This is a genomic window from Pseudomonas sp. BT-42-2 (assembly GCF_025847435.2).
Lineage (GTDB): Bacteria > Pseudomonadota > Gammaproteobacteria > Pseudomonadales > Pseudomonadaceae > Aquipseudomonas > Aquipseudomonas urmiensis.
Window position 1 is genome coordinate 112,612 of record NZ_JAOYTM010000016.1, and the last position, 56,887, is coordinate 169,498.

A 56,887-nucleotide genomic window follows, 5' to 3' on the forward strand; every position below is an offset into this window, starting at 1 on the left:
CCACTGCCTTGCAGAGCGACTACATCGAAGCGGCAGGGATGATTGGCCCAGCGGGACTCCTTCTGCAGGAACAGGTTGGCGGCTAGCGCCAGTCGCTTCTGCTTGCGCCCGTCGATGCTACCGAGGGCGCCGCCGAAGTCCGCGTGCAGCCGGTAGCGGACTTCGACGAATACTACTGTATCGGTGTCGAGCATGACCAGATCAAGCTCACCACCCTTGCATCGCCAGTTGCGCGTGACTAGCTGCAAACCTTGCCCTCGAAGATACTCAAGGGCTTGGTCTTCAGCATCTTGGCCGGCGCGGCTGGACGATGCGTCGGGCATTAGCGCGGGGTGTCCGGCAGGCGCTTGACCTGGCCGCCAGCAAACTCTGCCCACGGCAGTTGACGTTCAACCCGCTGGTTGGCATTCATGCTCAGGCTGCCCGACAGGCCTTCGACGCGGTTGTCCGGCAGAGCCTTGAGTTGGCCCAGGCGTGGCGCCAGGCTGTAGGCATCGACGCCCATGGCATACAGGCGACCCAGGCTGCCGGCAGCTTGCGGCCACTGCTGGACCACTTGCTGGCGCAAGCTGTTGCTGCTGTCGAGCAGCCATGGCGTTTCGCAGAAGCGGATGCCGGTCATGTCGTTGTACTGGTTGACGTCACCGCTGGCGCTGTACAGGTTGGACGTGGCATAGACCGGCACGTCACCGGCGTACTGGAAGTTCAGGGTCGGCTTGATCTGCTGGGCCTGCTGCGGCGTCGAGGCGAGGAAGATGAAGTCGATGTCCTGGCGGCGCGAGGGCTGCGCGGCGATGTTGCCACCGACAGTGCTCTGCAGGCTCTTGGCGCGGCCCTCGCTCTGGCGCAGCTGGAACAGCTCGGCAATCTGTTGGGCCAGGGCAATCGGCTGGGCGATGCGCTCGGCGGCCAGCAGGGTGCCGCCATTGGCTTCCCAGTCCTTGCGGAAGGCGGCCAGTACGCGGTCGCCCCATTCGCCGCTAGGCACCAGGGCGACGGCGCGAACCATGCCATCGGCACGGGCGCGGCGCGAGACTTCGCGGGCTTCGTCTTCAGCAGCCAAGCCGAACTGGAACAGTTGTGGCGGGGCTTTCTGGCCAGCGTCGGCGTAGTTCAGGGCCAGGGTAGTGATCGGCAGCTGCGGGTAGGCGGCGAGCTTCTTCACCAGCGGCTTCTCCAGCGGGCCGATGACCAGTTGCACGCCAGCGGCCTGGGCCTGACGGTAGAAGTCGTCCAGCGAGCTGATGCGCGAGCTGTCGAACACCTGCACCGCTGGCACCGCTTGACCGGATTGCTGGGCCTGGAAGTGGGCAGCCATGAAGCCATCTCGCAGGGCGCGGGCGACACCGGCCAGTTGGCCTTCCTGGGGCAGCAGCAGGGCGATCTTGGTCAGGGGTTGGCTGGCCAGTTCCTTGAGCTTGACCAGCGCGGTCGGCAGTTGCTTGGCCGCTGGGTGCTCTGGGTTCTGAGTGCGCCAGGTATCGATGGCGGCCTGTTGTTGCTCCAGGGTGCCTGCGCTTTTCACTGCCAGGGCCAGGCTGGTCCAGCCGGCCAGGGTTTGATCGGTGCTCGGTTGCAGTTGCTCGGCTGGCAACGCGGCGACCAGTGCCCAGATCGCGTCATTGTTGGCGCTGGCGGCCTGACCGCTGAGCAGTGGCGTCAGCGCTACGCGCTGCTGGGCAGCGGCGAGGGTCTGGCCATCGGCCTCCAGCGCCGCGGCGTGCACGCTATAGGTGCGCACCTGTTGCTCTTCGGGCAGCTCGCCAAGGCGCTGCAGGCTCGGGTGGGCGAGGGCGGTCAGGGCGGCCTTGGGCTGGTTACGGCTCATGGCCAGTTCAGCGCTGAGCGTGCTGGCGAACACTTGCTGGGCAGGCTTGAGTGGATCCAGTGGCACCTGCTCGAGAATGCGTGCGGCGCGTGGGTAGTCCTTCTGCTTGTAGGCAAGGTCGGCGGCGCTCAGGCGCAGCAGCGCGGCGTCCTCCGGCGACTTGCTGTTGGCTGCCTTGTCGAGCAGCTGTTCGATGCTGGCATCCGGGGTGCGCGGGAGTTCGCCCAGGCTGGATGAGGGCGAGCTGGCGCAAGCTGCCAGCAGGGCAGCGAGGCAGAGGGCTGTAAGCAGCCGCAGGCAAGCGATCATGTAAAGGTCCTGTTACTCGATCAAGTTGGCCGGCAATTGTACCCAACCGCTGGCCGGGGCGCGATGTTGCTGATGCTGAACCTTCACTATAGGTCGCTTGAGGGCGTGCGCCGGTGAAGTTCATTGCGCCCTATTGCCAAGGCTCGGGCTACAATGGCGCCTTTGATCCGAAAGACAGGTGTGCGCAGTGACAGATGTAGCAGGGGCTTCGAAATCCACCACCGGTACGCTGTACGTCGTCGCCACGCCTATCGGCAACCTCGACGATATGAGCGCGCGGGCGCTCAAGGTATTGGCCGATGTTGCCCTGATCGCTGCCGAGGACACTCGCCACTCGGTGCGCCTGATGCAGCATTTCGGTATCGATACCCCGCTGGCTGCCTGTCATGAGCACAACGAGCGTGACGAAGGTGGGCGCTTCATTACCCGGCTGCTGGCGGGTGACGATGTGGCGCTGGTCTCCGATGCGGGCACGCCGCTGATCTCCGATCCGGGTTATCACCTGGTGCGCCAGGCGCGTGCCGCCGGGGTCAATGTGGTGCCAGTGCCGGGCGCTTGCGCGCTGATCGCGGCGTTGTCCGCGGCCGGGCTGCCGTCTGACCGATTCATTTTCGAAGGCTTCCTGCCGGCCAAGACCGCCGGGCGTCGCGCTCGCCTGGAGCAGGTCAGGGAAGAGCCGCGCACGCTGATTTTCTATGAAGCACCGCATCGTATTCTTGAGTGCCTCGAAGATATGGAGGCAGTGTTCGGTGCTGATCGTCCGGCGTTGCTGGGGCGTGAACTGACCAAAACCTTCGAGACCCTCAAGGGTTTGCCCCTGGGTGAGCTACGCGCATTCGTCGCTGGCGACAGCAACCAGCAGCGTGGCGAGTGCGTGGTGCTGGTGGGCGGATGGAGTGCGCCAGAAGATGAGCAGGCGATCAGTAACGAGGCACAGCGGGTACTGGATCTGCTGTTGGCTGAGTTGCCGCTCAAGCGTGCGACTGCTTTGGCGGCAGAAATTACCGGTGTGCGGAAAAACCTGCTTTATCAGGCCGCGCTGGAAAAGCAGAAAGCCCAATAATGGCTTACTGATATTCAATTGAGTGTTTCGAATTATTTGCCGGCGCCCGAACAGGCGTGCTGGGCGATCAGCCGTAAAGCGCGCTCGGCTTGGCGATATAGCTGCTATATCACTTGTTCTTGAGCGCGCCTGCCGTTAACCTTGTCGGCGGAGAGTCGATCGGACAGTCGCTGCCTTCTTTTGTTCCGCAAAAGAGGGGGGAGGAAAGTCCGGGCTCCATAGGGCAGAGTGCCAGGTAACGCCTGGGAGGCGCGAGCCTACGGAAAGTGCCACAGAAAATAACCGCCTAAGCACTTCGGTGCCGGTAAGGGTGAAAAGGTGCGGTAAGAGCGCACCGCACGTCTGGCAACAGTTCGTGGCTAGGTAAACCCCACTCGGAGCAAGACCAAATAGGGTTCCATTAGGCGTGGCCCGCGTCGGAACCGGGTAGGTTGCTAGAGGCGTCCAGTGATGGCCGTCGTAGAGGAATGACTGTCCTCGACAAAACCCGGCTTACAGATCGACTCTCCACCTCTCCCTCCCTGCTTGAATCGATAGCAGGAACGCATTGGTAATACCGAAAAAATCTTACTCTTAATAAATTACTTTAACTTCGCACTCTATCCGACTGAGTGTGCGCGATTTTTTTCCTCAGATTTACCTGCTGATACTCCTTCTTGCTCTCATTGTTACGCTAAATCGCCGTCCTGTAAGGGATTTCCCTACGAGCGTGCCTTGACGGTGTGGCGGGCGGATTCCTATAGTGTGCGCAAGTGGCAGAAAGTGGGATGAAGTGGGTTTTCTGACACAAAAACGCTAACATTGTGGGGAATCGCAGCCGTGTTCCGCGGAGCCAACGCCGTCAGCCTCGATGCAAAGGGCAGACTCGCCATGCCGAGTCGGTACCGTGACGAGCTCGATTCGCGTTGCCAAGGGCAGTTGATCGTGACCATTGATGCGGTCGATCCCTGCATTTGCGTATACCCCCTCGATGAGTGGGAACAGATAGAAGCCAAGTTGCGCGCCTTGCCGTCGTTGCGTGAGGAAAACCGCCGCCTCCAGCGTTTGCTGATCGGTAATGCGGTTGACCTGGAGCTCGATGGCAGTGGGCGTTTCCTGGTGCCGCCTCGCCTGCGTGAATACGCCAAGCTCGACAAGAAGGCGATGTTGGTGGGGCAGCTGAATAAATTCCAGCTGTGGGATGAGGATGCCTGGAACGCAGTTTCGGCAGCCGATCTTGCAGCTATCCAACAACCGGGCGCTATGCCTGATGAATTGCGTGACCTGATCCTGTGACGATAGATAGCGGCTTCAACCACATCACCGTGCTACTCGACGAAGCTGTCGAGGCACTGGCCCTGCGCGACGATGGTTGCTATCTCGATGGCACCTTCGGCAGGGGTGGTCACAGCCGCCTGATTCTCAGCAAGTTGGGGCCGCAGGGCCGGCTGCTGGGGTTCGACAAAGATCCACAAGCGATTGCTACTGGGCAAGCGCTGGCGGCCGAAGACGGCCGCTTCGTCATTGTGCAGCGCAGCTTTGCCGAGCTGGGCCGGGAAGTGGCCGAGCGCGGCCTGGCGGGCAAGGTCAGTGGCGTGCTGCTTGACCTGGGCGTGTCCTCGCCGCAGCTCGATGATCCTGAGCGCGGCTTCAGCTTCCTCAACGACGGCCCACTGGACATGCGCATGAACCCTGCCCAGGGCATCAGTGCTGCCGAGTTCATTGCCACTGCCCCGGTCGAAGAAATCGCCCGCGTCTTCAAGGAATATGGCGAAGAGCGTTTCTCCGGACGTATGGCCCGTGCCGTGGTCGAGCGCCGCGAAAAACAGCCGTTCACCCGTACCGCCGACCTTGCCGAAGTGCTCAAGGTCGCCAACCCAGCTTGGGAAAAAGGCAAGAACCCGGCAACCCGCGCCTTCCAGGGTCTGCGGATTCACGTCAACAACGAGCTGGGCGATCTTGAAGCCGGTCTTGAAGCTGCGCTCGATGCGCTGCAAGTCGGTGGCCGCCTGGTAGTGATCAGCTTCCACTCGCTGGAAGACCGTATCGTCAAGCTGTTCATGCGCAAGCTGGTCAAGGGCGAGGCAGACAACTTGCCGCGCAACCTGCCGGTGCAGCACAAAGTCTTCGAGCCGAAGATCCGCTTGATCGGCAAGGCGCAGTTCGCCTCCGATGCCGAGCTCAAGGCCAACCCGCGGGCGCGCAGCGCCGTCATGCGGGTGGCGGAGAAGTTGCGGTGAGCCGGCTATTTGCCAAACCTTTGCCAGGCGGTAGCTTCCTGATGCTCCTGCTGTTTGTCGGTGTGCTGGTTTCAGCGATCGCCGTGTCCTACAGCGCGCACTGGAACCGCCAGTTGCTCAATACCCTGTACGGCGAACTGAGCGAGCGCGACAAAGCCCAGGCCGAATGGGGCCGGTTGATTCTTGAGCAAAGCACCTGGACTGCCCACAGCCGCATCGAGAGCCTGGCCAGCGAGCAGTTGAAGATGCGCGTGCCTGCCGCTGACGAAGTGCGGATGGTGGCGCCATGATGAAGCTCGAAGGCGCACTCTACCCCTGGCGCTTCCGCGTCGTGATCGCTTTGCTGGCAGTGATGGTCGGCGCCATTTGCTGGCGGATCATCGATCTGCAGGTGGTCGATCGTGCCTTCCTCAAGGGCCAGGGCGATGCGCGCAGCCTGCGTCATATCCAGATTCCGGCACACCGCGGGCTGATCACCGACCGCAACGGCGAGCCGCTGGCGGTGAGTACCCCGGTCACCACCTTGTGGGCCAACCCCAAGGAAATGCAGCCTTACAAAGACCGTTGGGCGCAATTGGCTGCCGTGCTCGGGCAAAACCCGCAGCAATTGACCGAGCGTCTTACTCAGCAGGCCAACAAAGAATTCATCTACCTGGTGCGCGGCCTCACCCCAGAGCAAGGCCAGCAAGTGCTGGACCTGAAAGTCCCGGGTGTCTACGGCATGGAAGAATTCCGCCGTTTCTACCCGGCCGGTGATGTCACCGCGCATATGGTTGGCTTTACCGACCTGGACGACCACGGCCGCGAAGGGGTGGAACTGGCCTACGACGAATGGCTGGCCGGAGTGCCCGGCAAGCGCCAGGTGATCAAGGACCGGCGCGGCCGGTTGATCAAAGACATCCAGGTAACCAAAAACGCCAAGGCCGGAAAGACCTTGGCGTTGTCGATAGACCTGCGCCTGCAATACCTGGCTACCCGCGAGCTGCGTAATGCCATCGCCGAGCAGGAAGCCAAGGCCGGCAGTCTGGTGATCATGGACGTCAAGACCGGCGAAGTGCTGGCCATGGTCAACCAGCCGACTTACAACCCGAACAACCGCCGCAGCATGTTCCCGGCCGCCATGCGCAACCGGGCGATCATCGATGTGTTCGAGCCAGGCTCGACAGTCAAGCCGTTGTCGATGAGCGCCGCCCTGCAAAGCGGGCGCTGGAAGCCGACCGACAAGGTCGAGGTCTATCCGGGCAGTCTGCAGATTGGCCGCTACACCATCAAGGACGTGTCACGCAGCGAAGGCCCGATTCTCGACCTGACCGGCATCCTGATCAACTCGTCCAACGTAGGCATGAGCAAGATCGCCTTCGATATCGGCGGTGAAGCCATCTACCGAGTCATGTCGCAGCTGGGCCTGGGGCAGTACACCGGCCTGGGCTTCCCCGGCGAGCGCGTAGGGAACCTGCCTAACCACCGTGAGTGGCGCAAGGCCGAGACTGCGACCCTGTCGTACGGCTACGGCCTGTCGGTCACCGCGCTGCAACTGGTGCACGCCTACGCCGCCCTGGCCAACGACGGCAAGATGGTGCCTCTGAGCATCGTCAAGGTCGACAAGACCCCAGAATCCACGCAAGTGGTGCCCAAGGAGACCGCCGAAACCATCCAGGGCATGCTCCAGCAGGTCATTGAAGCGCCGCGCGGTGTATACCGGGCACAGGTGCCGTTCTATCACGTCGGCGGCAAGTCCGGTACCGCGCGTAAAGCGACCGTCGGCTCTAAGGGCTACACCGAAAACGCCTACCGTTCGCTGTTCGCCGGCTTCGGTCCGATGAGCGATCCGCGTTATGCGATCGTCGTGGTCATCGATGAGCCGAGCAAGGGTGGTTACTTCGGCGGCCTGGTCTCGGCGCCGGTCTTCAGCAAAGTGATGTCGGGCACCCTGCGCCTGATGAACGTACCGCCAGACAACCTGCCGCCGCCTGCACCCGCAACGCCTGCCGCGCCGCAGCAGGTCAACGCCGCAGTCGCCAAAGGAGGGCGTGGTTGATGACGATGCCACTGAGCAAGCTGTTCGCCCATGCCAGCCGCGATCCGCTGATCCGCGAATTGACCCTGGACAGCCGTGCCGTGCGTCCAGGCGACCTGTTCCTGGCTGTGCCAGGGGCCAAAGTCGACGGTCGCGACCACATCGCCGATGCCTTGGCCCGTGGCGCTGCGGCGGTCGCCTATGAAGAGCAGGGCGCAACCGTACTGCCGATCACTGACGCGCCGCTAATCCCTGTCAAAGGCTTGATCGCCCAACTGTCGGAGATTGCCGGGCGCTTCTATGGCGAGCCGAGCCGTCAGCTCAATCTGATCGGCGTCACCGGCACCAACGGCAAAACCAGTGTTACCCAGCTGCTGGCGCAGGCGCTCGATGCATTGGGTCAGCGTTGCGGGCTGATTGGTACGCTCGGCACCGGATTCTACGGCGAGCTGCAGAGCGGTCGCTTGACCACGCCTGACCCGATTGCCGTGCAGGCGACCCTGTACGACCTGAAGAAAGCCGGTGGCAAGGCCGTGGCCATGGAAGTCTCGTCGCATGCGCTGGAGCAGGGCCGGGTTGCCGCGCTCGCCTTCGACATCGCGGTGATGACCAACCTGTCGCGTGACCACCTGGACTACCACGGCAGCATGCAGGCCTATGAAGCGGCCAAGGCCAAGTTGTTCGCCTGGCCTAACCTGCGCGCCCAAGTGGTCAACCTGGACGATGAGTTCGGTCGTCGCCTGGCGGCCGATTTCGCCCGCAAGCCGGCTGCCGATCACGTCGAAACGCGGCTGCTCAGCTACAGCTTGGAAAACCCCGAGGCGTCGTTGTTCTGCCGCGAAGCCAAGTTCGACGACGATGGCGTGCATGCCATCCTGGTGACGGCGCAAGGTGAAAGCATCCTGCGCAGCCAGCTGCTGGGGCGCTTCAACCTGAGCAACATGCTCGCGGCGGTCGCCACTTTGCTCGCCCTGGACTACTCGCTCGACGAAGTCCTCAAGGTCACAGCGAAACTGCAAGGCCCGGTCGGGCGCATGCAGCGTCTGGGCGGCGGCGACAAGCCGTTGGTCGTGGTCGACTACGCGCACACCCCCGACGCCTTGGAAAAAGTCCTCGAAGCCCTGCGCCCACATGCTCATGGCAAGCTGCTGTGCCTGTTCGGCTGCGGTGGCGACCGTGACCGTGGCAAGCGTCCACTGATGGCCGATGTGGCCGAGCGCCTGGCTGATCGCGTGCTGGTCACCGACGACAACCCGCGTACTGAAGATCCTGCGCTGATCTTCGACGATATCCGCCCTGGCTTCGCCCAGCCTGGTGCGGTCGAATTCGTCGCCGGCCGGGGCGCGGCCATTGCCCACCTGATCGCCACCGCCGCGGCCGACGATGTCATCGTCCTGGCCGGCAAGGGGCACGAGGACTACCAAGAGATCAACGGCGAGCGCCACGATTTCTCCGACCTGGTCGAAGCCGAAAAGGCACTAGCAGCCTGGGAGGCTCCACATGCTTAAGCCCATGACCCTTAGCCAGCTGACGGCACCACTGCAAGCGCGCCTGGTTGGTACTGACATCAGTTTCAGCGGGGTCAGTATCGACAGCCGCACGGTCACCGATGGCCAGCTGTTCGTCGCGCTCGCCGGGCCACGTTTCGATGGTCACGATTACCTGGCCGACGTGAAGGCCAAAGGCGCCGTGGCGGCGTTGGTCGAGCGCGAGGTTGCCGATGTCGATCTGCCGCAGCTGGTCGTCGCCGACTGCCGCCTGGCTCTCGGTCAGCTCGGTGCGCTGAACCGCGCCGCCTTCGACAAGCCGGTCGCAGCCATCACCGGTTCCAGCGGCAAGACCACGGTCAAGGAACTGCTGGCCGCCATCTTGCGCACGCGCGGGCCGGTGCTGGCTACCCGTGGCAACCTCAACAATGATCTCGGTGCGCCGCTGACCCTGCTGGAAATCGGCGTCGAGCACACGGCGGCAGTGATCGAGCTGGGCGCTTCGCGCATCGGCGAGATCCGCTACACCGTTGGCCTGACCCGGCCGCAGGTGGTCATCATCAATAACGCCGGCACTGCCCATGTCGGCGAGTTCGGCGGTCCGGAAAAAATCGTCGAAGCCAAGGGCGAGATCCTTGAGGGCCTGGGCGAGGGCGGCACGGCCATTCTCAACCTGGACGACAAGGCCTTTGCGATCTGGCAAAAACGCGCCGGCAGCCACGCCATCCTCAGTTTTGCCTTGAATAACAGCCAGGCAGATTTCCACGCCAGCGACGTGGGTCGCGATGAGCGCGGTTGCCCATCGTTCACTCTGCACGGCCCGGCCGGTTCGGTCCCAGTGCAGTTGAACCTGCTCGGCACCCACAACGTCAGCAATGCCCTGGCCGCGGCCGCCGCCGCGCATGCCCTGGGGGTCAGGCTGCCGGGGATCGCCGCTGGCCTGAACGCGGTGCAGCCGGTCAAGGGACGTACCGTGGCGCAAGTCGCGCCCAATGGCGTGCGGGTCATCGACGACAGCTACAACGCAAATCCCACCTCGATGTGCGCCGCCATTGATATACTCGCCGGCTTTTCCGGACGCACCGTCCTGGTGCTCGGGGATATCGGCGAACTGGGTCAATGGGCGGAGGAAGGCCACCGGCAGGTGGGCGACTACGCACGCGGCAAGGTCGACGCCTTGTACGCGGTAGGGACCAACATGACACATGCGGTCAGGGCGTTCGGCGCCAATGGCCGTCATTTCGCTACTCAAGCTGAGCTGATCGACGCCGTTCGCGGTGAGAACGCCAGCGACACCACTATCTTGATCAAGGGCTCGCGCAGCGCTGCGATGGAAAACGTCGTGGCGGCCTTGTGCGGTGCCAGCGGGGAGAAACATTAATGCTTTTGCTGTTGGCTGAGTATCTGCAGCAGTTCCACAAAGGCTTCGCGGTCTTCCAGTACCTGTCCCTGCGCGGGATCCTCGGGGTGCTGACTGCGTTGTCGCTGTCGCTGTGGCTGGGCCCGTGGATGATTCGTACCCTGCAAATCCGTCAGATCGGTCAGGCTGTGCGCAATGACGGCCCGCAATCGCACCTGTCCAAGTCCGGCACCCCGACCATGGGCGGTGCCTTGATCCTGTCTGCCATCGCCATCAGTACCTTGCTCTGGGCTGACCTGACCAACCGCTATGTCTGGGTGGTGCTGATCGTCACCCTGCTGTTCGGCGCCATTGGCTGGGTCGATGACTACCGCAAGGTGATCGAGAAGAACTCGCGTGGCCTGCCGAGCCGTTGGAAGTACTTCTGGCAATCGGTGTTCGGCCTGGGTGCGGCAATCTTCCTCTACATGACTGCGCCGACCAGCGTCGAGACCACGCTGATCGTGCCGTTCGTCAAGGACCTGACCATCCCCCTGGGGATCGGCTTCGTGGTGCTGACCTATTTCGTCATCGTCGGTTCGAGCAACGCGGTCAACCTGACTGACGGCCTCGATGGGCTGGCGATCATGCCGACGGTGATGGTCGGCGGTGCACTGGGCATCTTCTGCTACCTGTCGGGTAACGTGAAGTTCGCCGAGTACCTGTTGATTCCGTACGTGCCGGGCGCGGGCGAGCTGATCGTGTTCTGCGGCGCGCTGATCGGTGCGGGCCTGGGCTTCCTCTGGTTCAACACCTATCCGGCCCAGGTATTCATGGGCGACGTCGGCGCCCTGGCGCTGGGCGCAGCGCTTGGCACCATCGCGGTGATCGTGCGCCAGGAAATCGTGCTGTTCATCATGGGCGGTGTGTTCGTCATGGAAACCCTGTCGGTGGTGATCCAGGTCGCCTCCTTCAAGTTGACCGGCAAGCGCGTGTTCCGCATGGCACCGATCCACCACCACTTTGAACTCAAGGGTTGGCCTGAGCCACGGGTGATCGTCCGCTTCTGGATTATCACGGTGATTCTGGTGCTGATCGGCCTTGCAACCCTGAAACTGAGGTAGACGAGCGTGTCACTGATCGCTTCCGACCAATTCCGCATCGTTGTCGGCCTCGGCAAGAGCGGCATGTCCCTGGTTCGCTTCCTGGCGAACCGGGGCATTGCCTTTGCGGTCGCCGACACCCGCGAGCAACCGCCGGAACTGGAAACCCTGCGCCGGGAATACCCGCAGGTGGAAGTACGCTGTGGTGAGCTGGACGTCGACTTCCTGTGCCGCGCCAACGAGCTGTACGTCAGCCCGGGCCTGGCCCTGGCCACTCCGGCCCTGCAGCAAGCGGCAGCCCGTGGCGTCAAACTGTCGGGCGACATCGAACTGTTCGCCCGCAACGCCAAGGCACCGATCATTGCCATCAGCGGCTCCAACGCCAAGAGCACGGTAACTACCCTGGTCGGCGAGATGGCCGCCAAGGCAGGCAAGCGTGTGGCAGTCGGCGGTAACCTGGGGACGCCCGCACTGGACCTGCTCGATGACCGCGTCGAGTTGTACGTCATGGAGCTGTCGAGCTTCCAGCTGGAGACCACCGATCAGCTCAACGCCGAAGTGGCGACCGTGCTGAACATCAGTGAAGACCACATGGATCGCTACAGCGGTCTGCCGGCCTACCACCTGGCCAAGCACCGGATCTTCCGTGGCGCCAACCAGGTGGTCGTCAACCGCCAGGACGCCCTGACCCGGCCACTGCCGGTCGAAGGCCGTCCATGCTGGAGCTTCGGTTTGAACGCCCCCGACTTCAAGGCCTTTGGCCTGCGTGAAGTCGATGGTGAGAAGTACCTGGCATTCGAATTCCAGAACCTGATGCCGGTGCGCGAGCTGAAAATTCGCGGTGCGCATAACCAGAGCAATGCCCTGGCGGCCTTGGCCCTGGGCCATGCCGTGGGCTTGCCGTTCGCGCCGATGCTGGCAGCACTGCGCGAATTCAGCGGCCTGGCCCATCGCTGCCAGTGGGTGCGCGAGCGCAATGGAGTGAACTGGTACGACGATTCCAAGGCGACCAACGTCGGTGCCGCCCTGGCGGCCATCGAAGGTTTGGGCGCCGATATCCAAGGCAAGCTGGTGTTGATCGCTGGCGGTGACGGCAAGGGCGCCGACTTTGCCGCGCTGCGTGAGCCGATTGCACGCTACTGCCGCGCCGTGGTGTTGCTTGGCCGCGATGCCGAGCGCCTGGCGCAAACGCTGGGTGATGCCGTGCCGCTGGTGCGGGTCAAGACCCTGGACGAGGCCGTCCAGCAGTGCGCCGAACTGGCCCAGCCTGGCGATGCCGTGTTGCTGTCGCCCGCTTGCGCCAGCCTCGACATGTTCAAGAACTTCGAAGAGCGTGGGCGCCTGTTCGCCCAGGCGGCGGGAGGCCTGGCATGATCTTCGGCATCCTCAAGCCATACCCGTCGCCGCTGATCAGTGGCCGTGGCATCGACCTCGACTTCGCCTTCCTTGCGGGCTGCCTGGCACTGCTCGGCCTGGGCCTGGTGATGATCACCTCGGCCTCCTCGGAAGTGGCCGCCGTGCAGTCCGGCAATCCGCTTTACCACATGTTCCGCCACCTGGTGTACGTGGCCATTGGCCTGGTCGCCGGCGGGGTGACCATGTTGGTGCCGATCGCCACCTGGCAACGCATGGGCTTCATGATGCTGCTGGCCGCCTTCGGCTTGCTGTTCCTGGTGCTGGTGCCGGGCATTGGCCGTGAAGTGAACGGCTCGATGCGCTGGATTGGTTTCAGCTTCTTCAACGTCCAGCCATCGGAGATCGCCAAGGTCTTCGTGGTCATCTACCTGGCCGGCTACTTGGTGCGTCGCCAGCAGGAAGTGCGTGAGAGCTGGATGGGCTTCTTCAAGCCGTTCATCGTGTTGCTGCCGATGGCCGGGCTGTTGCTGATGGAACCGGACTTCGGCGCCACCGTGGTGATGATGGGCGCCGCCGCAGCGATGCTGTTCCTCGGCGGGGTGGGGCTGTTCCGCTTCTCGCTGATGGTGGTGCTGGCAGTGGTTGCGGTGTTTGTCCTGGTCCAGGCGCAGCCCTATCGAATGGCGCGGCTGATCACCTTCACCGACCCCTGGTCCGATCAGTTCGGTTCCGGCTACCAGTTGACCCAGGCGCTGATCGCCTTTGGTCGCGGCGAATGGCTGGGCGTGGGCCTGGGCAACAGCGTGCAGAAACAGTTCTACCTGCCTGAGGCGCACACCGACTTCGTGTTCTCGGTATTGGCCGAAGAGCTGGGCGTGGTCGGCACCCTGTGCACCGTGGCGCTGTTCGTGTTCATCACTGTGCGCGCGCTGTACATCGGCCTGTGGGCCGAGAAGGCCAAGCAATTCTTCGCCGCCTACATGGCCTTCGGCCTGGCGTTCCTGTGGATCGGCCAGTTCCTGATCAACATCGGTGTGAACGTCGGCCTGCTGCCGACCAAGGGCCTGACCTTGCCGTTCCTCAGTTACGGCGGCAGTTCGTTGGTGATCTGCTGTGCCTGTGTCGGGCTGTTGCTGCGCATCGAATGGGAAAGTCGCACGCACCTGGGCAGCGAAGAGCACGAATTCAAAGAAAGCGATTTTGCCGAGGAGACCGCTCATGGCCGCTGACGGTAAAAACGTTCTGATCATGGCAGGCGGCACTGGCGGACATGTGTTCCCGGCGCTGGCCTGCGCCCGTGAATTCCAGGCGCGCGGCTACAGCGTGCACTGGTTGGGCACCCCACGCGGTATCGAAAACGAGCTGGTGCCGCAGGCTGGCCTGGCGCTGCACCTGATCCAGGTCACTGGCTTGCGCGGCAAGGGCAAGCTGTCGCTGCTCAAGGCGCCGTTCACCCTGATCAAGGCTGTGTTGCAGGCGCGCAAGATCATCGCCCAGCTCAAGCCGGTCTGCGTGATCGGTTTCGGCGGCTATGTCACAGGCCCTGGTGGAGTGGCGGCAAAACTGTGCGGCGTACCGCTGGTGATCCACGAGCAGAACGCTCGCGCCGGTACCGCCAATCGCCTGCTGGTGCCGCTGGCAGCGCGGGTCTGCGAAGCCTTCCCGGACACCTTCCCGGCCAGCGAAAAACGCCGCACCACGGGCAATCCGGTGCGCCCGGAACTGTTCCTCGACGCCCAGCGCGCACCGCTGGCCGAGCGCCGTGCGCGCTTGTTGGTGCTCGGGGGCAGCCTCGGTGCGGAACCATTGAATAAATTGCTGCCTAACGCCCTGTCGCAAGTGTCTGCAGACCTTCGGCCAGAGGTGTTCCACCAGGCCGGTAAGCAGCATGCGCCGATCACCGCCGAGCGATATCGCGAAGCCGGGGTCGCGGCTCAGGTCGAGCCGTTCATCAAGGACATGGCCCACGCCTACGGCTGGGCCGATATGGTGGTGTGCCGGGCCGGTGCCCTGACCGTCAGCGAGCTCGCTGCGGCAGGCCTGCCCTCGATGCTGGTGCCTTTGCCCCACGCCATCGATGACCACCAGACCCACAATGCCAACTATCTGGCTCGTGAAGGCGCCGCCTTCCTGATGCCACAAGCGACAACTGGCGCAGCGCAGCTCGCTGAACGCCTGAACGAGGTGCTGATGCAACCCGAGAAACTCAATTCCATGGCTGGCACCGCACGGCGCCTGGCCAAGCCTGCCGCAACCAGCACCGTGGTCGATATCTGCCTGGAGGTGGCCCATGGTTGAAAGCCAGAAAGCCATTCCCCAGCCAAAAATGGGCCGTATCCGCCGTATCCACTTCGTCGGTATCGGCGGCGTGGGCATGTGCGGTATTGCCGAAGTGCTGCTGAACCTGGGCTATGAAGTGTCCGGCTCCGACCTCAAGGCCTCGCCGGTTACCGAGCGCCTGGAGTCGTTCGGCGCGCAAATCTTCGTCGGCCACCGCGCCGAGAACGCCGCCAATGCCGATGTGCTGGTGGTGTCCAGCGCAATCAATCCGGCCAACCCGGAAGTCGCCACCGCACTTGAGCGGCGCATTCCCGTGGTGCCGCGTGCCGAGATGCTCGCCGAGCTGATGCGCTACCGCCACGGCATCGCCGTTGCCGGCACCCATGGCAAGACCACCACCACCAGCCTGCTGGCCTCGGTGTTCGCCGCTGGTGGGCTGGACCCGACCTTCGTCATCGGTGGTCGTCTGACCGCAGCGGGCACCAATGCCCAGCTCGGCGCCAGCCGCTACCTGATCGCCGAAGCGGACGAGAGCGACGCCAGCTTCCTGCATCTGCAGCCGATGGTTGCCGTGGTCACCAACATCGACGCCGACCACATGGCTACCTACGAAGGCGACTTCAACAAGTTGAAGAAAACCTTCGTTGAGTTCCTGCACAACCTGCCGTTCTACGGTCTGGCGGTAATGTGCCTGGACGATCCGGTGGTGCGTGAGATCCTGCCGCAGGTCAAGCGTCCAACGGTGACCTATGGCTTCAGCGAAGAGGCCGACATTCGCGCCATCAACGTGCGCCAGCAGGGCATGCAGACCCACTTCACCGTGCTGCGCCGCGACTGCGAGCCGCTTCAGGTGTCGGTCAACATGCCAGGCAACCACAACGTGCTCAACGCCTTGGCGACCATCGCCATCGCCACTGACGAGGGCATCAGCGATGCCGCCATCGTCCAGGGGCTGTCTGGCTTCCAGGGCGTGGGTCGACGCTTCCAGGTCTACGGCGAACTGCCGGTCGACGGCGGCAGCGTGATGCTGGTCGACGATTACGGTCACCACCCGACCGAAGTCGCCGCGGTGATCAAGGCGGTGCGCGGTGGCTGGCCAAGCCGGCGTCTGGTGATGGTCTACCAGCCACACCGCTACAGCCGTACGCGCGATCTGTACGACGATTTCGTCCAGGTGCTGGCCGATGCCAACGTGCTGCTGCTGATGGAAGTCTATCCGGCTGGCGAAGAGCCGATTCCAGGTGCCGACAGCCGCCAGCTGTGCCACAGCATTCGCCAACGTGGCCAGCTCGATCCGATCTACATCGAACGAGGCGTGGAGTTGGCGCCGCTGGTCAAGCCGCTGCTGCGCGCCGGCGACATCCTGCTGTGCCAGGGTGCCGGTGATATCGGTGGCCTGGCCCCGCAACTGATGAAAAGCCCGCTGTTCGCTGGCGCCGTAGTAAAGCAGGAGAAGTCCAAATGACCAGCGCCTACGACAAGCTGCACTCGACCCTGGACGTCAAGGCGTTCGGCCGCGTCGCCGTGCTCTACGGCGGCAAGAGCGCCGAGCGTGAGGTGTCGCTGAAATCCGGCGCCGCAGTGATCGACGCGCTGACCAGCGCTGGGGTCGACGTGGTCGCCATCGATGTCGGCGACGACCTGCTCACTCGCCTGCAAAGCGAGAAGATCGATCGCGCCTTCATCATCCTCCACGGTCGTGGCGGTGAAGACGGCAGCATGCAAGGCCTGCTCGAGTGCCTGGGTATCCCCTACACCGGCAGTGGCATCCTCGCTTCGGCGCTGGCCATGGACAAGCTGCGCACCAAGCAGGTGTGGCAGAGCTTGGGTATTCCAACGCCACGTCACGCCGTGTTGGGTAGCAAAGACGATTGTGTTGCCGCCGGTACGGAACTGGGCTTCCCGCTGATCGTCAAACCCGCCCATGAAGGCTCAAGTATCGGCATGGCCAAGGTGAACAGCGTTGAAGAGCTGGTCGCCGCCTGGCAAGACGCCGCCAAGTACGATTCGCAAGTCCTGGTCGAGCAATGGATCCACGGCCCGGAATTCACCATCGCCGTATTGCGTGGCCAGGTGCTGCCGCCGATCGCCCTGGGCACGCCGCACGTGTTCTACGACTACGACGCCAAGTACATCGCCAATGACACCCAGTACCGCATCCCGTGCGGCCTGGACAGTGCCAAGGAACAGGAACTGATCGACCTGACCGCGCGCGCCTGCGATGCCATCGGCATCGAAGGCTGGGGCCGGCTGGACGTGATGCAGGACGAGCAGGGCCGGTTCTGGCTGCTCGAAGTCAACACCGCACCGGGCATGACTGATCATAGCCTGGTGCCCATGGCGGCTCGCGCGGCCGGTCTGGACTTCCAGCAATTGGTGCTGGCGATCCTGGCCGAAAGCGTTGTGACGCGAGGTTAAGCAAGCATGCAAGGCGCGATGATACGTCAGCAGCAACCCGTTACCGGCCGTAGCAAGCCGGTGCCGCGAGGTGCCAGCCGACTGGTGGCCGACGAGCCCGTATCGGCGCGCCTGCCGCGGCCAAGCCTGGGTGGCCTTAAGCGCCTGCTGTGGCCGGTATTGCTGGTGGCTGCCGGCTTTGGCGCTTATGAGGGCGCCGTGCGCCTGATGCCTTATGCCGACCGACCGATTACCAAGATCGCTGTGCAAGGTGATCTGAGCTACATCAGCCAGCAAGCGGTGCAGCAGCGAATCGCCCCCTACGTGGCCGCGAGTTTCTTCAGCGTCGACCTCAGCGCCATGCGCGCCGAGCTCGAGCAGATGCCGTGGATCGCGCACGCCGAGGTACGCCGGGTATGGCCCGACGAGGTGGTGATCCGCCTCGAAGAGCAATTGCCGGTGGCGCGCTGGGGCGATGAAGCCTTGCTCAACAACCAGGGCCAGGCGTTCACCCCGCGTGAGCTGGCCAACTATGAGCACCTGCCGCAGCTGTTCGGGCCGCAGCGCGCTCAGCAACAAGTCATGCAGCAATATCAGGTATTGAGCCAGATGCTGCGCCCCATGGGCTTTTCCATCGCTCGCCTGGAGCTGCGCGAGCGAGGCAGTTGGTTCCTGACCACCGGTGCCGGTAGCGCCGGTCCCGGTATCGAGCTGCTGTTGGGGCGCGACCATCTGGTGGAGAAGATGCGCCGTTTCATTGCCATTTACGACAAGACACTCAAAGAGCAGATCACCAACATCGCCCGCATTGATCTGCGCTACGCCAACGGATTGGCTGTTGGCTGGCGGGAACCGATTGCACCGACGACGGCCCAACCCGCCGTTGCGAAGAATTAGAGAGAGGCAGGACCATGGCAAACGCGCATAGCGGCAAAATGATCGTCGGGCTGGACATCGGCACCTCCAAGGTGGTGGCGCTGGTGGGTGAAGTCGGCGAAGACGGTACCCTGGAGATCGTCGGTATCGGTACTCATCCGTCCCGCGGCCTTAAGAAGGGCGTGGTGGTGAACATCGAGTCGACCGTGCAGTCGATCCAGCGCGCCGTGGAGGAGGCCCAGTTGATGGCTGGCTGCCGGATCCACTCGGCGTTCGTTGGCGTGGCCGGCAATCACATCCGCAGCCTGAACTCGCACGGCATCGTCGCCATCCGCGACCGTGAAGTCAGCACTGCCGACCTTGAGCGGGTACTCGACGCTGCCCAGGCCGTGGCCATCCCGGCGGACCAGCGCGTGCTGCACACCCTGCCGCAGGACTACGTGATCGACAACCAGGAAGGCGTGCGCGAGCCGCTGGGCATGTCTGGCGTGCGTCTGGAAGCCAAGGTCCACGTGGTCACTTGCGCCGTCAACGCGGCGCAGAACATCGAAAAATGCGTACGCCGCTGCGGCCTGGAAATCGACGACATCATCCTTGAGCAGTTGGCCTCGGCCTACTCGGTGCTCACCGATGACGAGAAAGAACTGGGCGTGTGCCTGGTCGACATCGGTGGCGGTACCACGGATATCGCCATCTTCACCGAGGGTGCGATCCGCCACACCGCGGTAATCCCGATCGCTGGCGACCAGGTTACCAACGACATCGCCATGGCCCTGCGTACCCCCACCCAGTACGCCGAAGAAATCAAGATTCGCTACGCCTGCGCCCTGGCCAAACTGGCCGGTGCCGGCGAGACCATCAAAGTGCCAAGCGTCGGCGACCGTCCGCCGCGCGAACTGTCGCGCCAGGCCCTGGCTGAAGTGGTGGAGCCTCGTTACGACGAGCTGTTCACCCTGATCCAGGCCGAACTGCGCCGCAGCGGCTACGAGGACCTGGTGCCTGCCGGCATCGTTCTCACTGGCGGCACCGCGAAGATGGAAGGGGCCGTGGAATTGGCCGAGGAAATCTTCCACATGCCGGTACGCCTGGGCGTACCGCACAGTGTTCGGGGCCTGAGCGACGTAGTGCGCAACCCGATCTATTCCACCGGCGTGGGCTTGCTCACCTACGGTCTGCTCAAGCAGTCCGAGGACTTGATCCTGACCGGTAATAGCAACAGCAGCAGCAACAGCTATGGCGATGAACCGAAGGCTCCAGTGCTTGAGCGATTCAAGCGTTGGGTCCAGGGCAACTTCTAAGTTTCAAAGCAGTAGTGGTAGGCGCGACAACTAGAGAACTGTAAGGAGAGGGAAAATGTTCGAGCTCGTAGACAACGTCCCGCAAAGTCCGGTCATCAAAGTGATCGGCGTCGGCGGTGGCGGCGGCAACGCCGTCAACCACATGGTCAAGAGCAGCATCGAAGGCGTGGAATTCATCTGCGCCAACACTGATGCTCAAGCGCTGAAAAACATCGGCGCGCGTACCATCCTGCAACTGGGTACCGGCGTGACCAAGGGGCTGGGTGCTGGTGCCAATCCAGAAGTCGGCCGTCAGGCTGCGTTGGAAGACCGTGAGCGCATCGCCGAGGTGCTGCAGGGCACCAACATGGTGTTCATCACCACCGGCATGGGCGGCGGTACCGGTACCGGTGCGGCGCCGATCATCGCCGAAGTGGCCAAGGAAATGGGCATCCTCACCGTTGCAGTGGTGACCCGTCCGTTCCCGTTCGAGGGCCGCAAACGTATGCAGATCGCCGATGAAGGCATCCGCATGCTGGCTGAGAGCGTCGACTCGCTGATCACCATCCCCAACGAGAAGCTGCTGACCATCCTGGGCAAGGATGCCAGCCTGCTGTCGGCATTCGCCAAGGCTGACGATGTTCTGGCTGGCGCAGTGCGCGGCATCTCCGACATCATCAAGCGTCCCGGCATGATCAACGTCGACTTTGCCGACGTGCGTACCGTGATGGGCGAGATGGGCATGGCCATGATGGGTACCGGCTGCGCCAGCGGTCCGAACCGTGCTCGTGAGGCCACCGAGGCTGCAATCCGCAACCCGCTGCTCGAAGACGTCAACCTGCAGGGCGCTCGCGGTATCCTGGTGAACATCACCGCCGGTCCCGACCTGTCCCTGGGCGAGTACTCCGACGTCGGTAGCATCATCGAAGCCTTCGCCTCCGACCACGCGATGGTCAAGGTCGGCACCGTGATCGATCCAGACATGCGCGACGAGCTGCACGTAACCGTAGTGGCCACTGGCCTGGGTGCGCGCATCGAGAAGCCGGTCAAGGTCGTCGACAACACCCTGCAGACCGCTCAACAGGCGTACGAGGCTTCTAACCCAGCCCCGGCTCGTCAGGAGCAGCCAGCGGTCAACTACCGTGACCTGGAGCGTCCGACCGTGATGCGCAACCAAGCGCATGCGGGCGCCGCAGCAGCCGCTAAACTCAATCCTCAGGATGACTTGGACTATCTGGACATCCCAGCTTTCCTGCGTCGTCAGGCTGATTGATGGAATTTATCAGGGGTATAAAGGTGATTGGTATTCAGCAAAGGTCGGGTCTGTTATTATCCCCAGCCTTTGTTGATACCAGTTCGCAATTTGCGCTGAAGCGGCCAATGCCATGATTAAACAACGCACCCTGAAGAATATTATCCGTGCTACGGGCGTCGGCCTGCACTCCGGTGAGAAGGTCTACCTGACCCTCAAGCCTGCGCCTGTGGATACCGGCATCGTCTTCCGCCGCGCCGACCTTGACCCTGTGGTCGAGATCCCGGCTCGCGCGGCCAACGTCGGCGAGACAACCATGTCGACGACGTTGGTCAACGGTGACGTCAAGGTCGATACGGTCGAGCACCTGCTCTCCGCTATGGCGGGCCTGGGCATCGATAACGCCTACGTCGAGCTCTCCGCCTCGGAAGTGCCGATCATGGATGGTAGCGCCGGACCTTTCGTATTCCTGATTCAATCGGCCGGCCTGGAAGAACAGGACGCGCCCAAGAAGTTCATCCGCATCCTGCGTGAAGTGACAGTGGAAGATGGCGACAAGCGCGCTACTTTCCTGCCTTTCGAAGGGTTCAAGGTGAGCTTTGAGATCGACTTCGATCACCCGGTCGTCAGCGGCCGGACCCAGAGCGCCAGCGTCGACTTCTCCAGCACCTCGTTCGTGAAGGAAGTCAGCCGCGCCCGGACCTTCGGGTTCATGCGCGACATCGAGTACCTGCGCAAGCACAACCTCGCGTTGGGCGGCAGTGTCGAGAACGCCATTGTTGTCGATGAGACCGGCGTGCTTAACGAAGACGGCCTTCGCTACGAAGACGAATTCGTCAAACACAAGATCCTCGACGCCATTGGTGACCTGTATCTGCTGGGCAACAGCCTGATTGGCGAGTTCAAGGGCTTCAAGTCCGGACACGCACTGAACAATCAGTTGCTGCGCAAGCTGATCGCTGAAACTGATGCCTGGGAAGTGGTCATTTTCGAAGATGCCAGCACGGCACCGATCTCTTATATGCGCCCTGTTGCGGCCGTGTAAGTTCGAACACTCTCTAGTTCATTGAGGCCACCTTTGGGTGGCCTTTTTTATGAGGGCTAGCAAACTCACGCCACGCACCTCGCAGCCTCAGCGCTTATCCTTTGGCTGCGCGTGACTGGCCAAGCGCTCCAGCGCCGCCCGCAGGTTGGGATCGCTGATGCCCTCGGCGGTATCGCGCAGGCTCTCGGCCGCATTGCTCGACAGCTCTGGTGCATGCCCACTGCGTTTAGCCGGCGTCACCGGGGGTTGCACCCTGAAATGAATCCGCTGCAAGTTGCCAAAGGCTTCCAGGGCCAGCAACTGACGCTGCAGGCGCTTCTGCTGATAGCGCAGGCGCGTGGCCCAGTGGCCATCTGTCACCACCAGCAGCAACACGCCATCGCGCCAGGACGCCACATGACAGTGGGCGCGGGCGGCCGGTTGCAACTGGCTTTCGAGCAATCGCTGCAGATGCTCCAGACGTTCGGCCTGGTTGAGCAGTAAGCGCAGCGGCCGGGCTTCGCGTAGGAGCGCAGCCGGCGGCCGGGCGGGCGAAGGTTTATAGGCCATGAGGATTCGCAGGAAGTTACAGAATCACCATGGTAACAGAAGGTGGGTTTTGCATAGGCTGCTCTGTGTTGGTGACGATAGTCGCGCGAAGACGGCGGAACTCATGGCGTCGCGTAAGAGTCATTCTCAATACGTTTCATCTTCGCTACACCTTGAACTTGCAAAAAAAGTCCCTATGTTAGAAACGTCCCCGCCCTAGCGCTGTGCCAGCATCGTGGAAATCCACCACTTTCCTCACCATCGTTTCCGGGTAGAATGCTCGTTCGCATGCGGCCCAAGGGCTGCTCGGGCGACTCATGGGGCCGCCCTCCATCCCTAAGTGTGGAAGATCCTGCCGATATGTTTGCGCCTTTGTTAAAGAAACTTTTTGGAAGCAAGAACGAGCGCGAGATCAAACGCCTGCTCAAGACGGTCAGCACCGTCAATGCCTTCGAAGAGAAAATGTTGGCCCTCTCCGATGAGCAGCTGCGTGGCAAGACCGCAGAGTTCAAAGAGCGCCTGGCCAAAGGCGAAACCCTCGACCAATTGCTGCCAGAAGCCTTCGCTGTGGCCCGTGAGGCCGGTAAGCGCGTGATGGGCATGCGTCACTTCGATGTGCAGCTGATCGGCGGCATGACCTTGCACGAAGGCATGATCGCAGAAATGCGCACCGGTGAAGGCAAGACCTTGGTCGGTACCCTGGCTGTCTACCTCAACGCATTGTCCGGCAAGGGCGTGCACGTGGTCACGGTCAACGATTACCTGGCTCGCCGCGACGCCAACTGGATGCGTCCGCTGTACGAATTCCTCGGCCTGTCGGTGGGCATCGTCTCGGCCTTCCAGCCGCCGGAAGAGAAGCGTGCCGCCTATGCTGCCGACATCACCTACGGCACCAACAACGAATTCGGTTTCGACTACCTGCGCGACAACATGGCCTTCAGCGTCGACGAGAAGTTCCAGCGTGAGCTGAACTTCGCGGTCATCGACGAAGTCGACTCGATCCTCATCGACGAAGCGCGCACCCCGCTGATCATCTCCGGCCAGGCCGAAGACAGCTCCAAGCTGTACATCGAGATCAACCGCCTGATCCCGCGCCTGACCCAGCACATCGAAGAAGTCGAAGGCCAGGTCACCCAGGAAGGCCACTACTCGATCGACGAGAAGAGCCGCCAGGTCGAGCTCAACGAAGCCGGTCACCAGTTCATCGAAGAGATGCTCACCCAAGCCGGTCTGCTGGCAGAAGGCGAGAGCCTCTATTCGGCACACAACCTGGGCCTGCTGACCCACGTTTACGCCGGCTTGCGCGCGCACAAGCTGTTCCACCGCAACGTCGAGTACATCGTCCAGGACGGCCAGGTCCTGCTGATCGACGAACACACCGGCCGGACCATGCCGGGTCGTCGCCTGTCCGAGGGCCTGCACCAGGCCATCGAGGCGAAGGAAAACCTCAACATCCAGGCTGAGAGCCAGACCCTGGCCTCGACCACCTTCCAGAACTACTTCCGTCTGTACACCAAGCTGTCCGGCATGACCGGTACCGCCGACACCGAAGCGTTCGAGTTCGCCCAGATCTACGCCCTCAACGTGATGGTCATTCCGCCGAACAAGCCGTTGGCGCGTAAAGACTTCAACGACCTGGTGTACCTGACCGCCGAAGAGAAGTACCAGGCGATCATCGCCGACATCAAGGAAAGCATGGCCAGCGGCCGTCCGGTGCTGGTCGGTACGGCGACCATCGAGACCTCCGAGCACATGTCCAACCTGCTCAAGCAGGAAGGCATCGATCACAAGGTGCTCAACGCCAAGTACCACGAAAAAGAAGCCGAGATCATCGCCCAGGCCGGTGCACCGGGCGCGCTGACCATCGCCACCAACATGGCCGGCCGTGGTACCGACATCCTCCTGGGCGGTAACTGGGAGGCTGAAGTAGCCGCCCTGGAAAACCCCACCGCCGAGCAGATCGCCCAGATCAAGGCGGACTGGCAGAAGCGCCACCAGCAAGTGATCGAGGCCGGCGGCTTGCACGTGATCGCCTCCGAGCGCCACGAATCGCGTCGTATCGATAACCAGCTGCGCGGCCGCTCCGGTCGTCAGGGCGACCCAGGCTCCAGCCGCTTCTACCTGTCGCTGGAAGACAGCCTGATGCGCATCTTCGCCTCCGACCGGGTGAAGAACTTCATGAAGGCGCTGGGCATGCAGTCCGGCGAGGCCATCGAGCACCGCATGGTCACCAACGCCATCGAGAAGGCTCAGCGCAAGGTCGAAGGGCGCAACTTCGATATTCGTAAGCAGTTGCTCGAATACGACGACGTGGCCAACGAACAGCGTAAAGTCATCTACCACATGCGCAACAGCCTGCTGGCTGCGCAGAACATCGGCGACACCATCGCCGAGTTCCGCCAGGAAGTGCTCGATGCCACCATCAGCCAGCACATTCCGCCGCAATCGCTGCCAGAGCAGTGGGACGTGGCCGGTCTTGAGGCGTCGCTGTCGAGCGATTTCGGCATCAAGCTGCCGATCCAGCAGTGGCTGGACGAGGACGACCACCTCTACGAAGAGACCCTGCGCGAGAAGCTGCTGAACGAGATCACCAGCGCCTACAACGAGAAGGAAGACCAGGCCGGCGAAGACGCCCTGCGCACCTTCGAGAAGCAGATCCTGCTGCGCGTGCTGGACGACCTGTGGAAAGACCACCTGTCGACCATGGACCACCTGCGCCACGGTATCCACCTGCGCGGTTATGCGCAGAAGAACCCCAAGCAGGAGTACAAGCGCGAATCCTTCACCTTGTTCCAAGAGCTGCTGGAGTCGATCAAGCGCGACACCATCCGCGTGCTCTCGCACGTTCAGGTACGCCGCGAAGATCCGATCGAAGAAGAAGCCCGTCTGCGTCGCGAAGCCGAAGAGCTGGCCCAGCGCATGCAGTTCCAGCACGCCCCCGCGCCTGGCCTGGAAAGCGAGCAGCACAGCGAGGAGGGCGCGGAAGTCGCCGTCGCCGCAGCGCCGGTGCGCAATGACCTGAAACTGGGCCGCAACGAGCCGTGCTGGTGTGGTTCGGGCAAGAAGTTCAAGCATTGCCACGGCCAGATCGAGTGATCGAGCTGTTCCCGCGTCACCCTGACAACTGAAACACTGCGCCGCGAACGGTTTCGACCTTCGCGGCGTTGTTCCCTCTCACGCCTGGCCGTATCTTGTGCGGCACATATTTTCTAGGAGCGCATTCATGGCTGTTGGTCTTGGTCCTTTGCCCACCCTGCACCCGGTTCCGGGGTTTGAACTCGGCATCGCTTCGGCGGGCATCAAGCGCCCTGGGCGCAAGGACGTGGTAGTGATGCGCTGCGCCGAAGGCTCCAGCGTTGCCGGCGTATTCACCCTCAATGCCTTCTGCGCCGCCCCGGTGATCCTCTCCAAGCAGCGCGTGCAGGGCACTGTACGCTACTTGCTGACCAACACCGGCAATGCCAACGCCGGTACCGGCGCCCCTGGCCTGGCCGCCGCTGAGCGCACCTGCGCCAAGCTGGCTGAGCTGGCCGGTGTCGACGCCCAGTCGGTACTGCCGTTCTCCACCGGCGTGATCGGTGAGCCGCTGCCGGTCGAGAAAATCGAAGGCGCGCTGCAGGCCGCCCTGGACAACCTGTCGGAAAACAACTGGGCCGAAGCCGCCACCGGCATTATGACCACCGACACCCTGCCCAAGGGTGCTAGCCGTCAGTTCCAGTTCGAAGGTCAAATCATCACCGTTACCGGCATCAGCAAAGGCGCCGGCATGATTCGCCCGAACATGGCCACCATGCTCGGTTACATCGCCACCGACGCCAAGGTCGCCCCAGCGGTGCTCAAGGACCTGATGCTCGACGGTGCCAACAAGTCGTTCAACCGCATCACCATCGATGGCGACACCTCGACCAACGACTGCTGCATGCTGATTGCCACCGGCAAGGCCGATGTGCCCGAGATCAGCGAAGCCAAAGGCGCGCTGTTCGAGGCGCTGAAGCAGGCGGTATTCGAAGTCTGCATGGAAGTCGCCCAGGCCATCGTGCGTGACGGTGAAGGCGCTACCAAGTTCGTCACCGTGGAGGTCAACGGTGGTGGCAATCATCAGGAGTGCCTGGACGTTGGTTACGCGGTGGCCCACTCGCCGCTGATCAAGACCGCCCTGTTCGCCTCCGACCCCAACTGGGGCCGCATCCTCGCCGCCGTTGGCCGTGCCGGTGTGCCGCAACTGGATGTCAGCTTGATCGACGTGTTCCTCGGCGAAGTGTGCATCGCCAGCAAAGGTGGCCGTAGCCCAAGCTACACCGAAGAGCAAGGCTCCAAGGTGATGGCCCAGGAGGAAATCACCATTCGGATCGAGCTGGGTCGTGGGCAGTGCAGCGAAACCATCTGGACGACCGACCTGTCCCACGAGTACGTCAAGATCAACGCTGAGTATCGCACCTGATCTGCTGATCCTTGGGGCCGCTCTGCGGCCCCAAGGCACTTCAGCCACTTAGATGGAGCCGAACCATGAGTTACCACCTGATCATCGGCGACAAGTTGTACTCCTCCTGGTCGCTGCGTGGCGCCCTGGCCCTGGAACTGGCCGGTGTGCCCTACGAAGAAACCCTGATCAAACTCAACCAACCCGATACCCGCACGCGTATCCTGGCGTTTTCTGCGTCTGGCAAGGTGCCCCTGCTCAAGACCGAGCACGGCGTCATCGCCGACTCGCTGGCGATTGGCGAGTACCTGGCCGAGCGTCATCCTCACGCTCAACTGTGGCCAGCCGACACTGTCGCGCGTGCCCAGGCGCGCTCGGCCTGCGCGCAGATGCACAGCGGCTTTTTCGCCCTGCGCGGGGCGATGCCGTTCGACCTGTCGCGGGACCAGGCGCTGGAAAACGTGCCCTTGGACGTGCAGGTGGACATCGACCGCATCGTCGCGCTGTGGTCCGAATGCCGCCTGGCGGCCAAGGAAAGCGGCCCGTTCCTGTTCGGCAAGCCAAGCCTGGCCGACGCGTTCTTCGCCCCTGTAGCCGTACGCCTGCGTACCTATCGGGTGGAAGTGCCGGCCGAAGCGGCCAGCTACATCGAGACCATCTATCAATGGCCGGCCTTCCAGGCCTGGCAGCAAGCAGGCTTGGCGGAGCGTGAAGGGTGAAACGGATTCATGTAGTAGCGGCAGTCATCCGTGGCGCTGATGGGCGCATTCTGATTGCGCGCCGCGCCGACACCCAGCACCAGGGCGGCTTGTGGGAATTCCCCGGCGGCAAGGTGGAGGAGGGTGAGGGCGTCGAAGCGGCTCTGGCCCGAGAGCTGCGCGAGGAGCTCGGTATCGACGTGAGCCGCTCGCGGCCGCTGATCAAGATCAGCCACGATTACCCGGACAAGCAGGTGTTGCTGGATGTGCGTGAAGTCGATGCCTTCACGGGCGAGCCGCATGGCGTCGAGGGCCAGCCGCTGGAGTGGGTTGCGCCGCGTGATCTGGGCCAGTATGAATTTCCTGAGGCGAACAAGCCGATCGTCGCGGCTGCGCGTTTGCCTGATCAGTACCTGATCACCCCCGATGGGCTCGAGGTGCCGCAGCTGTTGCGCGGTATCCAGAAGGCAGTGGCAAGCGGGATCAAGTTGATCCAGCTGCGCGCACCGGATATGTACGACCCCAAGTACCGCGACGTGGCAGTGGATGCGGTCGGGCTGTGTGCCGGCAAGGCGCAGTTGATGCTCAAGGGGCCGCTGGAATGGTTGGGTGACTTCCCCGCCGCGGGCTGGCACCTGACCGCTGCGCAGTTGCGTAAGTATGCCGCCAAAGGGCGCCCGTTCCCGGAGAACCGCTGGTTGGCGGCGTCGTGCCATTCGGCGCAAGAGTTGGCCCTGGCTGAGCAGATGGGCGTGGATTTCGTCACCTTGTCGCCGGTACAGGCGACCCAGACCCATCCAGAAGCGCTGCCGTTGGGCTGGGAGCAGGCAGGGCGGTTGATCGAGGGGGTTAGCCGGCCGGTGTTCTTGCTTGGCGGTGTGGGCGCCGAACAGCGTGAGCGTGCCTGGCAGGTGGGGGCGCAAGGTGTGGCGGGGATTCGGGCGTTTTGGCCTGAGGTTTGAGTCGCCACTGCAAGGGGCTGCAAAGCAGCCCCAGCAATTTCAGCCTCAAGGTTTTGTAGCTGCCTGCCACAAAACCTCCGCCAGCCCCTGGCGCCGGCCAATGATCCGCGCCGCGACAAACAGCAAATCCGAAAGCCGATTGATATACGCCAAGCCCACTCCGGCCAGCGGCTCCAGCGCATTGAGCTGCTGACAGCGCCGCTCGGCACTGCGCGCCTGGCTACGGCAAACATGCGCCTGTGCCACCAATGCCGATCCACTGGGCAGAATGAAGTTCTTCAGCGGCCCGAGCTCCTCGTTCCACAGATCGATAGCCGCCTCCAGCCGCTCCACCTCCGCTTGGTTCAACGCTTGATAACTGGGCATCGCCAGCTCCCCACCGAGATCGAACAGGCGATGCTGACACGGCGCCAGCACCTCGCTCAGCTCATCCAGCCCTGCCTCGCTCAGACCTGCCAGCAGCAGCCCCAGCTGACTGTTGAGGCTATCCACCTCGCCAATCGCCTCGATCCGTGGGTGATCCTTGGGTACCCGGCGGCCGTCGCCAAGCCCGGTCTCGCCCTTGTCGCCGGTGCGGGTGTAGATCTTCGACAGGCGATAGCCCATGTGTCATGCCTCCGTGTTGCCCGCCGCGGTCGGCGCGGGCTGGCCAAGGGGCAGGCGCAGGGTAAAGCACGTTCCCTGGCCTGGGGTGGAGTGCACCTCCATCTGCCCCTTGTGGTTGTTGGTGATGATGAAATACGAGACCGACAGGCCCAGCCCTGTGCCCTGGCCGATCTCCTTGGTGGTGAAGAATGGCTCGAAGGTGCGTTTGCGCACCGCTTCGGGCATGCCGATGCCGTTGTCCTCGACCTGGATCTCCGCCCACGGCGGATTGAGCCGAGTACGCAGGGTGATGCGCCCCGGCTCGCAGGGCTGCGGGCGCAGGTGGATGGCCTGGGCGGCGTTTTTCAGCAAGTTCAGCAGTACCTGCTCCAGCTCGTTGGCGGTGCACGGCACCGGCCCCAGTTTGGCATCGAACTGGCGGACGATGGCCTGGCCCTTGAAGTCGAAACCGATGGCCAGGTCGAAGTCGTTGCCAGCAATCTCCACCGCCTGATCGATCAACGCCGGCAGGTCGCACGGGGCCAACTGGCGATTGCTGCGCCGGCTGAAGCTGAGCATGTGGGTGACGATCTTCGCCGCCCGTGCCCCCGCTTGCTGGATGCCGTCGAGCAGTTGCGGCACTTCGCGGCTCTCCAGGTAGCGGTTGACCACCGGCAAGTCGATGCCCAGCTCTTCGGCCTGCTCCTGGTTGCGTGGCAGCTCTGGCGACAGACGCCGACGAATGTTCTGCACGTTGTGCAGGATCGCGCCGAGCGGGTTGTTGATCTCGTGGGCCATGCCAGCGGCCAGGCCGCCCACCGAGAGCATCTTCTCTGACTGCACCATCATCTCTTCCAGCGACAGGCGCTGGGTGATGTCATCGATGCGGATCACCACGCCACGCCCGCCGCCGCCCATCAACGGGTAGAAAGTCAGGGCGTAGTGGCGCGGCTCGTCATCCTTGGGCCAGGTGACCCGTTCGATCTTCGCTACCCGGTGCTTCTCGACACTCTCTTTAAGCTGCGGCAAAAATGGCTTGAGCGGCTCGAAGGCGATAAAGATCGGCTGGTTCAACGCCTCATCCAGCGGCGTGCCGGAGAGCACCGTGGCTTCATGGTTCCACTGGGTCACGTAGAGTTGTTCGTCTAGCGCGATAAGCGCCGAGGGCATCGAGTCGATGATGCTGTTGAGGTAGTTCTGAAAGCCGGTGAGTTTCTTCTCGATCTTGCTGCGTACCTGGACCTCAAGCTCCAGCTTGCGGTTGGTGTGGCGGGTTTCCTCGGCCAGGCCCTGGGCTTGATCGTAGGCGCTCTGGAACTCGTCACGGGTGCGCTTGAGTTGCTGCTCACGGGCCTCGATGCGCGAAAGCATGGTGTTGAAGGCGTTGGCCAGGCTGCCGATCTCATCATCGTTGCCGCGCTCGGCACGCAGGGCATAGCTCTCTTCACGGGTTACCTGGCGGCTGAGTTCTTCGAGCTGGTTGATCGGCTGGGTGATCAGGCGCTTGATCTGCCGGGCGATCACTAGCCAGAGCAGAATGCTGAAGATCAGGATTGCGATACTTGCGCTCAGGGTGCCGGTGTAGAAGGCGGTCGGCAGTTCGCTGCTAGCGACCAGCAACAGGTGCGCGGGTGGGTTGGCGGCGCGCGGCAGGCGGATCAACTGGCTGCTGCGAAACTCCATCAGCCGCCAGCCATCGACATTGCGGTAGCGCTTGGGCAAGGCCAGAGGCTCGCCATGCTGCAACTGCGCCAGCATGCGTCCGTCGCTGCCATAGATGGCGGCGGCGCGCAGCGGCGAGTAGCTATCGAGCTCCTTGAGCAGTTCAGTTGCGGCCTCTGGCGAATCGCCGGCGCGGGCTGACAGTTGCGGGTTGGATACCAGCCGGCCGATGGTCTGCAAGGCTTGTGGCGCCATGCTTTCCTGGGTAATCCAGTACGCGGCGCTGATGAACGTCAGGTTGGCCACCAACAGGATGGTTACCAGCAGCACCAGCAGGGCGGCCAGCAGTTTCTGCCCGACCGGGAGGTTGTCCAGCCGTTGGCGCAGGTTCATGGGCAAGGCAGTGTCCGTATCCAGTTGAAGGGGCGCTGTCAGTCGCTAGGCAGGCCGCGGGCTTGCAGGTTTTCGACCAGGCGCTGACGCAGGTGTTCCAGCTGCGCTAGGTGCAGGCCATGGCGGGCAGCGCTGCGACAGGCGTGGCCAAGCAGGTAGTGCACCTCGGTACGGCGTGCGTTGCGTACGTCCTGATACATGGAAGAATAGTTGGCTGCAGTGGCCAGGATCACCCGTTCGACCTCTTCACCCAGTTCTTCAGCGGCCTTGGGTTGGCCACAGCGGCGCAGCAACTCGGTCAACTCCTCGCACAGCGCGCTGACTTCGCCCAGGTGTCCCAGCAGGCCACCGTTCTGGCAGTCGTGCAGTACCGTCAGAGGGTTGATCGCGCAGTTCAGCGCCAGTTTGCGCCACAGTCGGGTGAGGATATCCACGCTCCACTCGGCAGGGATACCGGCGTCGTGCAGATCGTCGAACCACTCGGGCGCCGCGGGGTTGAGTGGGTCGCCCAGCCAATTGAAACCGTGGCCGGCAAAACGCACCCGCCAGTCTTCTTCACGAAACGCGCCTTCGGTGCTGGAGGCAAAGATGCAGCGCGCGTGGGGCACCTGCTCGGCGACTTCATCCTGGCTACCCAGGCCGTTCTGCAGCAGGACCAGTTCGGCACCTTCGGCCAGCCGCGGCGCCAGGCGGGCGACGGCAGGCGCGGCGTCATAGGCTTTACAGGCCACCAATAAGCGGTGGATCGGGCCACCGAAGTCATCGGTTTCGGCCGGGATGGCGAAGTGCGCGGGGTGATCCTGTTCGACCAGGGTCAGGCCACCAGCGGCCTGATACGATGCCAGCCGCCGCTGATCGCGCAGGATCAGCCGTACCGCCTTGCCAGCGCGAGCCAAGCGGCACGCCCAAAGGCTGCCCAGGCTACCGGCGCCGAGAATATGCCAGGTGCTGCTCATCTGCGTTTCGCAACCCGTTATAATGTGTCCCGCATTTTAACCATCAAACCCTGCGTGCTCCATCTTCATGCCGAGCGCGTCTTTATTTTTGGAGAACAACCATGCCTTCGTTCGACGTGGTATCGGAACTGGACAAGCACGAAGTGCAGAACGCTGTCGACAACGCCATCAAGGAACTGGATCGTCGCTACGACCTGAAAGGTAAGGGTAGCTTCGAATTCAAGGACAAGGAGCAGACCGTTCTGTTGACCGCCGAGGCCGAGTTCCAGCTTGAAGCCATGATCGAGATCCTGCGCGGTGCCCTGGTCAAGCGCAAGATCGACGTCAAGTGCCTGGAAACCAAGGATGCCTACGCCTCGGGCAAGGAAATGAAGCAAGAAGCCAAGTTCCGCGAAGGCATCGATAAAGAGCTGGCGAAGAAGATCGTCGCCCACATCAAGGATGCCAAGCTCAAGGTCCAGGCCGCCATCCAGGGTGAGCAGGTCCGAGTTACCGGCAAGAAACGCGATGATCTGCAAGAGGCCATTGCTGCCCTGCGCGCCAAGGAATTCGACATGCCGCTGCAGTTCAACAACTTCCGCGACTGATCGCACAGCGGCCCGGAACAACGCTGGCTCAATGATGTCCATCGGGTCCGCGGCCGCTGAAATCCTGCGGCCTGCTTTACTGTGTACGTGCCGTTCGGCATCAGGAGATAAATATGGATTTGAACGCTGAGGTCGATCAGCTGGTCCGCCAATCGCAGACCTGGCTTCCCTTGATCATGGAATACGGCAGCCGTCTGCTGCTGGCGTTGCTGACCCTGGCCATCGGCTGGTGGATTACCAACAAGCTCAGTGCCCGCCTGGGCAAACTGGTGGGCCTGCGCAACGCCGACCTGGCCTTGCAGGGGTTTATCAGCACCCTGGCCAACATCGTCCTGAAAGTGCTGCTTCTGGTCAGCGTGGCGTCGATGATCGGCATCGAAACCACCTCGTTCGTGGCTGCCATCGGTGCGGCGGGCCTGGCGATCGGTTTGGCCTTGCAGGGCAGCCTGGCGAACTTCGCCGGTGGCGTGCTGATCCTGCTGTTCCGCCCGTTCCGCATTGGCGACTGGATCGAGGCGCAAGGCGTCAGCGGTACGGTCGACAGCATCCAGATCTTCCACACCGTGCTGCGTACCGGTGACAACAAGACCGTGATCATGCCCAACGGCAGCCTGTCCAACGGCATCATCACCAACACCAACCGCCAGCCGACGCGCAAGGTCGTGTTCGATGTCGGTGTCGATTACGACGCGGACCTGCAAAAAGCCCGTAACGTGCTGCTGGAGCTCGCCCAGGATCCACGGGTGTTGCAGGACCCGGCGCCGCAGGCCGTGATTTCCACTTTGGGCGACAGTTCGATCACGGTATCCCTGCGTATCTGGACCAAGACCGCCGACTACTGGGACGTGATGTTCATGCTCAACGAGCATGCACGTGATCGTCTGCGCGCCGAAGGGATCGACATTCCGTTCCCGCAGCGAGTGATCCGTGTGGTGCAGGAAGCGGCCACCGAGTAAACCCTTAAAGCTCGTGGGAGCGGGCTTGCTCCGCGAATACGCGTCATCGAACGATATCGTTGCAATGACTGGCGCAATTCGCGGGGCAAGCCCGCTCCCACGTTTTCATTTCTGCGCCCTTACACTTGTTCACAGCCAGGCCCCGCCTTTTCTGGCATATAACCTGACCCATCTTCATACCCCGTTGATCCCTGCCATGAAACCACTGCTGTATATCACCCCCAGGCGAGCCTTGCTGTTCGGCCTGACCTTGGCCCTGTTCGAGCTGCTCACCTACCTTGCCAGCGACGCCGTCATGCCCGCCATGCCGGTGGTGGTCGATGAACTCAACGCCAGCCCCGAGTTCATCCCCCACGCCTTGAACCTGTACCTGCTGGGCGGGGTGGTCCTGCAATGGCTGATCGGTCCGCTCGCTGACCGCTACGGCCGGCGTCCACTGCTGCTCAGTGGTTGCCTGATCTTCGGCGCAGCTTGCCTGGCGACCTATTGGGTGCATGACATCGGCGTGTTCAACCTGCTGCGCCTGCTGCAGGGTATCGGCTTGGGTTTCGTGGTCACGGTCAGCTACCCGGCGCTTAACGAGGCGTTCAGTGAGGCCGATGCGGTGCGCATGATGGCCCTGCTGGCCAACATCGCCTTGCTCTCGCCGCTGCTGGGGCCGTTGGTTGGTACCTTGATGCTGCAATGGCTGGACTGGCGCTGGCTGTTCCTGGCCTTTGCGGTGGGCGCAGTGCTGACCTGGCTGCTGCTGTACAAGTTGATGCCGGAAACCCTTGGGGTCGAGCGCCGCGATGGCTCGCGCCTGCCGTACACACCGATCCACCTGTTGCCGTTGTTGGCAGGCTATGGCCAGTTGCTGGGCAACCGCCGCTTCGTCGCGGGCAGTGCGGCATTGGGTCTGGTGGGTCTGCCGCTGATTGGCTGGATTGGCTTGTCGCCGGTGCTGCTGATTCACGATGAAGGCCTGAGCACCATGGCATACGCCCTGTGGCAGTTGCCGGTGTTCGGTGGGCTGATCATGGGCAACCTGATCATCAACCGCATTGCTGATCGCTATCCGCTACCGAGCCTGGTACGCGGAGCGCTGCTGCCGTACCTGGCGGGCTTGGCGCTGATGGTCCTGGCTACTTGGCTGTGGCCGTCGGTGACCAGTGTAGTGGCGGGAATGTCGCTGTATGCCCTGGGCCTGGGCGTGGCCAACGCGGTGCTGTACCGCATGACCTTGTTCTCCAGCGAGCAGAGCAAAGGCCTGGTGTCAGCCATGCTCGGCATGATCACCATTGCCCTGCTGGGGCTGGGTGGCGCGGTGCTGGCGATGATCGGAGCGGGCGCGAGCCTGTTGCATTTTGCCTTGGCGGCGGGTGTGGCGGGGGCGTTGGCACTGTGGCCATTGTGGTTTGTGGTGGGCGGCCAGTCGGGGGAAGGTGCGGTCGCGCCGTAATTCGAGATCGGTGTGGCCCTCTTCGCGGGCAAGCCCGCTCCCACAGTTACAGCGCAGCCCTCAAGCTTTGCGCTGTGCCTGTGGGTGCGGGCTTTGCCCGCGCAGGCCACAACTACCAGCGCAGCCCTCAAGCTTTGCGCGGGGTCTGTGGGAGCGGGCTTGCCCGCGAAGAGGCCCGAACTACCAGCGCAGCCCTCAAGCTTTGCGCTGTGCCTGTGTGAGCGGGCTTGCCCGCGAAGAGGCCCGAACTACCAGCGCAGCCCTCAAGCTTTGCGCTGTGCCTGTGGGAGCGGGCTTGCCCGCGAAAAGGCCAGAACTACCAGCGCAGCCCTCAAGCTTTGCGCTGTGTCTGTGGGAGCGGGCTTGCCCGCGAAGAGGCCCGAACTACCAGCGCAGCCCTCAAGCTTTGCGCTGTGCCTGTGGGTGCGGGCTTTGCCCGCGCAGGCCACAACTACCAGCGCAGCCCTCAAGCTTTGCGCTGTGCCTGTGGGAGCGGGCTTGCCCGCGAAGAGGCCCGAACTACCTGCGCAGCCCTCAAGCTTTGCGCTGTGCCTGTGGGAGCGGGCTTGCCCGCGAAGAGGCCCGAACTACCAGCGCAGCCCTCAAGCTTTTCGCTGTGCCTGTGGGAGCGGGCTTGCCCGCGAAGAGGCCAGAATTACCAGCGCTGGACTCAAGGCTGCTCGGTAGCGGTGTTCTCGACAGGGGCCGGCTTGCCGCGCCCAGCCTCCTGACGCCACTGCAGGGCGATCAGGATCAAGGTCGGCACTCCCAGCAGCGCAGTGATCAGGAAGAAGTCGTGATAGCCGAACTTCTCCACCATCACCCCTGAGTAACCACCAATCAAGCGCGGCAACAGCAGCATGATCGAGCTGAGCAGCGCGTACTGTGTCGCCGAGAACTTCAAATTGGTCAGGCTGGACAGGTAGGCGACGAACGCCGAAGTGGCCATGCCGGAGCTGAAGTTATCCAGCGAAATAGTCACCACCAGCATTTCCAGGTTCGGCCCCATATCGGCCAGCATCAGGAACAGGATGTTGGTCGCCGCCGATGCCACGCCGCCGATGAACAGGATCGGCATGATGCCGAAACGCACGATCAGCAGCCCGCCAGCACCGGCGCCGAGCAGAGTCATGATCAGGCCGAAGATCTTGCTGACGCTGGCGATCTGGTCCTTGGTGAAGCCCATGTCGATGTAGAACACGTTGGCCATCACGCCCATCACCGTATCGGACATGCGATAGGTGGCGATCAGACCCAACAGCAGCAGCGCCTGCCAGCGATAACGCGCGATGAAGTCGTTGACCGGCGTCAGCACCGGTGCCAGGCCGCGGCGGCCCAGGGAAGACAGGCAGGCCCAGGTCAGCAGCACGTACAGCAGCAGACGCAGGAAGGCGCGGTCTTCGAGGAACAGGTCGAGTACGGTCGAGTCGCCGAACACTACGCTGGCCCAGTCGGTATTGAACAGCTGGGTGAAGCTGGCTGGGACCGATACCAGCAGGATGATCAGCACGAACACCGAAGCCAGCTGGTGGCCCAGGCCATAACGTGCAGCAGACAGTTGAGTGCGCAGCGGAACCGGTGGTTCACGCATCACCAGGGTAGTGAACACCGCCGGCAGCATGATCACGCCAAACAGCACGTAGGTGCCGGTCCACGCCTGGTGCAAGTAGCTGAAGCCAGTGGAGCCAAACCACTCGGCGAAGAACAGTGCACCGGCCGTGGCCAACAGCGCGGCGACCCGGTAACCGGCCATGTAGCTGGCGGCGAGGGCGGCTTGGCGCTGGTCATCGGCGATTTCCAGGCGATAGGCGTCGACGGCGATGTCCTGGGTAGCTGAAGCGAAGGCCACCAGCACCGCCAAGGCAATCAGCCACGACAGATGCTTTTGTGGGTCGCACAAGCCCATGCCGACCAGGCCGATCACCACCAACACCTGCGACAGCAGCAGCCACGAGCGACGCCGGCCAAGGCCGCCGAGCAGTGGCAGGCGCCATTGGTCGAGCAGTGGCGACCAGACCCATTTGAAGGCGTAGGCAAGGCCGATCAGGCTGGCATAGCCGATGGTTTCGCGCGCCACACCGGCTTCGCGCAACCACACCGAAAGCGTTGAGAACACCAGCATGTACGGCAGGCCGGCGGCAAAGCCAAGCAGCAAGAGCACCAGGGTTGACGGGCTGGCATAGGCAGCGAGCGCAGCGCGCCAGGTTTTACGGGGCATGGGCCAACATCTGCCTCAAGTTTACGAAAACAAAGCGCGCACTCTAACCGCTGTGCTCCATTGGACGCCAGCCATGGTGCGTCATATCCACACGATTATTGGTTACATTGACCCCTTCCGCGCGCAGCCGAGCACGCTGTTCGTCGCCCGACGGGGTGCCCAGTGCCAGGCTCAGGCGCCCTCCGGCGCCGAGCACCCGGTGCCAGGGCAAACGGGTGTCCGCAGGCAACTGCCCAAGGGTACGCCCGACCCAACGCGCTGCTCGCCCTAACCCTGCCAACTCGGCCAGCTGGCCATAGCTGACGACCTTGCCCGAGGGAATCTGGCCCAGCACGGAATACAGTGCCATTCGTCGGGCATCGGCATCTTCCGCCGAAAGGTGCGAAACCCCTGACATCAGGCGAGCGCCGGGTGTGGCAGGCCAAACGGCGTGTAGGCCTGGTAAATGAGAGTTGAACTCAACGGCATGGGCTGGGTCTGTCCTTGCTCTAGTCGTGTGCATCTGGATAATGCCCGGCTTTTTTCGTCAAACCGAGCCCGTAGTCAGCTTATGTATTCTAGAACCTTGCTCTGCCTTATCGCCGCATCCCTGTGTACCCCTGTGTTGGCCGACACCGTCTGGATGAAGAACGGTGACAAGCTCAGTGGCAAGATCAAGGTCTTCGACGGCGGCAAGCTGCTGCTCGAGACGCCGTATGGTGGCTCCATCGCCCTGGACTGGAAACAGGTGCAGACGCTGGAAAGCGATCAGGAGATGCTGGTCAAGCAGGACGCCTACACGGGCGAGAAAGCCAAGTCGCTCAAGGCCGCCGAGCCAGGCAAGGTCACCCTGGCCAACGGCGATGCGCCCAAGACCGTCGATCTGGCCAGCATCGAGCAGATCATGAAGCCGCGACCTTTGGTCGAAGACTTCCTGTGGAAGGGCAATGTTGACCTGGCCATGGACTACAAGCGCGCCGAGAACGACACCGACGACTACGACGTCAGCTTCAAGACTACCGCCCGCCACGGCCGCTGGCGGCACAACGCCGAAGGCGAGTACAACCGCGAAACCAAGGACGACGTCACCACCACCAACAATTGGAGCGCCGAGTACGCGCTGGATCGTTTCCTCACCGAGAAATGGTTCTGGCAGGGCCGTCTGGAATACAAGCGTGACCACATCGAAGACCTGGCCCGCCAGCGTACCGTGGGTACCGGCCCGGGTTACCAGTTCTGGGATGACGAGCTGGGCGCGTTCTCGCTCGGCTCGCTGATCAACCGCACGGACTACCAATACCGTGATGGCGGCAAGGACAACTTCTATTCGGCGGCAGTCAAGTGGGACTACACCCGCTACCTGATCGGCAAGAACGTCCAGCTGTTCACCAATGGCGAGCTGGGCAAGCCGCTGGGTGGGGTCGCCGACTACTCGCTGGATGCCGAGATCGGCCTGCGCTACAAGGTTACCGAGTGGGCCTCGCTGAACCTCAAGGCCGAGAAGGACATGATCCAGGGTACCCGTGACAGCGATCTGGACAAAACCCGCTATACCGCAGGCTTTGGCGTTACCTGGTAAAAGCAGTTGCTAGCGGTAAGCTACAAGCGGCAAGCAAGAGCGGACGTACGGACCTTTAACCGGCGTCGCTGGCTTGCTTTTTCTTGCCGCTTGTAGCTTATAGCTTGCAGCTGATTTTCTTCAGGAGCCTCTTTCGTGAGTACCAACGCCCTTCGCCCCGCCCGGGAACTGCTGCTCAAGGAATACCGCGGCGTGCTCTCGACCCATTCCAAGTCCATGCCCGGCTACCCGTTCGGTTCCGTCGTGCCGTACTGCCTGGACGCCGAAGGCCATCCGCTGATCCTCATCAGCCGCATCGCCCAACACACCCACAACCTGCAAAAAGACCCCAAGTGCTCGCTGCTGGTCGGTGAGCGCGACGCCGAGGATGTGCAGGCCGTTGGCCGCCTTACGGTCATGGCCGAGGCGCACAAGCTCACCGATGAAGCGGCCATCGACGCGGCGGCCGAGCGTTACTACCGCTACTTCCCGGAAGCCGCCAATTACCACAAGGCCCATGACTTCGATTTCTGGGTGCTGCAGCCGGTGCGCCACCGCTACATCGGCGGCTTCGGTGCGATTCACTGGCTCGACCAGGTCACCCTGGCCAACACCTTTGCCGGCAAGGCCGAGGCGAGCATGATCGAGCACATGAACAGCGACCATGCCAACGCCATCGCCCACTACGTCGAACTGAGCGACTTGCCGCGCACGCCAGCGGCGCAACTGGTCGGCATCGACAGTGAGGGCATGCACCTGCGCATCGGTCAGGCGGTTTACTGGCTGCCATTCCCAAGCACCTGCAATACGCCGACACAAGTTCGCGAAGCCCTGGTTTTGCTGGCGCGCGCCCACAGTTGGCCAACCGCGGCGGACGTCGAGGGTTGAAAAAACGAGCACACGCATCCATTTGAGGTCTTACTGGAAGGTTGTCTTCCGTCGAGGAACCCTTGATGCGTGTTTTCCTACTGCTGTTTCTGATTTTTCCGGTGCTGGAGCTGTTCGTCTTCGTCAAAGTCAGCGCCGCCATCGGTTTCTTCCCGGCGCTGCTGTTGATCATCGCCGGTTCCGCCCTGGGTGTGCTGGTGATGCGTGTGGCCGGCTTGGCCACCGCCTTGCGTGCCCGTGAGAGCCTGCAGCGCGGCGAGCTGCCCGCCGAGGACATGTTCCAGGGCATGATGCTGGCGGTCGGTGGTGGCCTGTTGCTGATCCCAGGTTTCATCAGCGACGTGCTCGGCCTGATCTGCCTGCTGCCGTTCACCCGTCACCTGGCGGCGCGCAAGCTGCGTCAGCGGGCCGAGGCTCAGGCCATGCGCCAGCGAGCGTTCCAGGACGATCCGTACAGTGCCCGTCCGCCAGAGGGTGCCCACCGTCCTAACGTCATCGAAGGCGAGTACGAGCGGCGCGACAAGTAACTGTTGCAAGCCTTTGCCCAGCGGCCCCGAGAGGGGCCGTTGTGCGTTTTGCGATAAGGCTATGAAATTTTTTCCAGGGCAAGCCTTGTAATTGTTTCCAGCGGCCTCATGTATGTGGTCACCGCAAGGTTTCTGGTGGCAACGCCAGACAAGACTCAGGGGTTTGCTGATGCAGGCCCCTCCCGGCAACGCCGGAATGCCTCAACCGCCGGTGTCGACACCGGCCGATGAAAACCACAATTTGGGAGAGATCGACAATGAAGCTTCGTCCTCTGCATGACCGCGTAGTCATCCGTCGCAGCGAAGAAGAATCGAAAACCGCTGGCGGTATCGTCCTGCCGGGTTCGGCCGCTGAAAAACCAAACCGCGGTGAAGTTGTTGCCGTCGGCACCGGTCGCATCCTGGACAACGGCGAAGTTCGCGCGCTGGCCGTGAAAGTGGGTGACAAAGTGGTTTTCGGCCCTTACTCGGGCAGCAACACTGTGAAAGTCGATGGCGAAGACCTGCTGGTAATGGCTGAGAACGAGATTCTCGCCGTTGTCGAAGGCTGATTTCCCCGATTTCCCGTTACTCCAAAGAATTTCCAAGGATTAAACGATCATGGCTGCTAAAGACGTAAAATTCGGCGATTCCGCCCGTAAGAAAATGCTCGTTGGTGTCAACGTTCTGGCTGACGCTGTTAAAGCGACCCTCGGCCCGAAAGGCCGTAACGTTGTCCTGGCCAAGAGCTTCGGTGCGCCAACCATCACCAAAGACGGTGTTTCGGTTGCCAAGGAAATCGAACTGAAAGACGCCTTTGAAAACATGGGCGCCCAACTGGTCAAGGAAGTTGCTTCCAAGGCCAACGATGCTGCCGGTGACGGCACCACCACCGCTACCGTTCTGGCTCAAGCCATCGTCAACGAAGGCCTCAAGGCCGTCGCTGCCGGCATGAACCCGATGGATCTGAAGCGCGGTATCGACAAGGCCACCGCCGCTGTCGTCGCCGAGCTGAAAAACCTGTCCAAGCCATGCGCCGACTCCAAGGCCATCGCTCAGGTAGGCACCATCTCCGCCAACTCCGACACCTCCATCGGTGAGATCATCGCCGAAGCCATGGAAAAAGTCGGTAAAGAAGGCGTCATCACCGTTGAAGAAGGCTCGGGCCTGGAAAACGAACTGTCTGTCGTAGAAGGCATGCAGTTCGACCGCGGCTACCTGTCGCCTTACTTCGTCAACAAGCCAGACACCATGGTTGCCGAGCTCGAAGGCCCGCTGCTGCTGCTGGTCGACAAGAAGATCTCCAACATCCGTGAGCTGCTGCCAGTTCTGGAAGCCGTTGCCAAGGCCGGCCGTCCGCTGCTGATCGTGGCTGAAGACGTTGAAGGCGAAGCGCTGGCTACCCTGGTAGTCAACAACATGCGCGGCATCGTCAAGGTCGCTGCGGTCAAGGCTCCTGGCTTCGGTGATCGCCGCAAGGCCATGCTGCAAGACATCGCCGTTCTGACTGGCGGTACCGTCATCTCCGAAGAGATCGGTCTGTCCCTGGAGTCGGCTACCCTGGAGCACCTGGGTAACGCCAAGCGCGTCATCCTGTCCAAGGAAAACACCACCATCATCGACGGCGCTGGCGTCGACGCTGACATCGAAGCACGCGTCAAGCAGATCCGTGCCCAGATCGAAGAGACTTCGTCTGACTACGACCGTGAGAAGCTGCAAGAGCGTCTGGCCAAGCTGGCTGGCGGTGTTGCCGTGATCAAGGTCGGTGCTGGCACCGAAGTTGAAATGAAAGAGAAGAAAGCCCGCGTTGAAGACGCCCTGCACGCTACCCGTGCAGCCGTTGAAGAAGGCGTGGTGCCTGGCGGTGGTGTTGCCCTGGTACGTGCCCTGGCAGCCATTGTCGACCTCAAAGGCGACAACGAAGACCAGAACGTCGGTATCGCCCTGCTGCGCCGCGCCGTTGAATCGCCGCTGCGCCAGATCACTGCCAACGCCGGCGACGAGCCAAGCGTTGTCGCTGACAAGGTCAAGCAAGGTTCGGGTAACTTTGGTTACAACGCCGCTACCGGCGAATACGGCGACATGATCGAGATGGGCATCCTTGACCCAGCCAAGGTCACTCGCTCGGCGCTGCAAGCTGCAGCTTCGATCGGCGGTCTGATGATCACCACCGAGGCGATGATTGCCGACGCTCCTCAGGAAGCTCCTGCTGGCGGCATGCCTGACATGGGCGGCATGGGTGGCATGGGCGGCATGGGCGGCATGATGTAAGCCAGCCTTACCCCCTCGCTGTAACGAGAAGCCCCGCCTAGTGCGGGGCTTTTTGTTTTTTGTGTCGAGATATCAAGGCCGCTTTGCGCCCATCGCAGCGGTTCGGCGCTGCGACGAGCCCTCTTCTACAGACAGCCCGTCCCTGTAGGCGATGGCTCGCCCGCGATGGGCCGCAAAGCGGCCCCAAACCTGCTCAGGCGACGCTATTCTGCCCGACCGGCACGCAAGCCACTCCCCGGCGATACAACACCAAGTAATAACAGCCCAATCCAATTAGCCAGCAGAACACCGCCGTCCACACGTTGTGCGAGAAAAAATGCGCCCCCTGCAACATCCGCCCCAATGACAACACCACGCCGGTCGTGGTCGCCACCAGCAACGCCGCTCGCGCCATGCGCGGGCGCCGGTCACGCAGCACGAAGAACAGCGCAAACAGGCTGAACCCAGTCGCCGCATGCCCACCCGGCCAGCACATCCCCGGTTTGTCGGTCGCAGGGCGTGCCTCCAGCAGCTTGCTGTAGGTCTCCTTACCGCCAAACTGGCTCAGGCTCCATGGGCACTGCACCGCCGTCAGCTGCTTGAGCGGGGTGACGAAACTGGTCGAAAGCGCCAGCGACAGCACCAGGCAGCCGAGCTCACGGCGCCAGGCAAACAGGCGCGGCCAGACCAAGCTGGTGATGAAGGCGAGCACCGCCAGCAAGCCCAAGCCGATCACCGCCTGCTTGACCCGATCGTGCAGGATGGTTTCCAGCCAATAGCTATGGCGGCCGATGAACTGCCCCGCGCCCGGGTCGAAGGCCAGTGTGGCCAGGTCCATGTCCAATGGGGTCAATTCAAGCAGCAACAGGCCCGCAGCGATGGCCAGCGGGATGCCCAGGTACAGCCAAAGATTGAGCGGGCGAGGTCGAGCGGCTGAATGCATGGTGGCTCCAGGAGCGAAAGAGATCGGCCATTGTCTGCTCACCGCTATCTTGAGCGGGTGAAGGTTCGGTGAAAAAAGCGTCGGCATCGACGATATCCCCGCAAGGCTGGCGCCCGGCCATTGATGGCCGTAAGCTGCGCCTGCCGCGCACTGCGAAAGCGCCGCACAGGAGACCCCGATGCGCATTCTTTTGGTTGAAGACAACCGCGATATTCTTGCCAATCTGGCCGATTACCTCGGCATGAAGGGCTACACCGTCGATTGTGCCCAGGATGGTTTGTCTGGCCTGCACCTGGCCGCGACCGAGCACTACGACCTGATCGTGCTCGACATCATGCTGCCCGGCATCGATGGCTACACCCTGTGCAAGCGCCTGCGCGAGGATGCCCGTCGCGACACGCCGGTGATCATGCTCACCGCTCGCGATCAACTGGATGACCGCCTGCAGGGCTTTCGCTCCGGTGCCGACGACTACCTGCTCAAGCCGTTCGCGTTGTCGGAGCTGGCCGCGCGCATCGAAGCGGTGCTGCGCCGCAGCCAAGGGGGAGGGCGCCGCACGTTGCAGGTCGCCGACCTCAGCTATGACCTGGACACCCTCGAAGTCACCCGCCAGGGCCGCTTGCTCAAGCTCAACCCGGTGGGCCTCAAGCTGCTCGCGGTACTGATGCAGAAGAGCCCGCACGTGCTGCGCCGCGAAGTGCTGGAAGAAGCCCTGTGGGGCGATGACTGCCCCGACAGTGACAGCCTGCGCAGCCATGTCCACCAGCTGCGCCAAGTGATCGACAAACCTTTCGACAAACCGTTGCTGCATACCGTCCACGGCGTCGGCTATCGCCTCGCCGAGGGTCGCGATGGAGTTTAAGCAAAGCCTTGCCCAGCGCATCATCATCGCCTTTGCCTTGATGAGCGCCCTGGTGGCCGGGGCCTTCGCCTTCGGTATCGTCGCCACCGTGCACCTGGTCGAAGAACGGCTGATCTCTGCCGTGCTCGGCGGTGACCTGCAGCGCCTGCTGCGCATGGACAGCGTCAGTGACTGGAGCCACCGGCCACGCCCGGACCAGCTGTTCTACTTCAGTGGCGGGCGCGACGATTTCGAGTTGCCCAAGGACTTGCGCCACCTCAACGCCGGTTTCCATGAAGTGTTCCGCGATCAGTTGTCTTACCACGCCATGGTCGAGGTAGTGGACGGTCGTCACTACGTGCTGTTGCAGGACCAGAGTGATTTCGAAGAGCGCGAGCGGGTGCTGTTCGCGGTGGTGGTAGTGGGTTTCGTGCTCAGCCTGGTGCTGGCGGTGATCCTCGGCTGGCTGCTGGCCCGGCGCGTGATGGCCCCGGTAATCCGCCTGGCGCGCCAGGTTCGCCATCGCGATCAGTTGCTCGGCCTGGCGCCGCCCTTGGCCCCGGACTATGCCGCGGACGAGGTTGGCCAGTTGGCGGTGGCCTTCGATGACACCCTGGGCCGGTTGCGCGATGCGTTGACCCGCGAGCGGCTATTCACCAGTGACGTCAGCCATGAATTGCGCACGCCACTGATGGTGCTGGCCACTTCTTGCGAGCTGCTGATGGAAAACCCCGGCCTGGACAGCCGCGCGCGTAACCAGGTGGAGCGCATCGCCCGCGCCACCGAGGAGATGCGTGAGCTGGTCAAGACCTTCCTGATGCTCGCCCGCGCCCAGCGCGATGAAGGCGCGGTCGCCTCCAAGGCGACTTTGCGTGAGGTGGCCGACGATCTGATCGGCGTCTGGCGCGATACCGTCGAGCAAAAGGGCCTGACCCTGTACTACGACGGCCGGGTCAGCGCCAGCCCGGTGCTGTACAACGCCACCTTCCTGCAATCGGTGATGGGCAACTTGCTGCGCAACGCGGCGCACTACACCGACAGTGGCTACATCCGCCTGAGCCTGGAGGCTAACGGTTTCAGTGTCGAGGACAGCGGTGTGGGTATCCCGGAAGAGCAGCGCGAAGCGATGTTCCGCCCCTTCGTGCGTGGCGATGAGCGCCGCGGCGAGGGTCTGGGCCTGGGCCTGTCACTGGTGCAGCGGATCTGTGACGACCAGGGCTGGCGGGTCACCCTGAGCGCGACCTTGCCACACGGGTGTCGCTTCCAGGTCGACCTCAGTCAGGGCGCGCCAGCGCCGGAAGCGGGCACGCTGATCGGCCAAGAGCCCTCTACCAAGTAATTAGTAACTTCTTGCAAAACTTGTGGAAAAGTCCGACAGATTTTTCACATTTGCATAACCTGATTCCAACGCGCGCTTACCTAAGGTGAGCGCACTGGAGTCTGGAGATGCCCAATGCGTAGCCCCATCAAACTCGAATTTTCCGAGAAGTACGACCAGCAACACGCCCGTGACTACTTCCTCAAGCACCAGGATGGCTTGGCTCGTCGCCTGTCTCACCAGCGTGATGAGCAATTGGCGCGGCGCGCCCTGGCACTGGCGGGCGACCCTGGCCTGGTGCTCGACCTGCCCTGCGGCGCTGGCCGCTTCTGGCCGCTGCTGGCGGAAAAGGCCAATCGGGTAATCATTGGCGCCGACAACTCCGAAGCGATGATCGGGACAGCCTGTGCCGCGCAACCGCCAGAGGTGGTGGCGCGGGTACGGCCCTTGCAGACTTCAGCCTTTGCCATCGATCTGCCGGACAACGCCGTGGACAGCATCTTCTGCATGCGCCTGTTCCACCACATCGGCGAAGCGGCCCATCGCCAGACCATTCTCTCGGAGTTTCATCGGGTTAGCCGCGACAGCGTAATCCTGTCGCTGTGGGTTGATGGCAACTTCAAAGCCTGGCGGCGCAAAAAGCTCGAGCAGCGTCGTAGCGCCAAAGCGGAGCAGGGCAGTTACCAAAACCGCTTCGTGTTACCCGCTGACACAGTCGAGCAAGAATTTTTGACTGCCGGCTTTAGAATTCAGGAACGTCTGGACTTCCTGCCGTTCTACGCCATGTGGCGAGTTTACGTATTACGCAAGGGGTAGGTATTCATGGCGGTAGCCCAGGGTCGCGGTTCGCAGTTCGATTACTACTGGCAACAGCAGGGTGAGTGGGTAGAGGAACCCAATCAGCGGCGCGGCGGCGAAAGCGGCGTGCAGCGGCTGAACGACGCAAGCGGGCAGTTGCTGTACGCCAAGCGCCAGGTCGGGCACCTCTATCGCAGCCTGCTGCATCCGTTTGGTCGGCCAACGGTGCTGCGCGAGCAGGACGCCTTGCACAGCTTCGAACAACTGGGTGTACGCGTGCCGCGCATCGTCTACTGCGGTGTTCAACGCGATGGCGATCACCAGTGGCGTGCGCTGTTGGTCAGCGAAGCGCTGGATGGCTTTGTCGATCTGGATACCTGGCATGCCGAGGGCGCGCGGCAGCGCTATCCGCAGGTGGTGCACGAACGCATGCTCAAGGATTTGGCCGACAATCTGGCGCGCATGCACCTGGGCCATTGGCAGCATGGCTGCCTGTACGGCAAGCATGTATTCATCAAGATCAGTGGCGAGGGCGAGCAAGCCCGCGCTGAAGTCGCGTTGCTCGATTTGGAGAAGTGCCGGCGGCGCATCAGTCGCCAGCGTGCAGCGCTGAATGACCTGGGTCAGCTACGCCGCCATTCGTCACTCAACGAGGCAGAGTGGCAAACACTGCTCTATTTTTACCAGATGGCGTTTGGCAGCGCTGTCAAAGGGTTAGAGCAATGAAACTAGAAATAGCTCGAGCTTTGTTTCTGGTGGGCGCATTGGTGGTGACGACGGCAGCTGCGGCTGCCTGGGACGAACCGGGCCCAACGGTATTCAGCAAAGCTGATCAGGCAGGGCAGTGCGCTCTGCCGCGTGTGGCAAAACAGCAAGCCGTGGCGCAGCCAGACAATGATCTGCTGCTGTTCCTGTTCGGCTTGCGTCAAGGGTTGCGGCCGTTCGGCTGACAATATCCGAGTCATTCATTCCCTGTAAGAGCTGGCGAAGCCTGCGACGGGCTGCATGGCAGCCCCCATCCGCTAGCGAGGGCTTCGCCAGTCTCCACGACTACCTCTCGATCACCGTCTGCTGTTCCCCTGCAATCGTCTTGTGCGCCAGCAAGGTATAGATGCAGGGCAACACAAACAGGGTAAACAGTGTCCCGATCGACATCCCGGTTGCGATCACCATGCCGATATCGAAGCGGCTCACCGCCCCGGCGCCTGTCGCAAGAATCAGTGGCACCATGCCAAATACCATCGCGGCGGTGGTCATCAGCACCGGGCGCAAGCGAATCGCTGCCGCCTCTTCAATCGCCTCGCGCCTGTCCAGGCCCTTTTCTTCACGCAATTGATTGGCGAATTCGACGATCAAAATGCCGTGCTTGGTGATCAACCCGATCAGCGTCACCAAACCCACCTGGGTGTAGATGTTCATGCTCGACACCCCCAAAAACAACGGCAGCAACGCCCCGCAAATCGACAGCGGCACGGTCACCAGGATCACCAGCGGATCGCGGAAACTCTCGAACTGCGCCGCCAGCACCAGGAAGATGATCGCCAGCGCCAGGCCAAAGGTTACCCACAGCGCGGTGCCTTCCTGGACGAACTGCCGCGCAACTCCGGCATAGTCGAAAGAGAAGCCTTCCGGCGCCTCTTCGCGGGCGATCTGCTGCACGGTTGCCAGCGCCTCTCCCATGCTGACCATCGGCACGCCCTGGATCATCGCCGAGTTCAGCTGCTGGAACTGGTTGAGCTGGCGCGGGCGGGCGCGGTCGCTGAGGGTGATCAGGGTCGACAGCGGCAGTAGTTGGCCCTGGTCGTTCTTCACGTAGTAGTTGTTCAGCCAGCCTGGGTTATCGCGGTACGGCCGCTCGACCTGGGCGATAACCTTGTAGCTGCGCCCTTCCAGGGTAAAGCGGTTGATCTCGGCTTCGCCCAGCAGGGTCGCCAGGGTACCGCCGAGCACGTCCATCGATACGCCCATCTGCGCCGCTTTGGCCCGGTCGATGTCGACCACCACTTCAGGCTTGTCGAACGCCAGGTCGATATCGAGGAAGGCGAACTTGCCCGAGGCCTGGGCACGTTCCTTGACCCGCTGGGCGACTTCCAGCAGGGCGGGGTAATCGCCAGCGCTGTTGATCACGAATTGGAACGGCAGACCCTCGCCGGTGCCCGGCAGCGAGGGCAGGTTGAAGCCAAAGATCTGCAGGCCGCCGATCTCTTCGAGCTTGGCTTGGACCAGCGGCAGTAACTCCATCTGGCTGCGTTCGCGCTCATTCCACGGCTTGAGCAAAAAGCCGCCGATGCCGCTCTGTACCCCATTGAAACCGTTGATCTGGAACGAGGAGTAATACTCGGGGAAGCTCTTGAAGATCGTGGTGAACTCGTCGGTGTAGGCGTTCAGGTAATCCAGGTTGGCCGGCTGCGGCGAACTGCTCATCATGAAGATCACGCCCTGGTCTTCGTTGGGCGCCAGTTCACTCTGGGTGAATTTCAGCAGGACCGGGATCAGGCACAGGATGATCACGGCGAACACCAGCACCACCGGCCGGCTGTTGAGGGTGCCGTGCAGCAGACGCTGGTAGCGAACCTTGAGCCCTTCGAACAGCACATCCAGGCGATGGGCCAGGCCGCTGGGGTTCTGCTCGTGACGCAGCAACAGTGCGCACATCATCGGCGACAGGGTCAGGGCGACAACGCCGGAGATGATTACCGCACCCGCCAGGGTCAGGGCGAACTCCTTGAACAGGGCGCCGGTCAGTCCTTGCAGAAAGCCAATCGGCGCATACACGGCGGCCAGGGTGATGGTCATCGACACCACCGGCATGGCGATTTCGCGGGCGCCCTCCAGGGCTGCATCGAAGGGCGACTTGCCCTCTTCGATATGGCGGTGGATGTTTTCCACCACGACGATGGCATCGTCCACCACCAGGCCGATGGCCAGCACCATCGCCAGGAGCGTGAGCAAATTCAGCGAATAGCCCATCATCTGCATGAAAAACAATACGCCGATCATCGACAGCGGGATGGTGATGACCGGGATCAACACCGAACGCAGCGCGCCGAGGAACAGGAACACCACGACGATGACGATCAGCACCGCCTCGCCAAGGGTCTTGATCACTTCATCGATCGAGGCCTGGATGAACAGCGTGGCGTCATAGGCGATGGACACCTTCAGGCTTGCCGGCAACTGGCTCTCCAGCTCTGGCATGATCCGCCGCACTTCCTTGATCACCTCCAGCGGGTTGGCCGCAGGCGTGGCCTTGATGCCGATGTACACCGATGGCGTGCCATCGAACGAGCTGACCGTGTCGTAGTTTTCCGCGCCCATTTCGACGCGCGCGACGTCGCCCAGCAGCACCCGGGTATCGCCCTCGGTCTTGAGCGGCAGGGCGGCGAAGGCTTCCGGCGATTTCAGTTCGGTGGTGGCGTTGATGCTGGTCACCACGTACTCGCCTTTGACCTCACCGGCAGCGGAAAGGAAGTTGTAGCGGCGCACCGCCGCGGTCACATCGTTGGCCGAGAGGCCGAAGCCTGCCAGCTTGACCGGGTCGATCCAGATGCGCATGGCGAACACCTGGTTGCCGAGGATCTCGGCTTCAGCCATGCCTGGCAGGGTGGCCAGCTTGGGCTGGATCACCCGCGACAGATAATCGGTGATTTGCGGGTTGCTCATCTGCTCGCTGTAGAAGCTGATGTACATCAGCGCCGAAGCGTCGGCGGCTTCTTTGCTCAGCACCGGGTCTTCGGATTCTTGCGGCAGCTTGTTGCGCACTTCGTTGGCCTTGGCCAACAGCTCGGTGAACAGCCGGTCGCTGTTGGCGCCAATACGCGCGTAGATGGAGATGATCGAGAAGTTCTGGCGGCTCACCGAGGTCATGTAGTCGATGCCTTCGGCGCTGGCCAGGCTCTGCTGCAGCGGCTGGGTGATGTAGCCCTGGATGGTTTCGGCGTTGGCTCCGGGGTAGGCGGTGGTCACCGTGATCAGGGCGTTTTCCATCTGCGGGTACTGGCGGATCTGCAGCTTGCTCCAGGCCTGGAAACCCAGCAGCAGGATCAGCAAGCTGACCACGCTGGCCAACACCGGGCGGCGGATGAACGGATCGGTGAACGCCATGCCAGCCTCCTCAGTCCGTGCGCTGCGCGTTGGGTGAGTTTTGCCGCTGCAGGGCGTGGTCGGGGGCAATCCGGATCGACGCGCCCGAGGTCAGTTTCAGTTGCCCGGCACTGACCACCTGATCGCCCGCCTTGAGTCCTTGGTTGATCACCACCACGCCGTCGCGGCGCTCGCCGGTTTGTACCGTGCGCTGCTCGGCGATCAGCACGGGTTGGCCTTCTGCGTTGGTTTCTGGCTGGCCGTCCTTGTCCTTCTTGGCGCTGACGACGTACACCGAATTGCCATACAGCGTGTAGGTAATCGCGCTTTCCGGCACCACCACTTGCGGGCGTGGATCAGGCAGCAGGATCAGCAGATTGGCGAACATCCCCGGCAGCAGCTTGCGCTCGGGGTTGGCCAGGGTGGCGCGCACCAGCAGGTTGCGCGTGCTTTCCTCGACCTTGGGGTTGATCGCGCTGAGGCTGGCTGGGAAGGTCTGTCCGGGGAAGGCGCCCACCTGTACCAGTACCTGCTGGCCGAGGCTCAGCTGCGGCAGGGCTTGTTCGGGCACGTTGAAGTCGACGTAGAGGCTGGATACATCTTGCAGGGTGGCGATCACCGTGCCGCTGGCGAGGAAATCACCGACATCCACCTGGCGGATGCCGATGGTGCCGCTGAACGGCGCCTTGATGCTCTTTTTCGCCAGCGATGCCTTGAGCTGATCGACCACGGCCTGGTTGCGCCGATATTGCGCAGTCAAGCGGTCGAACTCACCGCGGGAGATGGCCTGGTCGCCGACCAGTTGGCTGCCGCGGCCGAAGTCCACCTTGGCCAGCCCCAGGTCAGCCTGGGCGGTGCCCAGCAGCGCGGTTTCGGCGTCGCTGTCCAGTTGCAGCAGCAATTGCCCGGCCTTGACCTGTTGGCCGGAGTCGAAGTGCAGCGACTTGACCGTGCCGGCCACTTCCAGGCTCAGGTCGACGCCCTGCAAGGCCTTGAGACTGCCGACAGCGGGCAGTCGCTGTTGCCACTGGCGCTGCTCGGCGGTCGCGGCGGCCACGCTGATCGGTGGCTTGGGCGCGGTAAATACCTGGATCTGGTTGTAGATCGAGAAGGCCTTGATGCCCCCTAGGATCAATACAATCAGCAGCACGACGGCCAACATGATCAGCATGCGGCGGCGCAGCATAAGTCCGGTTCCTTGGATGCGTGGTTGTTATAGGTATGGCACGACCACGGGCGATCCTGCCCACGTGCGGATGGGAAGAGTATTGCCTGTTTTCAGAGAAGTGGGAAAGGGGGGGGAAGAGACAGGTGGCTGGGTAGGTTTTCAAGACCTGAAGTGGGGCTGCTTTGCAGCCCTTCGCGGGCAAGCCCGCTCCCACAGAGGCCGCGCCTCTCTTGAGCCTGCGCTAAACCTGTGGGAGCGGGCTTGCCCGCGAAGGGCCGCAAAGCGGCCCCACTATCTCAGTGCTTAGCACACAAAAGAGATCAGGCCAGATGCAGGTGGTTATCCCAGAACCCCGAAGGCAGTTCCATCGGCTGGCCGATCAAGTCTTGCTTGCGACAGTCATAGAAGCGGCAGCGCCCCTGCCCGGAGGTGACGACAAAACCATCTTTTACCGCACCCACCCCAGCACAATCGGGCATCGGTGCATCAAGCCTGACCTGGGCACTGTCCAGATCCCAGATAAACAAGCGGTTGGCACGCGGCGCAGTCAGCGCCACCAGGCGTAAATCATTGTGGATGGCCACGCTGGCGGTGTACTGGGCCATGGCCTGCAACTGCCGCTCTGGCACCGGGAAGGCCTTGAACGGCTCACCCGGGCGCTTGATCGCCAGCAGTTCGGCAGTTTCATCGGCATCGCCCATGAACTGCTGGCAGGCGACCACCGTACCATCGTCCGCAATGGCCAGGTGACGCACGCTGTTCATCTGCTGGGCAAGGGTTTCCTTGCTCAGCAGGGTGCCATCGCGCTGCATCAGGACCAGGCTCGGCTCCATCGCGTTGAGGTTCATTTCTACCCGGCTTTCGGCCTCGGTGCGGATACCGCCATTGGCCACCACCAGGGTTTCGCCGTCGGGTAGCCAGGCCAGCTCATGCGGGCCGATTCCGTGAGTGGGGATCTCGCCCGTATGCACCAGCCGTTCACCTTCGAAGCGATAGACGCCAAGCACGCCACGTCCTGGGTCGGTGGTGTCGTTCTCGGTGGCATACAACCACTCGCCGCTGTTATGGATCACCGCGTGGCCATAGAAGTGGCGGTTGGGTTGCGAGCGGATGGTTTGCAGCAGGCGCCCGTCACGCAGGTCGACCAGGTAGCTTTCGGTACCTGGGCGACGGGCGACGAACAGGGCGATCGGCAGCTCGGGGTGGTTGATGATGGCGTGGCAACGCTGGCCCACTTCGGTGGCGAACACTTGGCTGCCGTCCAGCCGGTAGCCGACGGCATAGTGCTTGCCGTCAGCGTCGTCACGCGCCGACAGCAGCAGCGGTTCGCTGCCTTTGTTGCGCAACAGGCTCCAACCGCCCAGGGTCAGGGCGCTGAGCAGGAGGCTACCGAGTTTGAGGGCCTGGCGTCGCAGCATGATCAGTCACCATCGTTGGCATTGAAGCCCAGCTGGATGTTCAACGCCTTGGCCAGCTCGCCTTCATGCAGGCGGTGCACCACGTTGAGGCTGTCGTAGATCTGGTTGAGCGTCTGTTTGCCGGCATCGTCGGCCAGCAGCTCGCCCAGGGTCTTGTGGTTGTCGGCCAGCAGTTTGACCGAGCTTGCGTAGGCGTCGTCGATCTTCTGCGCCAAGGCGCTCTGGTCTTTGCCAAGCAGGCCGCGCAGGCCTTGATTGTCGACCCCGACCCACACCGCTTGGGCGGCTTTGAGGCTGGCTTCCAGGCTTTTCAGCGAAGAGTGGCTACGCCAGGCTTCGGCTTGCAGCGGCTGGGCGATGCCCTTGCTCTGGCGGCCCATGGGTGCGCCGAGCTTCTTCTTCAGGGTATCCAGGGCGGTGACCTGGGCGCGCAGCAGATCGGCGATCGCTTCGTGCGAGTCAGCGTAGCGTTGGTTAGGGAACTTGGTCATCTGCGAGAGCATGCCGTCGGTGCTGTTCCAGCCCTTGAGGATCTCTTCGGCCAGGGCCTTCTGGTGCTCGCCAATGGCCACCAGCAGCGGGCAGTAGCGGGCCTTCTGCTCAGGCGTGGCGACGTCTGGCTTGCTGTCGAAGAGGATGTACTCGTAGGCCGACAGACCGCGTACCACTACGCTGGCCTTGCCCAGGCTCTGGGCGTCGATTGGCTTGTCGGCGTTGACCAGCTGCTCGACCTGACGGCCGACCAGGTTTTTCTTGTCGGGCCAGAACTGCACCTGCCAGGGGCGGTTACCCTCGGCCAGTGGGCCGACCAGCAGCGGTTGCAGCTCGGCCCAGGCTTTCTGCGCGTTGAGGAAGTCGGCGCGGGCGGCGTCCAGCGAGGTTTTGCCTTCGCAGTAGGCCAGGGCACTGGCGGCCAACTGGCGGTCGGCTTCGACCCAGCGGCTGTAGGTCGGCAGGATCACCTGCTTGGCGATGGCGGCGGAGGTCACCGCTTGTGGGTCTTGCGGCGAGCAAGCACCCAAGGCGAGTGCGGCGAGGCTGGTGAACAACAGTTTGGGTCGGAACATGCCCGGCTCCTTGCGCGTTTTAAAGAGAATTCAGGAACGCCAGCAGCGCGGCGCGCTGCTCGGCATTGAAGGTCAGGACCTGGTCGCGCGCCGCCTGCGCTTCGCCGCCGTGCCAGAGCACTGCTTCGAGCAGGTTGCGGGCGCGACCATCGTGCAGCAATTGGCTGTGGCCGCTGACCGCTGCGGTCAGGCCAACGCCCCACAGCGGTGGGGTGCGCCAGTCTTGGCCGCCAGCGGCAAATTCGCTGCGGTTGTCGGCCAGCCCCGGGCCCATGTCGTGCAGCAACAGGTCGCTGTAGGGGCGGATGAGCTGGTTGGCCAGTTCAGGCTCGGCGGCATCGGCGGCGGTGGTGAACTGCGGCGTGTGGCAGCTTTGGCAGCCCGCCTGGAAGAACAGGTTCTTGCCGGCCAGCACCGGCGGCGCAGCCACGTCGCGCCGTGCTGGCACGCCGAGGTTGCGGGTATAGAAGGTGACCAGGCGCAGGATGTTGTCGCTGACTTCCTTCTCGCCGTCGGCACCATCGCCATTCGGCGCGGCCAGGCAGTCGAGTTGGGCAGCTGTGCAGTCATCGTGCGGCAGCAGGGTAGTGGTCAGGCCCATGTCACCGGCAAAGGCGTGAACGTTCTGCTGGTTGACGTTGGGCTGGCCGGCCTTCCAGCCGAATCGGCCGAGCACGGTCTTGCCTTGGGCATCATCCCAGACCTGATTGGCCCGCCCGCGAATGCCGTCGCCATTGCGATCGTCGGGGTCAGCGTTAGCCAAGATGGCCGCCTCCGGGATGGCTTCGAGCAGGCCCAGGCCGATCATCGGCGGTGCCACGCGGGCGGAGAAGCGGGTATCGGCATGCATCGGCCCATAACCGAGTTGGCTGATTTGCAACTGCGGCCGGCGTAGCTCAACGGTGTAGCCATCGGCAAAGCGGACCGTCTCGCTGCTGTAGGTCACGCGCACCTTGCCTTCCGGGGTCACGCCGGGGATGGCCATGTCTTGCAGTTGGGTGCCGTAGGTCGGCTCCGGCACCACGCCCAGGCGCTGGATTTCTTGGGCGTAGGCAGGTTGGTCAGGAATCGACAAACGCACCAGCATCGACACCGCATTGCTGGCACCCGGCTCGGGCGGATGTCCGCGTCCGTCACGCACATGGCAGTTCTGGCAGGCGTTGGTATTGAACAGCGGGCCGAGGCCATCACGCGCGGTGGTGGTGGCGGGGGCGATCACCCAGGGGTTACGGAAAAAACTGTTGCCAACGGCAAAGTCCAGCCGACGCTCCGGCGAGAGATTGGCCGAAGGCAGGGAAAAGGCATTGCGGTCGCTGCGCAGGACCGTCGCCTTGCCGCCAGACAGGGCCTCGCCGGGCTCGGCCTGGGTGAAACGCGGGGCGTCGTCACAGGCGGCCAGGGCAGTAGCCAGTAGCAGGGGGCTTAGGCGGAGCAAGGACATCAACGATCCTGGGCTTGGGCAAAAAACCGGCGTGCAAGCTTAGCAGGCTAGGGGGGTTTGAATAAGAGCAATTTGCAACTACTGGATGAAATCGTTGTCAGTTACCGCGCCGGTTTGTGGGACGGTTCTTAAATTCGCTAAGGACATTTGACGCTGATTACCGGCGCCAATAGCATCGCGCACCTTTTTTTCAATGCATGCCAAGGAAGGAATGATGGCGATCAGTCAGCCTCGCGCCTATGGGTTTGCCCTGTGCGTGTTTTTCGCCATGGGCTACAACGCGCCTGCCTCGGCAGCTTCGCCAGGTGACCAGGATTTGATCCGCGAGCGGCAGAACCGTCTGCTCGAAGAGCAGCAGCGCCGTTTGGAAGAACTGCGCAACCTGCCTGGCGAGGCGGCCCGCCCAAGTGAATCGCACAAGCCGCCGTCCAGCCGTTGCTTCACCATCCGCACCATCGAGCTCAAGGGCGCTGAGCAGCTCTCGGCGGCTGATCAAAAAAGCCTGCTCGCCCCCTACATCGGCCAGTGCCTGGGCGCCGCCGAGCTCAACGCCTTGCTCAAGGCCATCACCGATCACTACCTGGCGCGTGGCCTGGTCACCAGCCGCGCTTACCTGCCGCAGCAAGACCTCTCAAGCGGTCACCTGCAGGTGCTGGTGGTCGAAGGCCGCCTCGAAGGGGTACGTTCCGAAGACAACAGCGGGCTGAGCCAGCGCGAGCTGGCCATGGCTTATCCCGGTGAGGCCGGGCAGTTGCTCAACCTGCGTGAAATCGAGCAGTTGCTCGACCAGCTCAACCGCCTGCCCTCCAATCAGGCGCAAATGGAGCTGACCCCAGGCGAAGCGGTGGGCGGCACTCAGCTGCTGGTGCGCAACCAGCCGGACAAGCCTTGGCGCGCCTCGTTGTCACGCAATAACGAAGGCCAACCGAGCACCGGTGAACAGATGCTCAACCTCGGTCTTGAGTGGGACAGCCCGCTGGGCCTGGCCGACCAGCTGGTGCTGCGCGGTGGCCACGACGTGGTCAGCGACCACAACCAGGGTTCGAAGAATGGCGCGCTGTATTACAACCTGCCCTGGGGTTGGTGGAACTTCAGCTACAGCTACAGCGAGAGCGACTACCGTTCGCAGCTGTTCGCCTCCGGCTACCCGTTCAAGCAGACCGGCGATAGCCAGAGCCACCAACTGCGGGCCGAGCGCGTGGTGCACCGCGACGCCACCAGCAAGACCTCGCTCAGCGCCGGCATTGCCCACCTGCGGACCAACAACTACATCGATGACAGCCGCCTGAGCGGCAGCAGCAATCGCCTGAGCGAGGCGCAATTTGGTATCAACCATGGCCGCCGCTTGGGCAACGCCTACGTCAATATCGATCTG

Annotated in this window: 49 protein-coding genes and 1 other RNA gene (2 of these 50 running past the window's edge); 36 read left to right on the forward strand and 14 right to left on the reverse strand. The window is 62.7% G+C overall.

Annotated features, from left to right (window positions below; genetic code table 11):
- A protein-coding gene (locus OIU19_RS20010) for a YraN family protein (RefSeq protein ID WP_264236484.1) crosses the window boundary here: on the reverse strand, positions 1–323 show its 5' portion. Its footprint begins 49 nt before the window's first position; the window shows 323 of its 372 coding nt (coding positions 1–323); the start codon lies at positions 321–323; the stop codon falls past the left edge of the window.
- Positions 323–2,137 carry a penicillin-binding protein activator gene (locus OIU19_RS20015; protein ID WP_264236485.1) on the reverse strand — a complete coding sequence of 605 codons (1,815 nt, stop codon included), beginning with the start codon at positions 2,135–2,137 and terminating at the stop codon, positions 323–325. Before OIU19_RS20015 ends, OIU19_RS20010 begins: the two co-directional genes overlap by 1 nt.
- A gap of 187 nt (positions 2,138–2,324) precedes the next feature.
- Between OIU19_RS20015 and rsmI the strand changes: the two genes are divergently transcribed.
- From rsmI to lpxC, 18 genes are all read left to right on the forward strand, one after another.
- Positions 2,325–3,200 (forward strand): 16S rRNA (cytidine(1402)-2'-O)-methyltransferase, encoded by an 876-nt coding sequence (gene rsmI, locus OIU19_RS20020; RefSeq protein ID WP_264236486.1) that lies wholly within the window; start codon positions 2,325–2,327, stop codon positions 3,198–3,200.
- A 151-nt stretch (positions 3,201–3,351) separates the two neighbouring features.
- Positions 3,352–3,711: RNase P RNA component class A (gene rnpB, locus OIU19_RS20025), an RNA gene on the forward strand.
- 308 nt (positions 3,712–4,019) lie between these two features.
- Entirely contained in the window at positions 4,020–4,475 is a 456-nt protein-coding gene (gene mraZ / locus OIU19_RS20030) for a division/cell wall cluster transcriptional repressor MraZ (protein WP_186553864.1), read from the forward strand.
- Entirely contained in the window at positions 4,472–5,419 is a 948-nt protein-coding gene (rsmH, locus tag OIU19_RS20035) for a 16S rRNA (cytosine(1402)-N(4))-methyltransferase RsmH (RefSeq protein ID WP_372353337.1), read from the forward strand. The genes mraZ and rsmH overlap by 4 nt, the downstream gene beginning before the upstream one ends.
- Entirely contained in the window at positions 5,416–5,709 is a 294-nt protein-coding gene (gene ftsL, locus OIU19_RS20040) for a cell division protein FtsL (RefSeq protein ID WP_027594009.1), read from the forward strand. The genes rsmH and ftsL overlap by 4 nt, the downstream gene beginning before the upstream one ends.
- Positions 5,709–7,457 (forward strand): penicillin-binding protein 2, encoded by a 1,749-nt coding sequence (locus OIU19_RS20045; protein ID WP_264236551.1) that lies wholly within the window; start codon positions 5,709–5,711, stop codon positions 7,455–7,457. The genes ftsL and OIU19_RS20045 overlap by 1 nt, the downstream gene beginning before the upstream one ends.
- Positions 7,457–8,944 (forward strand): UDP-N-acetylmuramoyl-L-alanyl-D-glutamate--2,6-diaminopimelate ligase, encoded by a 1,488-nt coding sequence (locus OIU19_RS20050; RefSeq protein WP_264236487.1) that lies wholly within the window; start codon positions 7,457–7,459, stop codon positions 8,942–8,944. The genes OIU19_RS20045 and OIU19_RS20050 overlap by 1 nt, the downstream gene beginning before the upstream one ends.
- Entirely contained in the window at positions 8,937–10,304 is a 1,368-nt protein-coding gene (gene murF / locus OIU19_RS20055; RefSeq protein ID WP_264236488.1) for a UDP-N-acetylmuramoyl-tripeptide--D-alanyl-D-alanine ligase, read from the forward strand. Before OIU19_RS20050 ends, murF begins: the two co-directional genes overlap by 8 nt.
- Positions 10,304–11,386, forward strand: a complete 1,083-nt coding sequence (gene mraY / locus OIU19_RS20060) for a phospho-N-acetylmuramoyl-pentapeptide-transferase (protein ID WP_264236490.1) — start codon at positions 10,304–10,306, stop codon at positions 11,384–11,386. Before murF ends, mraY begins: the two co-directional genes overlap by 1 nt.
- A 6-nt stretch (positions 11,387–11,392) precedes the next feature.
- Positions 11,393–12,739, forward strand: coding sequence for a UDP-N-acetylmuramoyl-L-alanine--D-glutamate ligase (murD, locus tag OIU19_RS20065; protein WP_264236491.1), 1,347 nt, complete (start codon positions 11,393–11,395; stop codon positions 12,737–12,739).
- Complete coding sequence (gene ftsW / locus OIU19_RS20070) at positions 12,736–13,950, forward strand: putative lipid II flippase FtsW (protein WP_372353338.1); 1,215 nt, start codon at positions 12,736–12,738, stop codon at positions 13,948–13,950. The genes murD and ftsW overlap by 4 nt, the downstream gene beginning before the upstream one ends.
- On the forward strand, positions 13,940–15,019 hold the full coding sequence (murG, locus tag OIU19_RS20075) for an undecaprenyldiphospho-muramoylpentapeptide beta-N-acetylglucosaminyltransferase (protein ID WP_264236492.1): 1,080 nt from the start codon (positions 13,940–13,942) through the stop codon (positions 15,017–15,019). The genes ftsW and murG overlap by 11 nt, the downstream gene beginning before the upstream one ends.
- Positions 15,012–16,466: a UDP-N-acetylmuramate--L-alanine ligase gene (gene murC, locus OIU19_RS20080; protein ID WP_264236493.1), complete on the forward strand. Its 1,455-nt coding sequence runs from the start codon at positions 15,012–15,014 to the stop codon at positions 16,464–16,466. The genes murG and murC overlap by 8 nt, the downstream gene beginning before the upstream one ends.
- Complete coding sequence (locus OIU19_RS20085; RefSeq protein ID WP_264236494.1) at positions 16,463–17,419, forward strand: D-alanine--D-alanine ligase; 957 nt, start codon at positions 16,463–16,465, stop codon at positions 17,417–17,419. Before murC ends, OIU19_RS20085 begins: the two co-directional genes overlap by 4 nt.
- Before the next feature lie 6 nt (positions 17,420–17,425).
- Complete coding sequence (locus OIU19_RS20090) at positions 17,426–18,295, forward strand: cell division protein FtsQ/DivIB (RefSeq protein ID WP_186553873.1); 870 nt, start codon at positions 17,426–17,428, stop codon at positions 18,293–18,295.
- Between the two features lie 14 nt (positions 18,296–18,309).
- Complete coding sequence (gene ftsA / locus OIU19_RS20095) at positions 18,310–19,572, forward strand: cell division protein FtsA (RefSeq protein ID WP_186553874.1); 1,263 nt, start codon at positions 18,310–18,312, stop codon at positions 19,570–19,572.
- Between the two features lie 55 nt (positions 19,573–19,627).
- Positions 19,628–20,824, forward strand: a complete 1,197-nt coding sequence (ftsZ, locus tag OIU19_RS20100) for a cell division protein FtsZ (protein ID WP_012274054.1) — start codon at positions 19,628–19,630, stop codon at positions 20,822–20,824.
- Between the two features lie 112 nt (positions 20,825–20,936).
- A complete protein-coding gene (gene lpxC / locus OIU19_RS20105; protein WP_186553875.1) occupies positions 20,937–21,848 on the forward strand; it encodes a UDP-3-O-acyl-N-acetylglucosamine deacetylase in 912 nt (303 codons plus the stop codon).
- An 87-nt stretch (positions 21,849–21,935) separates the two neighbouring features.
- Here the strand turns inward: lpxC and OIU19_RS20110 are convergent, their stop codons facing one another.
- The gene (locus tag OIU19_RS20110) at positions 21,936–22,397 is read right to left on the reverse strand and encodes a DUF721 domain-containing protein (RefSeq protein WP_264236495.1); all 462 of its coding nucleotides are present in this window, start codon (positions 22,395–22,397) and stop codon (positions 21,936–21,938) included.
- 339 nt (positions 22,398–22,736) lie between these two features.
- On the opposite strand from OIU19_RS20110, the gene secA reads away from it, so the two are divergent.
- From secA to OIU19_RS20130, 4 genes are all read left to right on the forward strand, one after another.
- On the forward strand, positions 22,737–25,472 hold the full coding sequence (gene secA, locus OIU19_RS20115) for a preprotein translocase subunit SecA (RefSeq protein ID WP_186553877.1): 2,736 nt from the start codon (positions 22,737–22,739) through the stop codon (positions 25,470–25,472).
- Between the two features lie 127 nt (positions 25,473–25,599).
- Complete coding sequence (gene argJ, locus OIU19_RS20120; RefSeq protein ID WP_264236496.1) at positions 25,600–26,817, forward strand: bifunctional glutamate N-acetyltransferase/amino-acid acetyltransferase ArgJ; 1,218 nt, start codon at positions 25,600–25,602, stop codon at positions 26,815–26,817.
- 65 nt (positions 26,818–26,882) lie between these two features.
- Entirely contained in the window at positions 26,883–27,515 is a 633-nt protein-coding gene (locus tag OIU19_RS20125; RefSeq protein ID WP_264236497.1) for a glutathione S-transferase family protein, read from the forward strand.
- The gene (locus OIU19_RS20130; protein ID WP_264236498.1) at positions 27,512–28,456 is read left to right on the forward strand and encodes a Nudix family hydrolase; all 945 of its coding nucleotides are present in this window, start codon (positions 27,512–27,514) and stop codon (positions 28,454–28,456) included. The genes OIU19_RS20125 and OIU19_RS20130 overlap by 4 nt, the downstream gene beginning before the upstream one ends.
- Positions 28,457–28,501: 45 nt before the next feature.
- On the opposite strand, the gene OIU19_RS20135 is transcribed toward OIU19_RS20130, so the two are convergent.
- Genes OIU19_RS20135 through OIU19_RS20145 form a run of 3 tightly spaced genes read right to left on the reverse strand, consistent with a single transcriptional unit; the run spans position 28,502 to position 32,052 of the window.
- Positions 28,502–29,062: a cob(I)yrinic acid a,c-diamide adenosyltransferase gene (locus tag OIU19_RS20135; protein WP_264236499.1), complete on the reverse strand. Its 561-nt coding sequence runs from the start codon at positions 29,060–29,062 to the stop codon at positions 28,502–28,504.
- Between the two features lie 3 nt (positions 29,063–29,065).
- Positions 29,066–31,096, reverse strand: coding sequence for an ATP-binding protein (locus tag OIU19_RS20140; protein WP_264236500.1), 2,031 nt, complete (start codon positions 31,094–31,096; stop codon positions 29,066–29,068).
- 38 nt (positions 31,097–31,134) lie between these two features.
- Positions 31,135–32,052, reverse strand: a complete 918-nt coding sequence (locus OIU19_RS20145; RefSeq protein WP_264236501.1) for a putative 2-dehydropantoate 2-reductase — start codon at positions 32,050–32,052, stop codon at positions 31,135–31,137.
- A 101-nt stretch (positions 32,053–32,153) separates the two neighbouring features.
- On the opposite strand from OIU19_RS20145, the gene OIU19_RS20150 reads away from it, so the two are divergent.
- The 3 genes from OIU19_RS20150 (at position 32,154) to OIU19_RS20160 (ending at position 35,036) form a co-directional block, all read left to right on the forward strand.
- On the forward strand, positions 32,154–32,639 hold the full coding sequence (locus tag OIU19_RS20150) for a YajQ family cyclic di-GMP-binding protein (protein WP_264236502.1): 486 nt from the start codon (positions 32,154–32,156) through the stop codon (positions 32,637–32,639).
- A gap of 113 nt (positions 32,640–32,752) precedes the next feature.
- Positions 32,753–33,595, forward strand: coding sequence for a mechanosensitive ion channel family protein (locus tag OIU19_RS20155; protein WP_186553885.1), 843 nt, complete (start codon positions 32,753–32,755; stop codon positions 33,593–33,595).
- Positions 33,596–33,791: 196 nt separating this feature from the next.
- Entirely contained in the window at positions 33,792–35,036 is a 1,245-nt protein-coding gene (locus tag OIU19_RS20160; RefSeq protein WP_264236504.1) for an MFS transporter, read from the forward strand.
- Positions 35,037–35,706: 670 nt separating this feature from the next.
- On the opposite strand, the gene OIU19_RS20165 is transcribed toward OIU19_RS20160, so the two are convergent.
- Entirely contained in the window at positions 35,707–37,254 is a 1,548-nt protein-coding gene (locus OIU19_RS20165) for an AmpG family muropeptide MFS transporter (protein ID WP_264236505.1), read from the reverse strand.
- A gap of 43 nt (positions 37,255–37,297) precedes the next feature.
- Positions 37,298–37,651: an MGMT family protein gene (locus OIU19_RS20170; RefSeq protein ID WP_264236506.1), complete on the reverse strand. Its 354-nt coding sequence runs from the start codon at positions 37,649–37,651 to the stop codon at positions 37,298–37,300.
- Between the two features lie 153 nt (positions 37,652–37,804).
- Here OIU19_RS20170 and OIU19_RS20175 point away from each other — a divergent pair, with 153 nt between their 5' ends.
- The 5 genes from OIU19_RS20175 (at position 37,805) to groL (ending at position 42,456) form a co-directional block, all read left to right on the forward strand.
- A complete protein-coding gene (locus OIU19_RS20175) occupies positions 37,805–38,812 on the forward strand; it encodes a DUF481 domain-containing protein (protein WP_186553889.1) in 1,008 nt (335 codons plus the stop codon).
- A 135-nt stretch (positions 38,813–38,947) separates the two neighbouring features.
- Positions 38,948–39,679, forward strand: coding sequence for a HugZ family protein (locus tag OIU19_RS20180; RefSeq protein ID WP_264236507.1), 732 nt, complete (start codon positions 38,948–38,950; stop codon positions 39,677–39,679).
- Positions 39,680–39,744: 65 nt separating this feature from the next.
- A complete protein-coding gene (locus tag OIU19_RS20185) occupies positions 39,745–40,206 on the forward strand; it encodes an FxsA family protein (RefSeq protein WP_264236508.1) in 462 nt (153 codons plus the stop codon).
- 257 nt (positions 40,207–40,463) lie between these two features.
- Positions 40,464–40,757: a co-chaperone GroES gene (locus OIU19_RS20190; RefSeq protein WP_016488938.1), complete on the forward strand. Its 294-nt coding sequence runs from the start codon at positions 40,464–40,466 to the stop codon at positions 40,755–40,757.
- A gap of 49 nt (positions 40,758–40,806) precedes the next feature.
- A complete protein-coding gene (gene groL, locus OIU19_RS20195; protein WP_264236509.1) occupies positions 40,807–42,456 on the forward strand; it encodes a chaperonin GroEL in 1,650 nt (549 codons plus the stop codon).
- A gap of 193 nt (positions 42,457–42,649) precedes the next feature.
- On the opposite strand, the gene OIU19_RS20200 is transcribed toward groL, so the two are convergent.
- On the reverse strand, positions 42,650–43,378 hold the full coding sequence (locus OIU19_RS20200; protein ID WP_264236510.1) for a phosphatase PAP2 family protein: 729 nt from the start codon (positions 43,376–43,378) through the stop codon (positions 42,650–42,652).
- A gap of 178 nt (positions 43,379–43,556) precedes the next feature.
- Between OIU19_RS20200 and colR the strand changes: the two genes are divergently transcribed.
- The 5 genes from colR to OIU19_RS20225 all read left to right on the forward strand — a co-directional run bounded on the left by colR (position 43,557) and on the right by OIU19_RS20225 (position 47,285).
- Positions 43,557–44,240: a two-component system response regulator ColR gene (colR, locus tag OIU19_RS20205; protein ID WP_186553893.1), complete on the forward strand. Its 684-nt coding sequence runs from the start codon at positions 43,557–43,559 to the stop codon at positions 44,238–44,240.
- A complete protein-coding gene (locus tag OIU19_RS20210; RefSeq protein WP_264236511.1) occupies positions 44,230–45,558 on the forward strand; it encodes a HAMP domain-containing sensor histidine kinase in 1,329 nt (442 codons plus the stop codon). Before colR ends, OIU19_RS20210 begins: the two co-directional genes overlap by 11 nt.
- Positions 45,559–45,672: 114 nt before the next feature.
- Complete coding sequence (locus OIU19_RS20215) at positions 45,673–46,353, forward strand: class I SAM-dependent methyltransferase (protein ID WP_264236512.1); 681 nt, start codon at positions 45,673–45,675, stop codon at positions 46,351–46,353.
- Positions 46,354–46,359: 6 nt separating this feature from the next.
- Complete coding sequence (locus tag OIU19_RS20220; RefSeq protein ID WP_264236513.1) at positions 46,360–47,061, forward strand: lipopolysaccharide kinase InaA family protein; 702 nt, start codon at positions 46,360–46,362, stop codon at positions 47,059–47,061.
- On the forward strand, positions 47,058–47,285 hold the full coding sequence (locus OIU19_RS20225) for a hypothetical protein (protein ID WP_186553897.1): 228 nt from the start codon (positions 47,058–47,060) through the stop codon (positions 47,283–47,285). The genes OIU19_RS20220 and OIU19_RS20225 overlap by 4 nt, the downstream gene beginning before the upstream one ends.
- 100 nt (positions 47,286–47,385) lie before the next feature.
- Here the strand turns inward: OIU19_RS20225 and OIU19_RS20230 are convergent, their stop codons facing one another.
- The 5 genes from OIU19_RS20230 to OIU19_RS20250 all read right to left on the reverse strand — a co-directional run bounded on the left by OIU19_RS20230 (position 47,386) and on the right by OIU19_RS20250 (position 55,512).
- Positions 47,386–50,439, reverse strand: a complete 3,054-nt coding sequence (locus OIU19_RS20230) for a multidrug efflux RND transporter permease subunit (protein WP_264236514.1) — start codon at positions 50,437–50,439, stop codon at positions 47,386–47,388.
- Positions 50,440–50,449: 10 nt separating this feature from the next.
- Positions 50,450–51,604: an efflux RND transporter periplasmic adaptor subunit gene (locus tag OIU19_RS20235; RefSeq protein ID WP_264236515.1), complete on the reverse strand. Its 1,155-nt coding sequence runs from the start codon at positions 51,602–51,604 to the stop codon at positions 50,450–50,452.
- A 302-nt stretch (positions 51,605–51,906) separates the two neighbouring features.
- Positions 51,907–53,004 carry a DUF1513 domain-containing protein gene (locus OIU19_RS20240; RefSeq protein ID WP_264236516.1) on the reverse strand — a complete coding sequence of 366 codons (1,098 nt, stop codon included), beginning with the start codon at positions 53,002–53,004 and terminating at the stop codon, positions 51,907–51,909.
- Between the two features lie 2 nt (positions 53,005–53,006).
- Positions 53,007–54,071 (reverse strand): imelysin family protein, encoded by a 1,065-nt coding sequence (locus OIU19_RS20245; protein WP_264236517.1) that lies wholly within the window; start codon positions 54,069–54,071, stop codon positions 53,007–53,009.
- A gap of 19 nt (positions 54,072–54,090) precedes the next feature.
- Positions 54,091–55,512, reverse strand: a complete 1,422-nt coding sequence (locus tag OIU19_RS20250; RefSeq protein WP_264236518.1) for a di-heme oxidoredictase family protein — start codon at positions 55,510–55,512, stop codon at positions 54,091–54,093.
- 268 nt (positions 55,513–55,780) lie between these two features.
- Here OIU19_RS20250 and OIU19_RS20255 point away from each other — a divergent pair, with 268 nt between their 5' ends.
- Positions 55,781–56,887, forward strand: partial view of a ShlB/FhaC/HecB family hemolysin secretion/activation protein gene (locus OIU19_RS20255; protein WP_264236553.1) — the 5' portion only. It continues 549 nt past the right edge of the window; the window shows 1,107 of its 1,656 coding nt (coding positions 1–1,107); its start codon is at positions 55,781–55,783; its stop codon lies off the right edge, out of view.

What these genes read in the sequence shown, in the direction of transcription:
- OIU19_RS20155 (WP_186553885.1), top strand. Translation starts at nt 32,753, where the DNA reads ATGGATTTGAACGCTGAGGTCGATCAGCTGGTCCGCCAATCGCAGACC.
- OIU19_RS20230 (WP_264236514.1), bottom strand. Translation starts at nt 50,439, where the DNA reads ATGGCGTTCACCGATCCGTTCATCCGCCGCCCGGTGTTGGCCAGCGTG.
- OIU19_RS20240 (WP_264236516.1), bottom strand. Translation starts at nt 53,004, where the DNA reads ATGCTGCGACGCCAGGCCCTCAAACTCGGTAGCCTCCTGCTCAGCGCC.
- OIU19_RS20125 (WP_264236497.1), top strand. Translation starts at nt 26,883, where the DNA reads ATGAGTTACCACCTGATCATCGGCGACAAGTTGTACTCCTCCTGGTCG.
- OIU19_RS20165 (WP_264236505.1), bottom strand. Translation starts at nt 37,254, where the DNA reads ATGCCCCGTAAAACCTGGCGCGCTGCGCTCGCTGCCTATGCCAGCCCG.
- ftsA (WP_186553874.1), top strand. Translation starts at nt 18,310, where the DNA reads ATGGCAAACGCGCATAGCGGCAAAATGATCGTCGGGCTGGACATCGGC.
- OIU19_RS20045 (WP_264236551.1), top strand. Translation starts at nt 5,709, where the DNA reads ATGAAGCTCGAAGGCGCACTCTACCCCTGGCGCTTCCGCGTCGTGATC.
- OIU19_RS20235 (WP_264236515.1), bottom strand. Translation starts at nt 51,604, where the DNA reads ATGCTGCGCCGCCGCATGCTGATCATGTTGGCCGTCGTGCTGCTGATT.
- OIU19_RS20185 (WP_264236508.1), top strand. Translation starts at nt 39,745, where the DNA reads ATGCGTGTTTTCCTACTGCTGTTTCTGATTTTTCCGGTGCTGGAGCTG.
- murC (WP_264236493.1), top strand. Translation starts at nt 15,012, where the DNA reads ATGGTTGAAAGCCAGAAAGCCATTCCCCAGCCAAAAATGGGCCGTATC.
- OIU19_RS20250 (WP_264236518.1), bottom strand. Translation starts at nt 55,512, where the DNA reads ATGTCCTTGCTCCGCCTAAGCCCCCTGCTACTGGCTACTGCCCTGGCC.
- argJ (WP_264236496.1), top strand. Translation starts at nt 25,600, where the DNA reads ATGGCTGTTGGTCTTGGTCCTTTGCCCACCCTGCACCCGGTTCCGGGG.
- OIU19_RS20200 (WP_264236510.1), bottom strand. Translation starts at nt 43,378, where the DNA reads ATGCATTCAGCCGCTCGACCTCGCCCGCTCAATCTTTGGCTGTACCTG.
- OIU19_RS20190 (WP_016488938.1), top strand. Translation starts at nt 40,464, where the DNA reads ATGAAGCTTCGTCCTCTGCATGACCGCGTAGTCATCCGTCGCAGCGAA.
- lpxC (WP_186553875.1), top strand. Translation starts at nt 20,937, where the DNA reads ATGATTAAACAACGCACCCTGAAGAATATTATCCGTGCTACGGGCGTC.
- OIU19_RS20135 (WP_264236499.1), bottom strand. Translation starts at nt 29,062, where the DNA reads ATGGGCTATCGCCTGTCGAAGATCTACACCCGCACCGGCGACAAGGGC.
- OIU19_RS20085 (WP_264236494.1), top strand. Translation starts at nt 16,463, where the DNA reads ATGACCAGCGCCTACGACAAGCTGCACTCGACCCTGGACGTCAAGGCG.
- OIU19_RS20215 (WP_264236512.1), top strand. Translation starts at nt 45,673, where the DNA reads ATGCGTAGCCCCATCAAACTCGAATTTTCCGAGAAGTACGACCAGCAA.
- OIU19_RS20210 (WP_264236511.1), top strand. Translation starts at nt 44,230, where the DNA reads ATGGAGTTTAAGCAAAGCCTTGCCCAGCGCATCATCATCGCCTTTGCC.
- OIU19_RS20050 (WP_264236487.1), top strand. Translation starts at nt 7,457, where the DNA reads ATGACGATGCCACTGAGCAAGCTGTTCGCCCATGCCAGCCGCGATCCG.
- murG (WP_264236492.1), top strand. Translation starts at nt 13,940, where the DNA reads ATGGCCGCTGACGGTAAAAACGTTCTGATCATGGCAGGCGGCACTGGC.
- OIU19_RS20220 (WP_264236513.1), top strand. Translation starts at nt 46,360, where the DNA reads ATGGCGGTAGCCCAGGGTCGCGGTTCGCAGTTCGATTACTACTGGCAA.
- OIU19_RS20140 (WP_264236500.1), bottom strand. Translation starts at nt 31,096, where the DNA reads ATGAACCTGCGCCAACGGCTGGACAACCTCCCGGTCGGGCAGAAACTG.
- ftsW (WP_372353338.1), top strand. Translation starts at nt 12,736, where the DNA reads ATGATCTTCGGCATCCTCAAGCCATACCCGTCGCCGCTGATCAGTGGC.
- OIU19_RS20110 (WP_264236495.1), bottom strand. Translation starts at nt 22,397, where the DNA reads ATGGCCTATAAACCTTCGCCCGCCCGGCCGCCGGCTGCGCTCCTACGC.
- OIU19_RS20015 (WP_264236485.1), bottom strand. Translation starts at nt 2,137, where the DNA reads ATGATCGCTTGCCTGCGGCTGCTTACAGCCCTCTGCCTCGCTGCCCTG.
- secA (WP_186553877.1), top strand. Translation starts at nt 22,737, where the DNA reads ATGTTTGCGCCTTTGTTAAAGAAACTTTTTGGAAGCAAGAACGAGCGC.
- OIU19_RS20245 (WP_264236517.1), bottom strand. Translation starts at nt 54,071, where the DNA reads ATGTTCCGACCCAAACTGTTGTTCACCAGCCTCGCCGCACTCGCCTTG.
- colR (WP_186553893.1), top strand. Translation starts at nt 43,557, where the DNA reads ATGCGCATTCTTTTGGTTGAAGACAACCGCGATATTCTTGCCAATCTG.
- OIU19_RS20170 (WP_264236506.1), bottom strand. Translation starts at nt 37,651, where the DNA reads ATGTCAGGGGTTTCGCACCTTTCGGCGGAAGATGCCGATGCCCGACGA.
- groL (WP_264236509.1), top strand. Translation starts at nt 40,807, where the DNA reads ATGGCTGCTAAAGACGTAAAATTCGGCGATTCCGCCCGTAAGAAAATG.
- ftsZ (WP_012274054.1), top strand. Translation starts at nt 19,628, where the DNA reads ATGTTCGAGCTCGTAGACAACGTCCCGCAAAGTCCGGTCATCAAAGTG.
- OIU19_RS20145 (WP_264236501.1), bottom strand. Translation starts at nt 32,052, where the DNA reads ATGAGCAGCACCTGGCATATTCTCGGCGCCGGTAGCCTGGGCAGCCTT.
- murF (WP_264236488.1), top strand. Translation starts at nt 8,937, where the DNA reads ATGCTTAAGCCCATGACCCTTAGCCAGCTGACGGCACCACTGCAAGCG.
- OIU19_RS20090 (WP_186553873.1), top strand. Translation starts at nt 17,426, where the DNA reads ATGCAAGGCGCGATGATACGTCAGCAGCAACCCGTTACCGGCCGTAGC.
- OIU19_RS20225 (WP_186553897.1), top strand. Translation starts at nt 47,058, where the DNA reads ATGAAACTAGAAATAGCTCGAGCTTTGTTTCTGGTGGGCGCATTGGTG.
- OIU19_RS20175 (WP_186553889.1), top strand. Translation starts at nt 37,805, where the DNA reads ATGTATTCTAGAACCTTGCTCTGCCTTATCGCCGCATCCCTGTGTACC.
- OIU19_RS20160 (WP_264236504.1), top strand. Translation starts at nt 33,792, where the DNA reads ATGAAACCACTGCTGTATATCACCCCCAGGCGAGCCTTGCTGTTCGGC.
- mraY (WP_264236490.1), top strand. Translation starts at nt 10,304, where the DNA reads ATGCTTTTGCTGTTGGCTGAGTATCTGCAGCAGTTCCACAAAGGCTTC.
- OIU19_RS20150 (WP_264236502.1), top strand. Translation starts at nt 32,154, where the DNA reads ATGCCTTCGTTCGACGTGGTATCGGAACTGGACAAGCACGAAGTGCAG.